At 68.6% G+C, this 57,671-nt stretch carries 49 protein-coding genes (2 of these 49 cut by a window edge); 27 read left to right on the top strand and 22 right to left on the bottom strand.

Going from position 1 to position 57,671, the window contains the following annotated elements:
* Nucleotides 1-650: the 3' portion of a PKD domain-containing protein gene (locus B141_RS46010; RefSeq protein ID WP_157181218.1), read on the top strand. Its footprint begins 262 nt before the window's first position; the window shows 650 of its 912 coding nt (coding positions 263-912); its start codon lies beyond the left edge, outside the window; the stop codon is at nt 648-650.
* 123 nt (nt 651-773) lie between these two features.
* Here the strand turns inward: B141_RS46010 and B141_RS42285 are convergent, their stop codons facing one another.
* Nucleotides 774-2,138 (bottom strand): DNA polymerase IV, encoded by a 1,365-nt coding sequence (locus tag B141_RS42285; RefSeq protein WP_020577627.1) that lies wholly within the window; start codon nt 2,136-2,138, stop codon nt 774-776.
* 138 nt (nt 2,139-2,276) lie between these two features.
* On the opposite strand from B141_RS42285, the gene B141_RS42280 reads away from it, so the two are divergent.
* The 3 genes from B141_RS42280 to B141_RS47710 all read left to right on the top strand — a co-directional run bounded on the left by B141_RS42280 (nt 2,277) and on the right by B141_RS47710 (nt 5,515).
* Complete coding sequence (locus B141_RS42280) at nt 2,277-3,335, top strand: DUF4192 domain-containing protein (protein ID WP_020577626.1); 1,059 nt, start codon at nt 2,277-2,279, stop codon at nt 3,333-3,335.
* 223 nt (nt 3,336-3,558) lie between these two features.
* Nucleotides 3,559-5,037 (top strand): glutamate-cysteine ligase family protein, encoded by a 1,479-nt coding sequence (locus B141_RS0123420; RefSeq protein ID WP_020577625.1) that lies wholly within the window; start codon nt 3,559-3,561, stop codon nt 5,035-5,037.
* A 166-nt stretch (nt 5,038-5,203) separates the two neighbouring features.
* Nucleotides 5,204-5,515 (top strand): WhiB family transcriptional regulator, encoded by a 312-nt coding sequence (locus tag B141_RS47710; RefSeq protein ID WP_084678463.1) that lies wholly within the window; start codon nt 5,204-5,206, stop codon nt 5,513-5,515.
* A 41-nt stretch (nt 5,516-5,556) separates the two neighbouring features.
* On the opposite strand, the gene B141_RS0123415 is transcribed toward B141_RS47710, so the two are convergent.
* On the bottom strand, nt 5,557-6,102 hold the full coding sequence (locus B141_RS0123415; RefSeq protein WP_020577624.1) for a hypothetical protein: 546 nt from the start codon (nt 6,100-6,102) through the stop codon (nt 5,557-5,559).
* Between the two features lie 116 nt (nt 6,103-6,218).
* Between B141_RS0123415 and B141_RS0123410 the strand changes: the two genes are divergently transcribed.
* The 4 genes from B141_RS0123410 (at nt 6,219) to B141_RS42270 (ending at nt 10,462) form a co-directional block, all read left to right on the top strand.
* Entirely contained in the window at nt 6,219-6,605 is a 387-nt protein-coding gene (locus B141_RS0123410; RefSeq protein ID WP_020577623.1) for a universal stress protein, read from the top strand.
* Between the two features lie 68 nt (nt 6,606-6,673).
* On the top strand, nt 6,674-7,246 hold the full coding sequence (locus B141_RS0123405; protein WP_020577622.1) for an HhH-GPD-type base excision DNA repair protein: 573 nt from the start codon (nt 6,674-6,676) through the stop codon (nt 7,244-7,246).
* A 206-nt stretch (nt 7,247-7,452) separates the two neighbouring features.
* A complete protein-coding gene (locus B141_RS0123395; RefSeq protein ID WP_020577620.1) occupies nt 7,453-9,042 on the top strand; it encodes an RNA polymerase sigma factor in 1,590 nt (529 codons plus the stop codon).
* 259 nt (nt 9,043-9,301) lie between these two features.
* Complete coding sequence (locus B141_RS42270; protein WP_020577618.1) at nt 9,302-10,462, top strand: RNA polymerase sigma factor; 1,161 nt, start codon at nt 9,302-9,304, stop codon at nt 10,460-10,462.
* 144 nt (nt 10,463-10,606) lie between these two features.
* On the opposite strand, the gene B141_RS0123385 is transcribed toward B141_RS42270, so the two are convergent.
* Nucleotides 10,607-10,855, bottom strand: a complete 249-nt coding sequence (locus B141_RS0123385; RefSeq protein WP_202805879.1) for a DUF7455 domain-containing protein — start codon at nt 10,853-10,855, stop codon at nt 10,607-10,609.
* A gap of 322 nt (nt 10,856-11,177) precedes the next feature.
* Here B141_RS0123385 and B141_RS0123380 point away from each other — a divergent pair, with 322 nt between their 5' ends.
* Both B141_RS0123380 and B141_RS0123375 read left to right on the top strand, forming a co-directional pair.
* Nucleotides 11,178-13,259, top strand: a complete 2,082-nt coding sequence (locus tag B141_RS0123380; protein ID WP_020577616.1) for a DNA gyrase/topoisomerase IV subunit B — start codon at nt 11,178-11,180, stop codon at nt 13,257-13,259.
* Nucleotides 13,260-13,273: 14 nt separating this feature from the next.
* Complete coding sequence (locus B141_RS0123375) at nt 13,274-13,477, top strand: hypothetical protein (RefSeq protein WP_020577615.1); 204 nt, start codon at nt 13,274-13,276, stop codon at nt 13,475-13,477.
* Here the strand turns inward: B141_RS0123375 and B141_RS42265 are convergent.
* The 4 genes from B141_RS42265 to B141_RS0123355 form a co-directional block, all read right to left on the bottom strand.
* Nucleotides 13,425-15,284, bottom strand: a complete 1,860-nt coding sequence (locus B141_RS42265; RefSeq protein ID WP_237742782.1) for an MFS transporter — start codon at nt 15,282-15,284, stop codon at nt 13,425-13,427. The genes B141_RS0123375 and B141_RS42265 overlap by 53 nt on opposite strands.
* Nucleotides 15,281-16,057, bottom strand: coding sequence for an LppX_LprAFG lipoprotein (locus B141_RS0123365; protein WP_084678462.1), 777 nt, complete (start codon nt 16,055-16,057; stop codon nt 15,281-15,283). Before B141_RS0123365 ends, B141_RS42265 begins: the two co-directional genes overlap by 4 nt.
* Nucleotides 16,057-18,504 (bottom strand): DNA gyrase/topoisomerase IV subunit A, encoded by a 2,448-nt coding sequence (locus tag B141_RS0123360; protein WP_026257508.1) that lies wholly within the window; start codon nt 18,502-18,504, stop codon nt 16,057-16,059. Before B141_RS0123360 ends, B141_RS0123365 begins: the two co-directional genes overlap by 1 nt.
* Before the next feature lie 135 nt (nt 18,505-18,639).
* Nucleotides 18,640-19,047 carry a hypothetical protein gene (locus tag B141_RS0123355; RefSeq protein WP_157181217.1) on the bottom strand — a complete coding sequence of 136 codons (408 nt, stop codon included), beginning with the start codon at nt 19,045-19,047 and terminating at the stop codon, nt 18,640-18,642.
* Here B141_RS0123355 and B141_RS0123350 point away from each other — a divergent pair.
* The gene (locus tag B141_RS0123350; RefSeq protein ID WP_020577610.1) at nt 19,042-19,785 is read left to right on the top strand and encodes a GNAT family N-acetyltransferase; all 744 of its coding nucleotides are present in this window, start codon (nt 19,042-19,044) and stop codon (nt 19,783-19,785) included. The genes B141_RS0123355 and B141_RS0123350 overlap by 6 nt on opposite strands.
* A gap of 64 nt (nt 19,786-19,849) precedes the next feature.
* Here B141_RS0123350 and B141_RS42260 read toward each other — a convergent pair whose 3' ends face one another.
* On the bottom strand, nt 19,850-20,788 hold the full coding sequence (locus tag B141_RS42260) for a helix-turn-helix domain-containing protein (protein ID WP_020577609.1): 939 nt from the start codon (nt 20,786-20,788) through the stop codon (nt 19,850-19,852).
* Nucleotides 20,789-20,924: 136 nt separating this feature from the next.
* Between B141_RS42260 and melA the strand changes: the two genes are divergently transcribed.
* The 5 genes from melA to B141_RS0123320 all read left to right on the top strand — a co-directional run bounded on the left by melA (nt 20,925) and on the right by B141_RS0123320 (nt 28,138).
* Nucleotides 20,925-22,310, top strand: a complete 1,386-nt coding sequence (gene melA / locus B141_RS0123340; RefSeq protein WP_020577608.1) for an alpha-glucosidase/alpha-galactosidase — start codon at nt 20,925-20,927, stop codon at nt 22,308-22,310.
* Nucleotides 22,311-22,352: 42 nt separating this feature from the next.
* Complete coding sequence (locus B141_RS0123335) at nt 22,353-24,503, top strand: ABC transporter substrate-binding protein (RefSeq protein ID WP_020577607.1); 2,151 nt, start codon at nt 22,353-22,355, stop codon at nt 24,501-24,503.
* Between the two features lie 103 nt (nt 24,504-24,606).
* Nucleotides 24,607-26,223 carry an ABC transporter substrate-binding protein gene (locus B141_RS0123330; protein WP_020577606.1) on the top strand — a complete coding sequence of 539 codons (1,617 nt, stop codon included), beginning with the start codon at nt 24,607-24,609 and terminating at the stop codon, nt 26,221-26,223.
* A 138-nt stretch (nt 26,224-26,361) separates the two neighbouring features.
* Nucleotides 26,362-26,844 carry a cation:proton antiporter regulatory subunit gene (locus tag B141_RS0123325; protein WP_020577605.1) on the top strand — a complete coding sequence of 161 codons (483 nt, stop codon included), beginning with the start codon at nt 26,362-26,364 and terminating at the stop codon, nt 26,842-26,844.
* Nucleotides 26,845-26,851: 7 nt separating this feature from the next.
* Nucleotides 26,852-28,138, top strand: a complete 1,287-nt coding sequence (locus B141_RS0123320; RefSeq protein WP_020577604.1) for a cation:proton antiporter — start codon at nt 26,852-26,854, stop codon at nt 28,136-28,138.
* A 789-nt stretch (nt 28,139-28,927) separates the two neighbouring features.
* Here B141_RS0123320 and B141_RS0123315 read toward each other — a convergent pair.
* Nucleotides 28,928-29,155 carry a hypothetical protein gene (locus B141_RS0123315; RefSeq protein ID WP_237742786.1) on the bottom strand — a complete coding sequence of 76 codons (228 nt, stop codon included), beginning with the start codon at nt 29,153-29,155 and terminating at the stop codon, nt 28,928-28,930.
* A gap of 294 nt (nt 29,156-29,449) precedes the next feature.
* Between B141_RS0123315 and B141_RS49525 the strand changes: the two genes are divergently transcribed.
* Nucleotides 29,450-29,647 (top strand): hypothetical protein, encoded by a 198-nt coding sequence (locus B141_RS49525; protein WP_157181216.1) that lies wholly within the window; start codon nt 29,450-29,452, stop codon nt 29,645-29,647.
* On the top strand, nt 29,644-32,322 hold the full coding sequence (locus tag B141_RS0123310) for a bifunctional acetate--CoA ligase family protein/GNAT family N-acetyltransferase (protein WP_020577602.1): 2,679 nt from the start codon (nt 29,644-29,646) through the stop codon (nt 32,320-32,322). The genes B141_RS49525 and B141_RS0123310 overlap by 4 nt, the downstream gene beginning before the upstream one ends.
* Before the next feature lie 117 nt (nt 32,323-32,439).
* Here the strand turns inward: B141_RS0123310 and B141_RS0123305 are convergent, their stop codons facing one another.
* Together B141_RS0123305 and B141_RS0123300 are read right to left on the bottom strand one after the other, a co-directional pair.
* Entirely contained in the window at nt 32,440-33,435 is a 996-nt protein-coding gene (locus B141_RS0123305) for a Gfo/Idh/MocA family protein (RefSeq protein ID WP_020577601.1), read from the bottom strand.
* Nucleotides 33,436-33,604: 169 nt separating this feature from the next.
* Entirely contained in the window at nt 33,605-34,606 is a 1,002-nt protein-coding gene (locus tag B141_RS0123300; protein ID WP_026257505.1) for a Gfo/Idh/MocA family protein, read from the bottom strand.
* 242 nt (nt 34,607-34,848) lie between these two features.
* Here B141_RS0123300 and B141_RS0123295 point away from each other — a divergent pair, with 242 nt between their 5' ends.
* The 4 genes from B141_RS0123295 (at nt 34,849) to B141_RS0123280 (ending at nt 40,620) form a co-directional block, all read left to right on the top strand.
* The gene (locus B141_RS0123295) at nt 34,849-35,238 is read left to right on the top strand and encodes a hypothetical protein (protein WP_020577599.1); all 390 of its coding nucleotides are present in this window, start codon (nt 34,849-34,851) and stop codon (nt 35,236-35,238) included.
* Nucleotides 35,239-35,470: 232 nt separating this feature from the next.
* Nucleotides 35,471-38,626: an excinuclease ABC subunit UvrA gene (gene uvrA, locus B141_RS0123290; RefSeq protein WP_020577598.1), complete on the top strand. Its 3,156-nt coding sequence runs from the start codon at nt 35,471-35,473 to the stop codon at nt 38,624-38,626.
* Nucleotides 38,627-38,821: 195 nt separating this feature from the next.
* Complete coding sequence (locus B141_RS0123285; RefSeq protein ID WP_020577597.1) at nt 38,822-39,475, top strand: nitroreductase family protein; 654 nt, start codon at nt 38,822-38,824, stop codon at nt 39,473-39,475.
* A 173-nt stretch (nt 39,476-39,648) separates the two neighbouring features.
* Nucleotides 39,649-40,620: an NAD(P)/FAD-dependent oxidoreductase gene (locus B141_RS0123280; protein WP_020577596.1), complete on the top strand. Its 972-nt coding sequence runs from the start codon at nt 39,649-39,651 to the stop codon at nt 40,618-40,620.
* Between the two features lies 1 nt (nt 40,621).
* Here B141_RS0123280 and B141_RS0123275 read toward each other — a convergent pair whose 3' ends face one another.
* From B141_RS0123275 to ilvY, 3 genes are all read right to left on the bottom strand, one after another.
* A complete protein-coding gene (locus B141_RS0123275; protein ID WP_020577595.1) occupies nt 40,622-41,698 on the bottom strand; it encodes a Gfo/Idh/MocA family protein in 1,077 nt (358 codons plus the stop codon).
* A 144-nt stretch (nt 41,699-41,842) separates the two neighbouring features.
* Complete coding sequence (locus B141_RS0123270) at nt 41,843-42,727, bottom strand: hypothetical protein (RefSeq protein WP_020577594.1); 885 nt, start codon at nt 42,725-42,727, stop codon at nt 41,843-41,845.
* Nucleotides 42,728-42,788: 61 nt separating this feature from the next.
* Nucleotides 42,789-43,688, bottom strand: coding sequence for an HTH-type transcriptional activator IlvY (gene ilvY, locus B141_RS0123265; protein WP_020577593.1), 900 nt, complete (start codon nt 43,686-43,688; stop codon nt 42,789-42,791).
* Between the two features lie 179 nt (nt 43,689-43,867).
* Here ilvY and B141_RS0123260 point away from each other — a divergent pair, with 179 nt between their 5' ends.
* A complete protein-coding gene (locus B141_RS0123260) occupies nt 43,868-45,358 on the top strand; it encodes a ketol-acid reductoisomerase (RefSeq protein WP_020577592.1) in 1,491 nt (496 codons plus the stop codon).
* A 336-nt stretch (nt 45,359-45,694) separates the two neighbouring features.
* Complete coding sequence (locus B141_RS0123250; protein WP_020577590.1) at nt 45,695-47,248, top strand: S8 family peptidase; 1,554 nt, start codon at nt 45,695-45,697, stop codon at nt 47,246-47,248.
* 60 nt (nt 47,249-47,308) lie between these two features.
* Here B141_RS0123250 and B141_RS0123245 read toward each other — a convergent pair whose 3' ends face one another.
* Nucleotides 47,309-48,046, bottom strand: coding sequence for a helix-turn-helix domain-containing protein (locus tag B141_RS0123245; protein ID WP_020577589.1), 738 nt, complete (start codon nt 48,044-48,046; stop codon nt 47,309-47,311).
* A gap of 73 nt (nt 48,047-48,119) precedes the next feature.
* Between B141_RS0123245 and B141_RS0123240 the strand changes: the two genes are divergently transcribed.
* A complete protein-coding gene (locus B141_RS0123240) occupies nt 48,120-49,478 on the top strand; it encodes a hypothetical protein (protein WP_157181214.1) in 1,359 nt (452 codons plus the stop codon).
* On the opposite strand, the gene B141_RS0123235 is transcribed toward B141_RS0123240, so the two are convergent.
* The 6 genes from B141_RS0123235 to B141_RS0123210 form a co-directional block, all read right to left on the bottom strand.
* Nucleotides 49,465-50,220, bottom strand: coding sequence for a class I SAM-dependent methyltransferase (locus tag B141_RS0123235; protein ID WP_020577587.1), 756 nt, complete (start codon nt 50,218-50,220; stop codon nt 49,465-49,467). The two genes, B141_RS0123240 and B141_RS0123235, sit on opposite strands and share 14 nt — an antisense overlap.
* Nucleotides 50,221-50,247: 27 nt before the next feature.
* Entirely contained in the window at nt 50,248-50,688 is a 441-nt protein-coding gene (locus tag B141_RS46005) for an NUDIX domain-containing protein (RefSeq protein WP_020577586.1), read from the bottom strand.
* Nucleotides 50,689-50,731: 43 nt separating this feature from the next.
* A complete protein-coding gene (crcB, locus tag B141_RS0123225; protein WP_020577585.1) occupies nt 50,732-51,124 on the bottom strand; it encodes a fluoride efflux transporter CrcB in 393 nt (130 codons plus the stop codon).
* Nucleotides 51,121-51,462 (bottom strand): DUF190 domain-containing protein, encoded by a 342-nt coding sequence (locus B141_RS0123220; protein ID WP_020577584.1) that lies wholly within the window; start codon nt 51,460-51,462, stop codon nt 51,121-51,123. The genes crcB (B141_RS0123225) and B141_RS0123220 overlap by 4 nt, the downstream gene beginning before the upstream one ends.
* Nucleotides 51,459-51,971 carry a fluoride efflux transporter CrcB gene (gene crcB, locus B141_RS0123215; RefSeq protein ID WP_084678468.1) on the bottom strand — a complete coding sequence of 171 codons (513 nt, stop codon included), beginning with the start codon at nt 51,969-51,971 and terminating at the stop codon, nt 51,459-51,461. Before crcB (B141_RS0123215) ends, B141_RS0123220 begins: the two co-directional genes overlap by 4 nt.
* Nucleotides 51,972-52,271: 300 nt before the next feature.
* Complete coding sequence (locus B141_RS0123210) at nt 52,272-53,714, bottom strand: hypothetical protein (protein WP_020577582.1); 1,443 nt, start codon at nt 53,712-53,714, stop codon at nt 52,272-52,274.
* 307 nt (nt 53,715-54,021) lie between these two features.
* Between B141_RS0123210 and B141_RS0123205 the strand changes: the two genes are divergently transcribed.
* On the top strand, nt 54,022-55,449 hold the full coding sequence (locus tag B141_RS0123205) for an MFS transporter (RefSeq protein WP_020577581.1): 1,428 nt from the start codon (nt 54,022-54,024) through the stop codon (nt 55,447-55,449).
* 95 nt (nt 55,450-55,544) lie between these two features.
* Complete coding sequence (locus B141_RS42250; protein ID WP_169512963.1) at nt 55,545-56,786, top strand: lytic transglycosylase domain-containing protein; 1,242 nt, start codon at nt 55,545-55,547, stop codon at nt 56,784-56,786.
* On the opposite strand, the gene B141_RS0123195 is transcribed toward B141_RS42250, so the two are convergent.
* Nucleotides 56,758-57,671: the 3' portion of a hypothetical protein gene (locus tag B141_RS0123195; protein ID WP_026257501.1), read on the bottom strand. Its footprint extends 331 nt past the window's final position; the window shows 914 of its 1,245 coding nt (coding positions 332-1,245); the start codon falls outside the window, past its right edge — the gene reads right to left on this strand; it ends in the stop codon at nt 56,758-56,760. The two genes, B141_RS42250 and B141_RS0123195, sit on opposite strands and share 29 nt — an antisense overlap.

The following is a 57,671-nucleotide window of genomic DNA, read 5'->3' as shown; positions in this document are numbered from 1 at the left end:
ACATCACGCCCTCCTGCATGGGCAACGGTCCGCCGCCGAACGACCCTGGCAACCTGTGTGGGATGGCGGTTTCGTCGTGCCCGACTGACGGTGACCTCCGTTACTACGTCTACACCCGCCTCGAACGTTGGAACGGCTCGGCATGGGTGCCCGCCGGCAACTGGGAGAGCCAGGCCAGCGAGTGTCGAGGCCCGGACGACGCGGACCAGGTCGTGATCACCCCGGAACAGGTGCTGAGCTGGGTGGAGGCATACGGCCTTCCAGCGGCGAGCGCCGAGGTCAATCCGGGTAATGGCCGGACGCTCATCGACTTCGAGACGATCTTCTACACCGGCCTCACCGAGGCTCAGGTCATCCAGGTCGGCCCGGGCGGCAGCGTGACTGTCCATGCCACTCCCGTCTCCTACACCTGGCACTGGGGCGACGGCGGCAGTTCGACCACGACGAAGCCGGGCGGACCGTACCCGAACTTCGACGTCAACCACGTCTACTCGAGCGCCGGGTCATACACCGTCAGGGTGGACGTCACCTACAGCGGTTGGTACGACGCTGGCGCGGGCCGGGTGGACCTTCCCGGCACCTTCACCCAGCCAGGCACCCAGACAACGCCGGTGACGGTGCTGGAGAAGTCGGACGTCCTCACCCGCTGAGGCCGTTGATGAGACTGAGGTCCTTCATGGCACAAGGCCTCGGACGCGCTCAGGCGCGACCGAGGCCTTTGTGCTGGAAGCCAGCCGTTCCGGGCGCGGGGGAGAGCCGTTGCCAATCGCTGCTCAGGAAGGGTCTTTCCACGTCAGGGGCGTGTAGGCAGCGAGGTCGGGATCGTCGCCGGCGAAGGTGCGGACCGGGCCGGGTCCACTGCTGGAGGTTTCGAAGCGGACGGTGACGCGGCCCCGGCCAGCGCCCCACACCCATCCCTGGCCGTACGTCGTGTGGACCACGTCGGCGCCCGGCGACCAGAGCCGCGGCGCGGCATCAGGCGTACCACTCACGAGGTTTTCGGGAGTGCCGCCGATCGCGAGTTCACCAGGGGCCCCGGCATCGTTGTCGGCGTCGTCGACCACGGACGTGAAGAGGTCGTCCTGCACCCAGTCCGCCAGGCCAGACACCCCCACCCCGAGGAGCCGAGCGCCGGCAGAGGTGTCCACGTCAGTCAGGAGTTGGCGGGCGAGCCGGGTCACGACGCGGACGTCGTCGGTCGGGCCGGCCAGAGTCGTCGAGCGGGTGTGGGTCGAGAAGTCGAACAACCTGATCTTGACGGTGACCGTGCGCCCGGAAAGGCGTTCGCGCGCCAGACGCTCGCAGACCCGGGACGCGAGCCGGTCCACGATCATTTGCAGCAGGCGCGGGTCGGCGATGTCGTGGTCGAAGGTGTCCTCGACGCTGATCGACTTCGACTCTCGTTCGGCGACGACCGGCCGGTCGTCCTCTGCTTGGGCCAGCCGCGCGAGGGCCTGACCGTGAGCCTGGCCGAGTGCTGCCACGAGTTCGCTCACACCGACCCGGGCGAGTTCGCCGACGGTGTGGACGCCGATCCGCCGCAGCCGGTCCCCGGTTGCCGGACCCACGCCAGGGATCCGGGAGACCGGCATCGGATGCAGGAACTCCGCTTCGGTGCCAGCCGCTACCACCAGTCGACCGTCCGGCTTCCGTAGGTCGCTCGCGATCTTGGCGATGAGCTTGGACGTCCCGGCGCCGACAGAGGCCGTCAGCCCGCCGCTGACCTCGAACGTACGCGCCCTGATCGCGTCCGCGATGTGCTCGACGGCGGTGGTAGTGGAGAGGTCACCGAGGTCGCCGGCGGCGAGATCGACGTACGCCTCGTCGAACGACACCGGCTCCACCAACGGCGAGAGTTCGCGCAGCGCGGCCATCACCGCGCGACTCGTCATCCGGTAGGCCGCGAAGCGCCCCGAGAGATAGGCCGCGTGCGGGCAACGGGCGCGGGCCTCCGCCATCCGCATGGCCGAACGAACCCCGAACGCCCGCGCTTCGTACGACGCTGTCGACACGACGCCCCGCGGCCCCAACCCGCCCACGATGACGGGCTTACCGCGCAGGGAGGGCTTGTCGCGCTGCTCCACGGCGGCGAAGAACGCATCCAGATCCAGATGAAGGATGCTCGGCTTGCTCCGCACACGGACATCTTCGCAACGTGCCCCGACAACCCGGGGAGCGCTGCCACGTATTCGTCCACAGACAGGGGATCGGCGTTCTTGTCCACAGACCCACTCGCCGCCCGTTTCCGCTCCGCCGGCGCTGCCAGGCTCGAACGCATGAACGCATCAATCAGCCCGGGCAAGCCGGTCATGACCCTGCGGACGCCGGATGAGATCCTGGCCAAGATTCCCTACCTCGTGGGCTACCACCCGCACGAAAGCCTTGTGGCACTGGCATTCGGTGATGACGGTCGGATCATGTTCACCCTGCGGGTGGATCTCCCGGACCCGCCGGACGACCCCGACAGCTGCGAAGCCCTCGCCGACTATCTCATGCGGGTGTTCTGCGGCCATGGAGCGGTCGGCGCCATCCTGGTGGCCTATGCGCCAAGACAGGCAGAGGCAAGCCCGGCACTTCGTGCCGCGGCAGAAGCCCTGGCCGCCGCAGATATCGCGGTCCTCGACAGGCTGATCGCCAACGGCAAGCGCTGGTGGTCCGACGCGTGCGGCGATCCAGAATGCTGCCCGCGCTCCGGAACTCCTTACGACCTTGAGGAGCACCCGGTCACCGCGATGTCTGTCTTCGAGGGGGAGGTCGCACTGGCAGGCGAGGAGGATCTACGCCGTTCTCTCGATCCTGTGCGCGGACGCGCATTGGTCGCGGCCCGGAAGGCGACGAGGAAGGTCGAGGCCGAGCTGGCTGACCTGGCGATGGTGGTCGAGGATGACCACGATGACGATGCCAGCTCGGCGTGCGGTCACACCGAATCGCTGGTGGAGATGGGCCGCGCGTGCGTCGACACCCTTCTGCGGGCCTGCGCATCCGGCCCAGGACACCTCAGCGATGAGGAGGTGGCGCGTGCGTCGGTGCTGGTCTCCAGCATCCGCGTGCGCGACGAGATCTGGAGCCGGATGACGCGGGAGTCGGCGCCTCTCGATGTGACGTTGTGGACGGAGGTTCTGCGCCGATCTGTCGAGCCGTACGTCGTCGCACCCGCGGCACTGTTGGCCTTCGCCGCGTGGCTGCGGGGCCATGGTTCGCTTGCCCGCTGCGCATTGGAGCGCGCATACGCCAGCGACCCTTCCTACTCAATGGCCCAGCTGATCGGCCAACTCCTGGTCCAGGCCGTCCCCCCGACGGCCTGGCCGGAGGGCACGGACGAGGACCCCGGATGACAGGTGTGACGTACCTTTCGTTTCCCTCCTCCCCATCCGGGTTAGAGGTCGCGCAAAGAGGGAGGTCGCGGGCTGCGCGTCGCCTGGCATCCACGTTGGCCGCGCCACTATTTGCGCGACCTCTCAGCTCTGACGAATTCTGGCAACACAGTGACCGCAGCCCCCTTGGCGGGTGGCCGGTCACAATGCGACGCTCCAACAAGCCTCCTGGGGAGGAGCGGAGATGGGTCAGGACATCGAGCGCCGGACTTTCACCCCCGAAGATCGCACCCGCTTCAGGCAGAAGCTTCGTCGCTGCCTACAGGCACACGCCCAGATGCTCGAGGAGGGTAGGTTCGACGTCGGTCAACCCTTTGTCGGCTTCGAAATCGAGTTCAACCTCGTTGACCACAAGGCCGATCCGGCGTTGCGCAACTCCGAACTCCTCCATGACCTGGGTGACCCCGCATTTCAGACCGAGCTGGCGCAATACAACATCGAGGTAAATGTCGCGCCACGCCGCCTTGAGGGCAGTGCGTTCAAGGAATTCGAGGACGACCTGCGGGCACGCATCGACGCAGCCGATGCGACGGCGAGAAGGTACGGCGTCCGCCTGGCGATGGTCGGCATCCTCCCGACAGTGACGACCGCGCACATGACGTTCGACGCACTCTCGGCCAGGACCCGTTACCGACTTCTCAACGACCAGATCATCCTCGCTCGCGGCGAGGACATCCAGATCATGATCGAGGGGGAGGAGACCCTTGCGATCACGACCGACTCGGTGGCGCCCGAGTCAGCCTGCACGAGCACCCAGGTTCATCTCCAGCTGAGCCAAGAAGCCTTCCCCGCTTACTGGAACGCCGCACAGGCGATCGCCGGCCCTCAGGTCGCGGTCTGCGCCAACTCGCCGTTCTTCCTCGGTAAGGAACTCTGGCGCGAAACCCGCACCAAGCTCTTTGAGCAGGCGATCGACACCCGCAGTCTCGAGCTCAAGGAGCAGGGGGTCCGGCCACGGGTGTGGTTCGGAGAACGCTGGATCGAATCAGTGGGCGATCTGTTCACCGAAAACGTTCGCTACTTCCCACCCCTGCTTCCGGTATGCGACGACGAGGATCCCATGGACCTCCTCGCCCACGACGTCACTCCCGGTCTCTCCGAGCTACGCCTGCACAACGGCACGATCTACCGCTGGAATCGTCCCGTCTATGACGTGGTGGACGACAGCCCACATCTGCGGATCGAGAACCGCGTTCTGCCGGCCGGACCCACGGTCGTTGACACCCTTGCCAACGCCGCGTTCTTCGTCGGGCTCGTCCGTCGACTCGCTGACGACGACCGCCCGGTGTGGGCACAGCTGTCGTTCGACGCCGCGGCCGAGAACTTCTTCCGTGGTGCGCGGTTCGGGCTGCGCGCCCAGCAGTACTGGCCGGCGTCCGGAATGCTCGGCGTGCCCGAACTCATGGTGCGCAAGTTGCTGCCACTTGCTCAGGAGGGGCTTGACATCTGGGGAGTCGACGCCACACAACGCGACCGGCTTCTCGGCGTGATCGAGCAACGATGCCTGTCTGGACAGAATGGCGCCGAGTGGCAGGCAGCGGTGTTCCACCGGCTGTACGACCGCGGAGGAATGTCCCGGCTGGAAACGCTACGGGCCATGATGTCCCGTTACGTCGAGAACATGTCGACCAACGCTCCGGTCCATACCTGGCCGGTCGAATGATCCTCGGTTGACGTCCTGTTGCCGACGGGTTCGGTTGGGCTCGTCTCCGTTCGTGTTTCGTGGCCGAGCGACCGAACGCAATTCACCCATGTCCGCGCAGTTTGATCATGTCCGAGGCAACCGTCATCTCGCGTAAAGCGTCTGAAGCCGCAGAGAGGGGGCGATCATGTCCAACCAGCGCTCCGTCGGCCGCGGGGGTCGACGTCCGTTGATGGTCGGGTGTTCCTGGGATTGGCAGGAGCACGCGGCCTGCCGCAGTGAGCCGTCGGACCTTTTCTACGGCCCAGAGGGGGAGAAACCGCCCGAGCGTACCGATCGCGAGCGCTATGCCCTCGCGATCTGTGCCCGCTGCCCAGTACGCGATCAGTGCCAGAAGCATGCGACGAGCCTTCCGGAGACCTACGGCGTGTGGGGCGGGACGACAGAGGCGAGCCGGCTGGCGCAGCGCCGATCCCGGGTAGCTTCTCCGGCCGCGTAGGCGCTCCTCCGCGGATGCCCGCAGCCCGGCCCGTGGCGTGGTCACAAACCGTTACGCCGCGCTCGCAGACGGGGCACGATCACGTGGCCCGGTCCGTTGAGGTCGAACCACCCGATCCGGGTGGCGATGTAGGCCGGGCCGGCACTTACACCGACGATGTCGCAGGCGACGAGCCATGCACGCCACCACCCGAAGTCCTCGTCGGACGGCTCCATCGGCCCGGGGCGCACCACCAGTAGTGCTGCGAGGGTGGCAGCGAAGTGGCTGCCACCCTCGCCAGACGCTTCCTTCACCGGCCCGCCAGACGCTTCCTTCACCGGCCTGGCGGACGCGAGCTCGCGGTCGAGCGCGCCGACCGCCAGGTCGACTCGCAGGGCATGGTCCGGCCGCATGGTGGTGGTCGCGAGAAGGTCGTCAGATGGCGGCCGCGTGGGCGCGCCGTCCGCACGGAGGAGAATGACGTGGGCGGTCGCCGCGAACAGCCGCCGGCGGGTGCGGCGGCGCAGCCTCCAGACCGCGACGGCGAACAGGTTGGCGAGCTCCGCATGAGTCGACGCTGGCGGTGACGATCTGTGGGTGGCGGGCATGCCCGCACTCTGCCGCGACCGGGAGATCGTCGGCGTTCGCCATCCACAGGTGTACCTGTAGTAGCGTCCGGGCCTTGGATCCGCTATAGCTAACCCGGTCTGCGGGAGGTGCGCTGATGACGGCGATTGTCGTCGGTTACGTCGACAAGCCCGAGGGGCAGGCGGCCCTGCGCCGAGCGGTCGACGAGGCGAAGCTGCGAAGAGCCAGGCTCGTCGTGGTCAACCTGCAGAGCCCGTCGGAGCCGGCGGCAGACGAGGCTCTGGGTGCCGTCCTTGGCGAGCTGGCCGGCGAGGATCTCACGCATGAGGTTCGGGAACGCGCGCACGGGCTCGAACCCGCCGAGGACCTCATCGCGGTCGCCGACGAGGTGCGGGCCGACTTCATCGTGATCGGACTACGCAGGCGTTCGCCGGTCGGAAAACTCATTCTTGGCAGTAACGCCCAGCGGGTCCTTCTCGACGCGCCCTGCCCCGTTCTCGCGGTGAAGGCGGAGTCGTCCTGAAAACGCCCGACCGCGGTAGCAGAGTGTCCGATTTGGGACTTCCCTAGGAGACCAGCGAGGATTGACCCATGGCCATCAGCATCACCGGCAACGCCGCGGCCGACGTCGAGTTGGAGAACCACCCCTTCTCCTTGCTGACCGCGATGTTGCTGGACCAGCAGTTCCCGATGGAGCGGGCCTTCCTTGGCCCCTACGTCATCGTCGAGCGGCTCGGGGGTCCTCTCGACCCCGCCGTCGTCGCGGCCTACGACCCGGACGCGTTCGCCAAACTCTGCACCGGGCCGCCCGCCGTTCATCGTTACCCCGGCGCGATGGCCGGCCGGATCCAGACGCTGGCGCAGTACGTCCTTGATGAGTACGACGGGGATGCCGCCCGTATCTGGTCTGACGTCGCGACCGCCGACGAACTCCTGCGCCGACTCAAGGCCCTGCCTGGGTATGGCACGGTCAAGGCGACGATCTTCCTTGCGCTCCTGGGCAAGCAGTTCGGCGTACGTCCCGAGGGTTGGTCGCGGGTGACAGGTGGGTACGGCGAGGTCGGTGTCTTCCGGTCGGTGGCTGATGTGATCGACGCGGATTCGCTCGCCAAGGTGCGGGCATACAAGCAGGAGCAGAAGCGTGCCGCGAAGGCTGGGCGCTGAAAAGGAGCGTCACTTGGAGGCCGACGTATGCTGGGACATCGAGTCAACCGGGCCCGATCGTGAGGCGCACTCGTGCCGCGACGTCTTCCTGACCGCCCCCAAGCAGGTGCCGCGCGTGCATCTGCGCCGGGACGTGCCAGAATGCTCTCTTGCATAAGGCCCGGTGTCCCGGTCACTCTCACCACAGGTACGACGAGAGGAGGGTCGTGTCGTCCCGCACGTCCCGGAATGCCCAACTCCTTGAAAGCCCGGAAGTCCAGCGCCTCGTCGCGCAGGGACGTCAGCGGGGGCACGTCACCGCGGAGGAGGTGCGTGGCGCGTGCGAGGAAGTCGGGATCGACAAGACCCAGTGGGTCAACCTGCTGCGGTACCTCGGTGAGGAAGGTGTGACCGTGTCGGTCGACTCCACAACCCAGACAACCCGCAAGCGGGTTGCGGCCGCCGCGTCGAGGCGCGCCGCGGCCGTCACCCAGCGTGCGACCGCTCCGGCCAAGCGCACGAGTTCCGCCCCCAACGCGCAGACCGTCAAAGACGCCGCTGATCCGGCGAAGGTGGCGCCGGCCCTGGCCGCCGCCAACGGCGACGCCGCAGGTCTCACCGCTGACACGCCGGTGGAGGTCGCCGACCCGGTGGAGGAGTCGGGCGCGGTCAAGAGCGCGCCCAAGAAGGTAACAACCAGCAAGGTCGCCAAGAAGGCCGCCGCCAACACCACCAAAGCCAAGAAGGCGGTGGCTAAGAAGGGCGCGGACGATTCCGAGGCCAGCACGGATCCCGAGGGCGGCGAGATCGATGTCGCACTCGAGGCCGAGCTCGAGGACGAAGGTTTCGTGCTCTCGGAGGGTGACGACACCGACGAGCCCGAGCAGCAGGTCCTGGCGGCCGGTGCCACCGCTGACCCGGTCAAGGACTACCTCAAGCAGATCGGCAAGGTTCCTCTGCTCAACGCCGAGCAGGAGGTGGAGCTGGCCAAGCGGATCGAGGCAGGTCTGTTCGCCGAGGAGAAGCTCGCCGGCGAGACCGAGCCGCCGCCGGTGGAGATGCTCACCGAGCTGGAGTGGATCGCCGAGGACGGCCGGAGGGCCAAGAACCACCTGCTCGAGGCGAACCTCCGGCTGGTGGTCTCGCTGGCCAAGCGCTACACCGGCCGCGGCATGCTCTTCCTCGACCTGATCCAGGAGGGCAACCTCGGTCTGATCCGGGCGGTGGAGAAGTTCGACTACACCAAGGGCTACAAGTTCTCGACGTACGCCACCTGGTGGATCCGGCAGGCGATCACCCGCGCGATGGCCGACCAGGCCCGCACGATCCGCATCCCGGTGCACATGGTCGAAGTCATCAACAAGCTCGCCCGCGTCCAGCGGCAGATGCTGCAGGACCTCGGTCGCGAGCCCACGCCGGAGGAGCTGGCCAAGGAACTCGACATGACCCCGGAGAAGGTCATCGAGGTCCAGAAGTACGGCCGCGAGCCGATCTCCCTGCACACCCCGCTCGGTGAGGATGGCGACTCCGAGTTCGGCGACCTGATCGAGGACTCCGAGGCGATCGTCCCGGCTGATGCGGTGTCGTTCACTCTGTTGCAGGAGCAGCTGCACGCGGTCCTCGACACGCTGTCGGAGCGCGAGGCGGGCGTGGTCTCCATGCGCTTCGGGCTCACCGACGGCCAGCCGAAGACTTTAGACGAGATCGGCAAGGTGTACGGCGTGACGCGGGAGCGGATCCGGCAGATCGAGTCCAAGACGATGAGCAAGCTGCGCCACCCCAGCCGGTCGCAGGTGCTCCGCGACTATCTCGACTGACGGGTCGGGCCCACGGCGAGGTGATCGCCGTGGGCCCGAAACGATCTTGGTGCTGGCTGGGAGCGGCTATAATTTCAGAAGCCTCCTGAGACAGCCCATAACCCCGTACTCCTGCGGAGTACGGGGTTCTCTGTTAGACGGGCGCCACGATGCGTGTGTGTCCGTGCTCAGAATCGGCTTGCTCGCTGACGACCAGCTGTTGGGGCTGCTTGTTCGCCGAGGCCGGCAGGACGGGCCGGCATGACTCGAAGGGGCACATGTGGACACCAAACGCACCGGCCAGACCCCAGTCTCTGCCGACGCGCCGGAGGCCGACGCAGCCGAGACCGACCCACCGGAGACCGGGACAGCAGGCGCCGCGACGGCTGGCACGGCGACGGCTGGCGAGACACCGGGTGCCGAGAGTGACCTCGACGCTGAGGACGAGGGATTCGTGCTGTCGGAGGGTGACGACACCGACGAGCCGGAGCAGCAGGTGCTCGTGGCCGGCGCCACCGCTGACCCGGTCAAGGACTACCTCAAGCAGATCGGCAAGGTCGCGCTGCTCAACGCCGTCCAGGAGGTGGAGCTGGCCAAGCGGATCGAGGCGGGACTGTTCGCCGAGGAGAAGCTGGCCGAAGGGGTCTCAGACGCGGGCGGCAACGACGGTGCGCCCGACGGCATCAGGGCCGAGCTGGAGTGGATCGCCGAGGACGGCCGGAAGGCCAAGAACCACCTGCTCGAGGCGAACCTCCGGCTGGTGGTCTCGCTCGCCAAGCGCTACACCGGCCGCGGGATGGGGTTCCTCGACCTGATCCAGGAGGGCAACCTCGGTCTGATCCGGGCGGTGGAGAAGTTCGACTACACCAAGGGGTACAAGTTCTCGACGTACGCGACGTGGTGGATCCGGCAGGCGATCACGCGGGCGATGGCTGACCAGGCCCGCACGATCCGCATCCCGGTGCACATGGTCGAGGTCATCAACAAGCTCGCCCGCGTCCAGCGGCAGATGTTGCAGGACCTGGGCCGCGAGCCGACGCCGGAGGAGATGGCCAAGGAGCTCGACATGACCCCGGAGAAGGTCATCGAGGTCCAGAAGTACGGCCGCGAGCCGATCTCCCTGCACACCCCGCTGGGTGACGAGGGCGACTCCGAGTTCGGTGATCTGATCGAGGACTCCGAGGCGATCGTCCCGGCGGAGGCGGTGGCCTTCAGGATCCTCCAGGAGCAGGTCTACTCCGTACTCGACACTCTCAGTGAACGCGAGGCCGGCGTCGTGTCACTGCGCTACGGCCTTAGTGACGGGCAGCCGAAGACTCTGGACGAGATCGGCAAGGTGTACGGCGTGACGCGGGAGCGGATCCGGCAGATCGAGTCCAAGACGATGAGCAAGCTGCGCCACCCCAGCCGGTCGCAGGTGCTGCGCGACTTTCTGGAATAGGAGCGTCACGCGGTGGGGACCAGAGTGGGGGCGAGTCGGGCGGAAAACAGAAGGGCCGGCCATCATCGTCGATGGCCGGCACATCCGCCCTTATGAAGTGCCTCAGGTGGATACGCCATGGGGACGCAGCACCCGCAGCTCATGTCAGCTGGAGGTGTCCACCCCGAGTCGGTTGGTCTCGTCGTGGATGTCGATCGCTACCTCACGGAGCTTGTCTGAATGCTCGCGACCGTGATGGGCGCAGAACAGCAGCTCACCGCCGGACGACAGGGACACCCGGACATACGCCTGGGCTCCACAGCGGTCGCAGCGGTCCGCGGCCGAGAGCGGTGTGGCAACTGCAGCAGTCACGTGATCTTCTCTCCGATCGTCGGGGTCTCCAACTCCCAACATCAAACCAGGTGCTGGCTCTTCCCGCCCAGACGCTATCCGTGCGGAGTGCCGTCCGATACTTCACCCTTCATGACGCCTGAGGTCCGCGGCAGGTTTCCGATACCCGACCAGACCGCCTCGAAGAAGGGACCTCCGGCCGTCCGAAGTGTGAGGTTGGACCCTCGTGAGTGTGGTCAACGTCACGGTCCAGAATACCGGGCGGCGTGTGCGTACTCACCTGTCGGCGGGCGTGGGTAGCCTGAGTGCGCCAGCCTGGCAGAGATCCACATTCCTGGAGCTCTGCTTACGAATTGGAACGAAACAACCACGGAGAGGAGCCGTCTTGTCGACGCGGCCCGCGGACCTCGACCACTCCGGCTACACCGCTCGGCACCTCACCGTGCTCGAGGGCCTGGAGGCGGTGCGCAAGCGTCCGGGAATGTACATCGGGTCGACCGACACCCGCGGCCTCATGCACTGCCTGTGGGAGCTGATCGACAACGCGGTCGACGAGGCGCTGGCCGGTGTGTGCACGCTGATCGAGGTGATCCTGCATGCCGACGGCTCCGCCGAGGTGCGCGACAACGGCCGCGGCATCCCCGTCGACATCGAGCCCCGCACCAAACTGTCCGGTGTTGAGCTGGTCTTCACCCGGTTGCACGCCGGCGGCAAGTTCGGTGGGGTCTCCTACACGGCGTCCGGCGGTCTACACGGTGTGGGCGCCTCCGTGGTCAACGCGCTGTCTGCCCGGTTCGACGTCGAGGTCGACCGCTCACCCGCCACCTGGGCCATGAGTTTCCGGCGAGGCGTGCCGGGCGCCTTCGACGGGGCCAGCCCGACGGCCGGATTCGCGAAGGCCTCCGGCATTAACAAGGTCGGCCGGGTCAAGAAGGGCGTGACAGGCACCCGCCAGAGGTTCTGGCCCGACCGCCAGATCTTCACCAAGGACGCCGTCTTCGTCTTCGACGAGTTGGTCACCCGCGCCCGTCAGACGTCGTTCCTGGTGCCCGGCATCGAGGTGATCGCGCGCGACGAGCGCGAGGCGGAGCACAAGGAGGAGCGTTTCCGGCACGACGGCGGGATCGCGGAATACTGCGAGTTCCTCGCCTCCGACCAGCCGGTAACCGACGTCGTCCGGTTGGAGGGCGGCGGACACTTCACCGAGACCGTTCCGGTGCTGGACGACCAGGGCCACCTCACGCCGCGTGACGTCGAGCGGGACCTCAGTGTTGACGTCGCGGTCCGCTGGGGGACAGGGTACGAATCCGAGATCCGTTCGTTCGTCAACGTCATCGCGACGACGAAGGGCGGCACGCACGTCCAGGGGTTCGAGCGGGCGCTCGCCCGGACGTTCAACGACGCGCTCAAGGGGTCCCGTCTGCTGCGCGCCAACGAGGCCGACGTCACCAAGGACGACATCCTCGAAGGCCTCACGGCGGTGGTGACGGTCCGGCAGGCCGAGCCACAGTTCGAGGGCCAGACCAAGGAGATACTCGGCACTCCCGCGGCCTCGCGCATCGTGGCGAACGTCGTGCAGAAGGAGCTCAAGGCGTTCCTGACCTCCACCAAGCGCGGCGAGAAGCAGCAGGCCAGGGCCGTCCTGGAAAAGGTCGTGTCGGCGGCTCGGGCCAGAGTGGCCGCCCGCCAGCACCGCGACGCCCAGCGCCGTAAGAACGCGCTCGAATCCTCCGCGCTGCCGTCGAAGCTCGCCGACTGTCGTTCCTCTGACGGTGAGCGCAGTGAGCTGTTCATCGTCGAGGGGGACTCGGCGCTGGGCACCGCGAAGCTCGCCCGCAACTCGGAGTTCCAGGCGTTGCTGCCGATCCGGGGCAAGATCCTCAACGTCCAGAAGGCCTCGGTCTCCGACATGCTCAAGAACGCCGAGTGCGCCGCGATCATCCAGGTCGTGGGTGCTGGCTCGGGCCGGACGTTCGACCTCGACGCCGCCCGCTACGGCAAGATCATCTTCATGGCGGACGCCGACTCCGACGGTGCCCACATCCGGTGCCTGCTCACGACGTTGTTCTGGCGCTACATGCGGCCACTTGTCGAAGCCGGCCGGGTCTACACGGCGGTGCCGCCGTTGCACCGCATCGAGCTCGTCAACCCCAAGAAGGGCCAGGACAAGTACATCTATACGTACTCCGACGCGGAGTACCAACGCACCTGCGTCCAGCTCGAAAAGCGGGGCGTGCGCTGGAAGGTGCCCCCGCAGCGCTACAAGGGGCTGGGGGAGATGGACGCCGACCAGCTTGCCGAGACGACGATGGAGCCCCGGCACCGCACCCTGCGCCGGATCAACGCCTCGGCAGCCGAGGAAGCCGACCGGGTCTTCGACCTGCTGATGGGTAACGAGGTCGCGCCCCGTAAGGAGTTCCTCGTCGCGAGCGCCTACGAGCTGGACGAGTCGCGCATCGACGCCTGAGCTCAATCACCGGCGTGATCTACATGCTGGTGGCGTTCTTCGCGACGGCCTTCGGGCTGCTCGACACGTTGGCGGGCTACCTGGCGACGCCGCTGTCGAGACGGGATTCGCGGCAGCACAGGATCGCGGGTGTCCTGCTCGCCATCGGCCTGGTGTTGTGGCTGGTCAACTGGCTGGTCCAGCGACTCGGCGGGCAGGCGCGGACCGCCGCAGAGTGAGCAGCGCGATCACGCCCGCGACCGCCGCGCAGACGGCGGCGCCGGCGAAGATCGTGTGTAGCTGCGTGAGCGCGGCATCCTTGAGGGCGTCGACGTACGCCGGACATTGGCCGGGGTTGTCAGGACAGAGTTTCTCCGGCGGCGGAAGGTCTGCCTGCTGGCCGAAGAACCGTCGCAGGCCGATCGCCGTCAGCGCGGACAGGCCGACCAGCATGCCGACCATTCGCGCGACGACCAGGAGGCCACTCGCCACACCGTGTGAGCTGTCCGGGGTGGCGGCCAGCAAGGCGGCGTTGACAGGAGCGATCGCCAGCCCGAAGCCGAACCCACCTGCCACCAGGGCAAGGTCGCTTCCCGGCCCGTCAAGGGCACCTTGGGGCCAGGTGGCCATACTGACGAACGCCACTGAGCTGAGTGCCATCGCGGCTGCCGTGAGCGGGCCAGCGGGTATCCGTCGAGTGAGCCAACCACCGACCATCGCCCCGATCGGTAGCGCGGCGAGGAAACGCAGGAGCACCAGCGCCGCACCGAACTGCGAATCGGGGTAGCTGGTCGCGCGGGCGAAGACGGGTACGTCGACGAGCGCCGCGATGAGGGCGGCACCGACGAAGAAGTTGACGCCCAGGGCACCCCACGCCGGGGCCGCGGTCAGCACCCCGCGGGGGATCACCGGGTTGGCCGTCAGTCGCTGGCGTACGACGAACGCACCAGTACACACGACGGATCCCGCGAGTAGCCACGGCCCGGCAGGGGAGAGCACCTCGACGGCGGGGTCGGCGACGGCGAACGCCAACACCACGCCGCCGAGGGCGAGGCCGAGGAACGCGGCACCGGGGAAATCGGCCGCCGCGACAACGGAGGGCAGGCGGCGTAGGTCGACGATCGGCCGGGCCGCGGTGAGTTCGCGGAGGACGAACGACGCCGCCAGCAGGAGGGTTGCCACCGCGATCGGCGTAGCGAGTCTGGAGTTTCCGCTGAACGGCACGAACGCGAGACCGAGCGTCACGTCGGTCGCGAGCCGCTCGGGCGGAGCGAGGGTGAGGGTCAGGCCGAGGAGCGTGAGGACGCCGAGGAGGAGGCCTGGCACGTCCCGCATCGAGGCGGCCGCGACCGGTCGTGATCGACCGGTCGGGCGGGCTCTGGACTCGGGGTTGGCCGCGGATTCTGGGTTGGCTGCGGCCTCTGGGTTGGCCGCGGGCTCGGCGTTGGTCAGGGACTCGGGGCGGCTTGCGCGGCGAAGTAGGAGCCCGAGCGCGAGCAGCAACCCGCCGGCGAGGTTGATCCAGAAGATCGCCCGCCAGTCCGCGAACGCGAGGACGAGCGCGCCATAGAGCGGACCGAGCACGCTCCCGAGTTCCTGAACGGCGCCGACGACGCCGAGCGGCAGCCCGCGGCGTTCGGGCGGCCACAGGTCGGCGACCAGCGCGAGCGTGGCGGGAACCAGCCCGCCGCCTCCGACTCCCTGAAGGAAGCGACCCGCGACGACGACAGTCAGGTCGTACGACGCGGCCGTGAGGAGGGAGCCGAGGGCGAAGAGCGCAAGCGACGCGACGAGGACGGGCGTCCGGCCGAAGAGGTCGGACAGCCGGCCGATCAGCGGCAGCATCGCGACGTACCCGAGAAGGAAGCCCGAGATCACGGGGGTGGCGCGCTGGAGTTCGTTCACGTCGAGGCCGACGCCGACCATGATTTCGGGCAGGGCGAGCACCACGACATAGGTGTCGGCGGCCGCGAGGAGGATGCCGACGCAGGCGAGCACCAGGTGGGAGCGCGATCCGGCGCCGGACATCGGTGTTGGGCGGGTCATCCGGGTCGGGTGATCGTGGCGGGCTCGTCGTACCTGTCGAGGACCACGGTGTAGGTGGTCTGGGTGTCCTTGCCGTAGAAGGGTCCGCGGAACGTTGCCTTGCGCAGCTCCTTGTCGTCGGCGACGAAGAACCGGGTCTCGAACGTCGCGGACTGGTCGGCGACAGCGAGCAGCCTGCGGACGACCTTGCCGGGGAGCCGGGCGGTGACCTCCTCGACGACCTCACGGCCGGACCGGGACTTGCCCGCGCTGCGGACCTCCGTCGCGCCGGTGAGCAACGAGGACACGCCGCGCTCGGGATCGAGGAGGGTGGCCGGGTCGGGTACGCCGAGGGTTTCTGGCTTGGTCGCGGCGTACGTGCTGGTGAACGGCACCTGGGCGTAGAGAGTCCCGTCGACCGAGATCACCTTCAGGGTCATGGCGACCCCGCCGGTGGCGACCCGGAACTGCCCAGAGAAGGACGCCGGTCGCTTCGCCACGCCGTCGCCGCTGACGAGGACGGCACCCGAGTTGGGCAGGCCCGCGCTGCTGACGGCGAACCGCACCGTCGTGGTCGCGTCGAGGGTCTGCTTGGCGCGGGCCAGCACAGCACCCGGGTCGTCAGGGGTGGCGCCGGAGCAGGCGGTGAGCAGGCCTGCGACGACCAGCGCCACGACGCCGAGGACGACGGGCGCGGGCGCCGGCCGTGGCAGGCGGGCTGCTCGTGCCCGGGCGCGAACGCCTGGTGACGGGCGTGCGTACGACGCTGATCGGCGGGCAGGTGCTCGTCGCATCAGGCTGGGGACCCGCCGACCGCGTCGATCGGCTTGCTGGCCAGCACGCCGGAACCATCCCGCTTGCCGGTCGGCTCGGGAAGGTTGACGGCGGCGCCGGTCGCGGAGGCCGCGCGCGCCGGGGCAAGCCCGACCCAGGCGAGCAGGAGCGACTCCTCACCCTTGAGGAATCGATGGCAGCGGACCCCACCGGTGCCCCGGCCCTTGGCGGGGTATTCGGCGTACGGCGTGACCTTCACGGTGCCGGCGTCGGTGCCCGGCAGGGCGGACAGTGACCCTGCGACGGTCACCACCGAGCCGTCCCGGCCGGGGGGCACCGCGCCGAAGAAGATCGCGCGGGTCTTAGGAGCGAGCCGGATCCCGGCCATGCCGCCGGCGGTGCGACCCTGCGGGCGCACGGCCGACGCCGCGAACCGCAGCAGCTGGGCGTCATTGGAGACGAAGACCAGGTCTTCGTCCGCGGTGCGCAGCTCAGCGGCACCGACCACCTCGTCGCCGTCCTTGAGGGTGATGACCTCCCAGCTGTCGCGGTTGCTGAGGTGATCGGGCTGGACCCGCTTGACCACGCCGGTCGCGGTGCCGAGCGCGAGGCCGGGGGAGTCGGGATCGAGGGTCGTCAGGCACAGGACGCGCTCACCCGACTCGAGTGACAAAAACTCGCTGACGGGCGCGCCGCCCTGCAGGTTGGGCGCGTTGGCCGTCGGCGGGAGCGCCGGGAGGTCGAGCACGCCCAGCCGGATGAGCCGGCCGGCGTTTGTCACCACGGCGATCTGGCCACGGGCGGTGCCGCGGACCGCCGAGACGATGACGTCGTGCTTCGCGCGCCCGCCGTCGGTGGGCAGCGGGTCGGCTCCCGTGGTGCGGGCGAGCAGCCCGGTGGAGGAGAGCAACACCCAGCACGGGTCGTCGGCGACCTCGAGGGGCACGGCACTCGTCACGGACTGGCCCGACGACTCGAGGAGGACGGTGCGGCGTTCGGTGCCGTACGACTTGGCGACCTCGGCAAGCTCACCGGAGACCAGCCGCTTGAGCAGGCGCTCGTCCTCCAGAATCGCCGTGAGGTCGCCGATCTCCTTCTCCAGCTCGGACTTCTCCTTCTCCAGCTCGATGCGGGAGAACTTCGTGAGCCGGCGCAGCTGCATGTCAAGGATGTACTGTGCCTGCACCTCGGAGAGGTCGAACACGGCGATCAGCCGTTCCTTGGCGGCGGTGGCGTCGTCGCTGCCCCGGACGATCTGGATCACCTCGTCGATGTCGATGATCGCGATCAGGAGGCCGTCGACGAGGTGCAGGCGGTCGGACGCCTTGGTGAGGCGGAACCTCGTGCGCCGGGTCGTGACGTCGTAGCGGTGGTCGAGGTAGACCTCGAGCAGCTCCTTGAGTCCCAAGGTGCGCGGCTGCCCGTCGACGAGGGCGACGTTGTTGATGTTGAACGACTCCTCCATCGGCGTGAGCTTGTAGAGCTGCTCGAGGATCGCCTCGGGGTGGAAGCCGTTCTTGACCTCGATGACCAGCTGCAGGCCCTTCTGGCGGTCGGTGAGGTCCTTCAGGTCGGCAATGCCCTGGAGCTTCTTGTTTTGCACCAGCTGCTTGATGCGCTCGATGACCCGCTCGGGACCGACGTTGTAGGGCAGCTCGGTGACTACGATGCCCTTGCGGCGTGGGGTGACGTTCTCGATCCGCGCGGTCGCCCGCATCTTGAAGGAACCGCGACCGGACTCGTACGCGTCGCGGATGCCGGACAGCCCGACGATCTTGCCGCCGGTGGGCAGGTCGGGTCCGGGGATGTACATCATCAGGTCGTCGAGGCTCGCCGACGGCTTCTTGATCATGTGGCGCAGTGCCTGGACCACCTCGATGAGGTTGTGCGGCGCCATGTTGGTCGCCATGCCGACGGCGATGCCGGTCGCGCCGTTGACGAGCAGGTTGGGGAACGCCGCGGGAAGGACCTGTGGCTCGGTCTCGCGGCTGTCGTAGTTGGGCTTCCAGTCGACGACGTCCTCGTCGAGGGAGGCCGTCATGGCCATCGCCGGGGCGGCCATCCGGCACTCGGTGTAACGCATCGCGGCCGGACCATCGTCCTGCGAACCGAAGTTGCCGTGCCCGTCGATGAGTGGCACGCGCATCGCCCAGGGCTGCGCCATCCGGACAAGCGCGTCATAGATCGCGGTGTCGCCGTGGGGGTGGAGCTTACCCATCACCTCACCGACGACCCGGGCGCTCTTGACATGGGCGCGGTCGGGGCGCAGCCCCATGTCGGACATGGTGTAGAGAATCCGGCGCTGGACCGGCTTGAGCCCGTCGCGAGCGTCAGGCAGCGCCCGCGTGTAGATCACCGAGTAGGCGTACTCGAGGAAGCTGGTCCGCATCTCGTCGCCGACGTCGATGTCCTGGATCTGCTCCTCGAAGTCCTCGGGAGGCTCCATCGTGCTCTTACGGCGGGGCATACGGTCGTGCACTCCTTGGGTACGTGCGGTCAAACCGGCGTCTTGGGTTTTCCACTGCATACTGGCATCCCCCGCCGACACTGCCACACAGCGACTCGCAGGGGCGGCCGGTGCGGCGCCGGAGACGCGGGCTCGCTAGAGGTTCTTACCGCCGCACCATGCCCGGACACTCGGCGCGAGGAGCATAAGACCGCCGGCGAGGAGGAGGGCTGCCGAGACGAGATTGAGTACGCCGAGCAGCCGGACCGTGTTCGAGACGTCGAGGGCATTCGCGACCGCGAGGTTGATGACGCCGCCCATCATGAGAACCGCGCTGAAGCCGATCCCGATCCGGGTGAGGATCCAGCGCGGGACTTCGCGTCCGGTCCAGACCCCGAACGCCAGCCCGAGAAACACCAGCGCCACCAGGCCACCGGCCACGACCACGGGCAACGGGGTACCCGCTCCACCGGCCGTGCTCCCGATGACGAGGGCGGCGACTGTCTTGGCCGAGATACCTATGACAACCCGGCAAGCCCAGGGCGGAAGGATGGACGGATGCACGCCACGCCTCCCGTCCCAGTTCCGGCAGGGTCCACCAGCACCGCCGGGCCATCCAACGTCGGGCCTTCCAACACAGTCGGGCCTTCCAGCGAACCCGGCGGCCTCGCGGATGTCCTGGCCGGAATCGAGCGTGGGGAGATGCCACCGGCCGACGGTGCGCTCCGCGTCGTTCCGCAGCCATCGGCCCAGCAGGCCGCCGTCGTGGCGTTCACCGCGCATACGGTCGTGGTGGCGGACGTGGAGCCCGGATGGGTGCACGCCCAACTCCCGGCTGATGACCTCTCGGCGCCGCTCGGTCCGCCGTTCCTCTCCGCGCTGGCCGCACGACTCGGCCGCCGGGTGGGCTCGCTCGACATCGCGGCGTTCGCTCCGAAAGCCGCGGGCGAGCCGCAGCTGGATCTGGCGGAGGTGACCGACGTCGACCATCCACGCGTACGCCGTGCTCACCGCTACCGCGCCGGCGTCCGGGTCTGGACCGTCGAGGGTGGCGTCCTGATCCTCGGCCGCGGTCTGGCCGGACGATGGGAGGCCGCCTTCGAGGTCGACCCGTCCCATCGCGGCCGTGGGCTCGGTCGTCTGCTGGCCCGGTCCGCCCGGCAGCTGCTGCCGGCGGATGCCCGCGGGGTGTGGGCGCAGGTCGCGCCCGGGAATGCCGCGTCCGTACGCGCGGTGCTCGCCGCGGGGTACCAGCCGGTGGGGTCGGAGGTGCTGCTGGTCGTCGGGCAGGGGAGTGGGTGAGCCGGATGCTGGTCGAACGCCGCCCGCGTGCGGCGACGGGGGTACGCGCGGCGGACCTGGCCGCTCACGTTGGGTTGGTGGTGGCGACGTGGTGGTGCGCGCGGCGGTAGGCGCCGGGCGGCTGTCCACAGATCCGGGTGAAGGTCGCGTAGAAGGCGCTCTGCGAACCAAAGCCGGCCGCGGCTGCGATCTCGCTCGTCGTGGCATGTGTGGTGATGAGCAGCCGCTGCGCCTCCGCGACCCGGCACTGCGTCAGGTAGGCGCCGATCGTGGTGCCCAACACCTGATGGAAGAGCGTCATCGCGTAGTTGGGGTGCAGGTGTGCGGAGGATGCCACGTCAGTGGCGGTGATGGGCTCGCGAAAGTGGGTCGCGGCGAACTGGGCCATCGCGGTCGCGTGGCGTACGCCGTCGTCGGTCGCGGTCCATTCGTACGAAAGGCGGGTGGTGAGGCCGGCCCCGTGGATGAGGCGGCGGATTCTCGCCTGGATCTCCAGCAGCGCCACCTGTCGCAGCTCGTCTGACCCGCTCGCCAGGTCGCGTGACCAGTGGCCGAAATCCGCCGGCTCAATGCGGTTGGACTCGCCGGTGGCACAAAGGATTGGCCGGCCTCGAAGCAGATGAGAAACGACGGTTTCGGGGAGTCCCCAGTTCAGGATGGTGCCGAGCGGAATGTGGAGCCAACAGACGTAGGAGTTCCAGTTTTCCGGGCAGTCGATGAGGCGGTGCGGCATGGCCGCCCAGAAGAGGCCGACATGTCCAGGACGCACTTCGACGGGCGTACCTCCGAACATGTACTTCAGCGGCGCCCGGTCGACCAGGTTGACCTCGATGTCGTCGTGCCGGTGGGCGCCCCTCATGGCGTAACCGTTGCCCTGCCAGCACTTCAGCTCTGACGGATGCACCTCAACCTGGCTCTGCCCGACGGAGCCGTGCTCCACGAGGCTCTGCTCCGCGTGGCTTCGCGTGCCGACCTTAGTCTCCCGGAACTTCGCCCTACCCATGCGGAGGGATTCTAGGTCTTTCAGTTCATACGGTTGAAACAACGCGAGACCGGATGGCCGCATCTGGCTACCGCGTATCTCACATCTCCAAGACCCGTGCGTCCTCCACACCCGTACGTCTGCGCAAGGAGTGGCTATGCCCAAGATCGCGATTATCGGTGCCGGCGGTTACGTGTTTCCGCTGCGGTTGATCGGCGACCTGCTGAGTTTCCCCGCGCTTCAGGACTCCACGTTGGCGTTGATGGACATCAACGCGGAACGCCTGGAACGCACCGCCTCGGCCGCCCGCGAACTCGTCGCCCACCATGGGCTGCCGGCGCGGGTCGATTCCACGACGGACCGCCGGGCGGCGCTGGCCGGCGCCGACTACGTCGTGATCACCTTCCAGGTCGGCGGGATCGACGCGTACCGGCAGGACGTCGAGATCCCACGCAGGTATGGGATCGACCAGCCGGTGGGCGACACGGTCGGGCCCGGAGGGGTGTTCCGGTTCCTGCGTTCGGTGCCGGCATATCGCGGGATCGCTAGCGACATCCACGCACTCTGCCCGGACGCTCAGGTCATCAACTACGCCAACCCGATGGCGATGGCCACGGGGTTCCTCACCAGCCAGGGTGTCAAGACGGTCGGACTCTGCCACAGCGTGCAGGGAACGTCGCGGATGCTCGCCCGTGAACTCGGTGTGCCGTACGGCGAGGTGAGCTACCGCGCCGCCGGCATCAACCACCAGTCGTGGTTCCTCGACTTCCGCCACGGCCACGACGACCTGTATCCGCGCCTGCGCCAGGTGATGGGTGAGCGCCACCTTCGCTGGCGGGACGGAGCGGGCCTCGCCGACGACCGCGGCGACCACAGCCACGCGGATCGCGGTGCGTCCATCTACGAAGGCGGGGTCGAACGCGTGCGTACGTCGATCATGGACGCGTTCGGGTACTTCCACACCGAGTCGAGCCACCATGCGTCCGAATACCTTCCGTACTTCCGCAAGACGGCGGAGATGGTGAACGACTTCATCCCGCGGCGCTGGGACTACTACGAGATCTGCGCGGCCCACGACGAGGACGGGCAGACCGCGACGCTCCTGGACAGGTTGAAGGCAGAGCTCGCTCCGTCGGTGGAGTACGGCGCCGTCATCGTCAACGCGATGGAGACGGGAGTTCCGAGCGTGATCTACGGAAATGTCGAGAACCAGAACCTGATCACGAACCTGCCAACGGGATGTTGCGTCGAGGTGCCGTGCCTGGTGGACAGCAACGGCGTCCAGCCCAGCGTGATCGGCGACCTGCCACCCCAGTGCGCGGCGGTGAACCGGACGAACATCAACGTCCAGGAACTCGCCGTCAAGGCCGCATTGACGGGGAATCGCGAGCACGTCTATCACGCGGTGATGCTCGACCCGCTGACCGGAGCGCTCCTCACGCTCGCTGAGATTCGTTCGATGGTGGACGACCTCATCGAGGCGCACGCGAAGCTCCTGCCGGAGGAACTCGTGCAGGGCGCGTCGGCGCCCGCGGTCCTGTGACATCAAGGTGCGAAGGGCCTTCACCGATGGGAGAGGAAGTCGATGGGAGAGGGTAGTGAAGTCACCGGAAGGTTGGAAACCGTCGGGGCGAGCCGCCGGACCTTCTTGTATGGTTCGGCTCTCGCTGTCGCGACGGTGACCCTGGGCGCCTGCGCCCCCAACGAATCAAAGGGATCCGCCCAGCCGGACGGCAAGGCCTCGCCGGATGTGACCACCGGCAAGGGATCGGCGACCAAGCCGTTGCCGGTCCCGAAGACGTTGCGCGAGGCGCCCGCGCTGACGGCGATGGTGAAGCGTGGCGAGCTGCCACCCCTCGCTGAACGCCTTCCGGAGCACCCGTACGTCGTACCCCATGAGTGGGTCAGGCGTGGCACGTACGGCGGCCAGCTACTCATGATCATGGACAGCACCACCAGTGCCGCCATCAAGGAGTACTGCTACGGCCATTCTCTCCTGCGCTTCTTGAACGACGGTCGTGACGTCGGTCCGGGACTCGCCGAGAGTTGGGAGTCCAACGCGGACGCGTCCGTGTGGACCTTCCGCTTCCGCAAGGGGTTGCGATGGTCTGACGGCCACTCGTGGACGACCGCCGACATCATGTACTGGTGGGAGGACATGGTCCTGGACGAGGTGCATCCAGAAGTCCCACCCGATGACGTGCGCTCAGGGCGCGACACGGTGGCCACGGTCACCGCCCCCGACGACCACACGCTCGTCCTCACCTTCGACGCGCCGGCACCGGCTACACCCGACCGGATCGCGGCCTGGGTGAACGCCGGGGTCGGCCCGCGCTGGATGGTTCCGCGTCACTACCTTCGGCAGTTCCACCCTCGCTACAACAAGAAGGTCACCAAGAGGTCGTGGTACGAAGAACACGACCGCAAGTCCGACTGGACAGCAAACCCGGACTGTCCGACGATGGCGGGCTGGCGGCTCAAGGCGTACGCCGAGGGGCGAAGCGTCCGGCTCGAACGCAATCCCTTCTACTATGCGGTGACCAGGCATGGCGACCAACTGCCGTACCTCGACGAGATCCGGATCAACGCCGTGCGCGATGCCCAGGTCCGCCGGCTGCAACTCACCGAGGGCAAGGTCGACTACGTGCACGGCGCGCATGTGCCACTCACGCTGGCCGACATCTCCGGTCTGAAGCAGGCCGAGAAGCGCACGGGCGTACGCCTGTGGTTGTGGGACTCCGGGTCAGGCACGGGTTCGATCACGTTCTTCAACTACGACTATCCCGATGCCGGACTCCGTGAACTCATCCGGGACAAGAGATTCCGCCAGGCGCTCTCGCATGCCTTCGACCGCAAGGACGCCCGCAAGGCGATCTATTTCAACACCGGCGAGATCACGACCGGAACGCTGAGCCCCAAGGGGGTGACGTTCCAGGTCAACGAGCAGGGGCAGCGGCTCTTCGAGCAGTGGCGCGACGCCTATCTGGGGTACGACCCGGAGCGGGCGAAAGCCCTCCTTGACGAACTCGGCGTGGTCGACAGGAACGGCGACGGCAAGCGGGAGTTGCCCGACGGGTCCCCGCTCGCGCTCAGCCTGGACTATCCAGCGGACACCAGCAACGAACACATCCAGAAATGCACGTATCTCAAGCGGGACTGGGAGGCCATCGGCATCACGACCCGGATCAACCCGGTCGCTCCCGACGCGTTCAGCGACCTCTGGTCGCAGGGCCGGCTCATGACCACCACGGCGTGGGAGGTCGGTGACAACCAACCGCTGGTCTATCCCGGTTGGGTGATCCCGGTGCAGCCTGAGCACTGGGCGCCGCTGCACGGCCAGGCGTTCATCCTGCAGACGGGCGACCCGTCGAAGCTGAAGGCGCAGGAGAAGGTCGATCCGTGGAAACGCCAGCCGCCGTGGCTCCTGCCCGACAAGGGCGACCCGATCGACCGGCTGTGGAAGCTGTACGCGCGGGCCCGGGTCGCGGTCGACGAGATGGAACGCATCAAGCTGCTCTGGGAGATCTTCAAGGTCCACATCGAGGACGGGCCGTTCTTCCTCGGGGTGGTGGCGAACTATCCGCAGGTGGTGCTCGCGCGCGAGGGCCTCGGCAACGTACCCCAGCGGGAGAACCTCGCCCTCGGTGGTTGGGTCAACACCTGGATCCTTCCCTCGCCGGCGGTGTACGACCCGGAGACCTACTTCTGGTCCAACCCTGAGGAGCACCCGGTGTGAGGGCCTGACAGAAGCTCGGCCTGGCGGTCCGTTCCCTACGTCTCGTCACGGGCTCGTGGCGGTCCGGGTACTGTTTGTCGCGGACTGTCAGGGAGGGCTGCCGATGTCTGGCTGGAGCCGGCGAACATTTCTCACGCGTTCACTCGCCCTCGGGATCACGGCTCCCTCGCTCGCCGCCGCACTCGCCGCGTGTAGTGGTGACGACGGTGAGAACCTCGACGACAAGCCGACCGTGCCCCGGGTCAACGACGGAACGCGGAGGTATCGCGGCCGGATTGTTGTCGCCACGCTGGAGAACCCTCCTCGCCAGGCGCAGCAGGAGCTTGCCGCGGCCTATCGCCGGCACCAGCCGGACGTCGAGATCGTCTGGGAGACGAAGGACTATCCCGACACCAAGGCCTACGCGAGTTGGCTCGGGACGCAATTGGGTGACAACCGGATCGGTCCCGACATCGTTTCGGGTAATTACGGACCGATCTTTCGTAGGTACGTCAATTTTGACGAATATCGCGCCCAGACCAATCCGTACACCGGCCAGGCATGGGAGAAGGACTACGCGTTCGGGCTCTTCCGCGACCTCGACCCGCGGGGCGACAGAACGCTCATCGGCACCGACGCGGTCCGGCTTTATTGGTACTACAACAAGGACGTCTTCGCGAAGGTCGGTGTCGATCCGCCGGCCGACTGGAGCGCCCTCGTCGATGTTTCCCGCAAGCTCAAGGCGGCCGGTCATATTCCGATCTCGACGAACTTCGACTACGTGATACCCGGTTGGTTCGCCTCGATCTATTTCGACCAGTACCACACGTCCTGGGTTAATTCCGTCCGAGCCAGGCCCGGCGACTGGAACTGGAGCCCTGAGACCGACGGGGACTTCACCTATGACCCCAACAACCCCCGCCTGCACGCCACGTACACCTTCAGTCCGCAACGTTTCTACGCCGGCCTGAAGGACAGAGCTCTCCGGTTCGACACCCCGAGAGTCGCGGACATCATCGGTAACTTCTCCAGGGTCTTCCCGGAGTTCTCGACCAGCGACTTCTTCGTCCGCAGCGACCAGTACACCCCGTTCCTGCAGCAACGGGCGGCGATCCTCGTCGACGGTTCGTGGACGCTGACCCGGCTTCCCAAGGACCTTCAGGGAATATCGGCAGACCGCCTGCGCCGGCTCGACATCGAGCAGGGAACCGTCCGTGCCTTCGAATGGGACGTCATGGAGTTCCCGCCCATGAGCGGGTCCAGGGTGCAGGCCGGCGTCCGTTCACCAGAAAGCACGGGCGGTGAGTATCTCAGCGTTGTCGACAAGGGCGTCGGGCGCACCGAGATGGTCATGGACTTCGTGATGTTCTGGATCTCCCGGGCCGGCTACTCCGCCTTTGTCCGCGGGCAGGGCGAGGCGAAGGAGCTGACGCCGCAGGGTCCGTCGATGATCAGCGGCATCGACTATCCGAAGGACATCCAGGACCGGATCTCCCGGGTGGAGCCCAAGGGCATCACCGGCCCGGCGTACGGCGGCTTCTGGGTCAACGGCGCCGGTGGCCGGTCCACCGACGCCCTCAGGAACCTCTTCATCACCGTGCTCCAGCGCAAGATCAAGCCAGACGACTACGCCGTCCAGCTCCAGCAGTACGTCGAGAAGAACTTCGCCAGCATCCTCTCGGAGGCAGGGCTCAGCCCGGCGGACATCGCGACACCGGAACGCCAACCCGGCTCCGTGTGACCGACCTTCACCGTGTGACCGACCTTCACCGTGGGCCCGACCAGACCCGGTCGGGCCCACTCGTGATCCCCGCTTCTGATCCCCGGCTTCCCGCGTCCTCGGCGGGGCCGTAGGGTCGGTCGTCGAGAAGGAGGAAGCATGGAGGTGGAGGAGACACGCCTTCCGGGCGTGGGCCTACGGCACGACTTCCTCACCGCGGAGGGGCAACGCATCGGAGTCGTCTCGCAACGCGGTGGTGAGCGTCAGGTGTTCGTCTATGACTCGGATGACCCCGACGCGTGCCGGGCGGTGATCGATCTCAGCGCGGCCGAGGCCGAGGTGGTGGCGGAGTTGCTGGGCGCTCCCCGGATCGTCGAGCGGTTCGCGAGGCTGCGCGAACAGGTCGAGGGACTGGCGACGGAGGGCATCCGGCTCGCCGCGAGTTCGCCGTACGCCCGACGCACGCTCGGAGACGCGCAGGTCCGCACTCGTACCGGCGCGTCGATCGTCGCTGTCATCCGTGGTGATGAGGTGCATCCCTCGCCGCGTCCCGACTTCACCTTCGAAGCCGGTGACAAGGTGATCGTGGTCGGCACCCCCGAGGCGGTCCGCCAGGTCGCACAGATCCTCGCGGAAGGCTGAGGGGCGGGTGCATCTCGCGACACTGCTCATCGAGCTGGGCGCCGTCATCTTCGGTCTGAGCGTGGTGGGCCGGCTGGCCGGAAAGGTCGGGATCTCGCCCATCCCGCTCTACCTCGTGGCGGGTCTCGCGTTCGGTTCCGGCGGGTTGCTCCCGCTCGCGGCACCGCAGGAGTTCATCCAGACCGGCGGCGAGGTCGGCGTGGTCCTGCTGCTCCTCCTGCTGGGGCTGGAGTACTCCGCCGGTGAACTCGTCGGAACCCTGCGGCGCCAGGCGCCGGTCGGCGTACTGGACGTTGTCCTCAACGGCGTGCCGGGCGCGGCCCTCGCCCTGCTGATGGGCTGGGGCCCGGTCGCCGCCATCGCGATGTTCGGCGTCACCGCGGTCAGCTCGTCGGGGATCGTGGCGAAGGTCCTGACCGACCTGCGCCGGCTGGGTAACCGGGAGACGCCGAGCATCCTCGGGGTCCTGGTGCTCGAGGACCTGGCCATGGCGGTGTTCCTTCCGGTCCTGACCGCCGTCCTCGCCGCCTCCGGTCCGTGGAGCGCGATGTCGTCGGTGCTGGTGGCGATCGCGATCCTCGCGCTGGTGTTGCTGATCGCCCTGCGGTACGGCCGGCACGTGAGCAGGTTCGTGTTCACGGCCAACCAGGAGATCCTGCTGCTGCGGATCCTCGGCCTCGCGCTGCTCGTCGCGGGGTTCGCTGAGAGTGTGCACGTGTCGGCCGCGGTCGGTGCGTTCCTCCTCGGGATCGCGCTGTCAGGCGAGGTGGCCGAAAACGTCCGGCGGCTGTTGGAGCCGTTGCGGGATCTCTTCGCGGCGATGTTCTTCGTGTTCTTCGGGCTCTCCACCGATCCGGGTGCGCTGCCTCCCGTCATCCTGCCGGCGATCGGGCTCGTCCTGGTCGGTGTCGCGACGAAGTTCGTGACGGGCTGGTTCGCCGCAGCCCGCGACGGTGTGGGTACGCCAGGCCGGGTGCGGGCCGGTGCGGCGTTGATCGCGCGCGGGGAGTTCTCCATCGTGATCGCCGGTCTTGCCACGGCCGGAGGAGTCACCAAGGTCCTCGCTCCGACGACCGCCGCCTACGTGCTGGCCCTCGCGGTGATCGGGCCGCTGGCCGCCCGGCTCGCCGAACCCGTGGCGCACATACTCGTCCGCCGGCGGCGCGCGGCAGCAGCGGCGCGGACCGCGGCGGCACAGACCGCGGCTGCGCGGACCGCGGCGCCGCGGGCGCCCGTGCCGGAGCCTGCGCGGGAACGGTCTTCGGAGCCGGCGGCCGAACCAGACAACGCCTGACGCGGGCGGTTTGTCGCGCCACGAGACCGCGGCTCTTTCGCCGAGTTGTCATAGGTTTCTCGGTCTCTTAGCCGAAAAAGCTATGACAAATCGGGCTATGACAAATCGGGCTATGACAACTCGGGCTTGCGCTCGGGTTTCTCAGACGGTCGGGTGTACGCCAGTTGAGACGGGGCGCTACCTCATGCGGCATCTCGCCACAAAGGACGCTCAATTCGCCTTTGCATGGTGCCGACATGCCGCGCGAAAGGCCGCTGGATCTGAGCGAAACGAGACGGAGACCGCACCATGATCAACTTGCGGAAATCGCCCACGCTCTGCGCGAGCGGTGGGCGATTTCCGCAAGTTGATCATGAACCAGGCCCCACGCCGTCCGGTCCATGAGACAACCCGCCTGCCTTGCGGTTGACTCAAGAAAAGATCTTGATCTGGGCCGAGAGTTGCTCGCTATGCGAGATAAGCACCGTCGCAGGCCAGATTGCCAGCCGGGTCAGTCGCGGGCGGCGGGGAGCGGCTCGCGCGGCTCGTCGGCTTCGGCGGCCATAGCAGGTGGACCAGGTTTGGGGCGCCGAGGCTCGCGTACGCCGCCGTCGGGTGGGCCGTCAGGCGGCTCGCCCGGACCGCCGGGTCCTCCGGATGGCGGGAGCCGGAGCCCTCGCCGCCGGCGTCGCGAGAACAGGAAACCGAACCCGCGTGGCTTCGGTCCCGTGGAGCTGGAACGGCGGCGGGGACGTGGGGGCATCGGTCTGACTCCATTCGTGGGGTACGGCTTTCGTGGGGTACGGCGGTTCAGGTGCGCCGGCGACCGAGCAGGCCGCCGCGCCCGGCGTACTTCTTGTGCACCGCCTGCCGGCTCACCCCGAGCGCGGCGGCGATCACCTCCCAGGAACAGCCCTGGTGGCGCGCGCGACGGACCTGGACGACGGTCTCCCGCTCGAGGTCGGTCCGGAGTGCGGCGATGTCGGCGAGGGCCGTGAGCGGGTCCTCGGCGCGGATGGTGTCAACGAGCGTGTTCACCCACGTCAACATAGGTTGACACGGCCCTGTTTGTCAACCTTGGTTGCGGAGTCGCAGGGGTAGCGGACGTCCCTGGTGTAGCGGACGTCGCTGAGATAACGGAGTCGCGGCCGTGGGTCAGCGACCGGCGGCGGCCGTGGCGAGGGCGTTCGAGCGCGGCGTCCTCAGGCCGCGCGGCGGCTCCAAATGATCACGTATACGTGGCGCGTACCTGCTTCACATGGCACCGACACCATGTGAGGCAGGCAATGACCACGTATACGTGATCATTTGGGGTCAGCTAGGGCGGCTGTCATGCGGTTTCGGCCACCCGGCCCCATATGTACGAGCCGGCGCCGCGACCTGGACGAGCTGCGCGTCGGGACGTGGCTGGGCCTGTCCGGTAACAAGGACCTGGAGGCGCTCAACCCGCGAACTCCGCCGGGCGGCGCGGAACTCGCCTACTTCCGCCTCCCGATCGCGTGCGCCGCGCGGCTAGATTCGTGCCTGTGACGGACCCGCCGCAGTTGCCCGACCCGGCGCATTGGGAGGCCGACGTCGTACTCCGCGACGGCGGTACCGCCGTGTTACGTCCGATCCGGCCCGACGACGCCGAACGCCTGGTCGCGTTCTACTCCCGGGTCTCCGACGAGTCGAAGTACTACCGCTTCTTCGCGCCGTACCCCCGGCTGTCCGAGCAGGACGTGCGGCGTTTCACCCAGGTTGACCACCGCGACCGGGTGGCGTTCATCCTCACTGTCGGCGACGAGATGATCGCCGTCGGGCGCTACGACCGGACCGGCCCCCGGGAGGCCGAGGCCGCGTTCCTCGTGCAGGACGCCGACCAGGGGCGCGGAGTGGGCAGCGTGCTGCTCGAACACCTGGCGCAGGCTGCGCGCGAGAACGGCATCGAGAAGTTCCGCGCGGAGGTGCTGCCCGACAACCTCCGGATGGCGGGGGTCTTCAAGGAGGCGGGCTACCAGGTCGCCGGCGTCGTGGAGGACGGCGTTCTGGAGTTCGAACTCGAGATCGAGCCGACCGCGATGAGCCTGGAGGTGATGGCCGCACGCGAGCACCGCGCGGAGGCGCGGTCGGTCGAACGCCTGCTCACGCCGAGCTCGGTGGCCGTCGTGGGTGCGAGCCGCTCCAAGGACAAGGTGGGCCAGGCCCTGGTCCGCAACCTCGTGCTGGGCGGATTCACCGGACCGGTGTACGCCGTGAACCCAACGGCGCGGGCGGTCGCTGGTGTGCCGGCGTACGCGAGCGTGCTCGACATCCCCGGGGAGATCGACCTTGCCGTCGTCGCGGTGCCAGCCGATTCGGTGCGCGACGTGGTGGTCGCCTGTGCGGCCAAGGGGGTCAACGGGCTCATCGTCGTGTCGAGTGGGTTCGCCGAGACCGGACGGGAGGGCCGTGACCGTCAACGCCAGCTTGCGCGGCTGGCCCGGGCGCACGGCCTGCGGGTGATCGGTCCGAGCGCGCTCGGTGTCATCAACACCCGCCCCGAGATCTCCCTCAACGCGTCCCTGGCGCGGGTGGTGCCCGCCCGGGGGCGGGTCGGCTTCTTCTGCCAGTCGGGCGAGCTTGGCAGCGTGATCCTGGAGACGGTTGCCCAACGCGGGCTCGGCCTGTCGACGTTCGTGTCCGCGGGCAACCGGGCCGACGTGTCCGGCAACGACCTGATGCAGTACTGGGGTGAGGATCCCGCCACTGAGGTGATCCTGCTGTACCTCGAGTCGATCGGAAACCCGCGGAAGTTCAGCCGGGTGGCCCGCCGGCTCGCTCTGACCAAGCCCGTGGTCGCCGTCCGCTCGGGCAGGTTCACCCAGGGCGTCCCGCTCGGCCACACGGTGCATCGCACCTCCGTACCCCAAGCCGCGGTCGACGCGATGTTCCGCCAGGCGGGGGTCATCCTGGTGGACACGCTGGAGGAGATGCTGGACGTCGCACAGGTGCTGGCGTACCAACCGCTGCCCGCCGGCTCGGACGTCGCGATCGTCGGCAACTCCGACTCGCTCGGCATGCTCGCGGCGGACGCGGTCGCCGAGGCTGGCCTCACGGTCGTCCGCCAGCCCGCCGCGCTCCGGCCCGACGCGACCGCCGACGACTTCGAGCGGGCGCTCACCGACGTGGTGGCCGACGAGAGCGTCGACTCGGTGATCGCGGTGTACGTCTCACCGGTCGACGTCGACGGCGCTGACGTCGCCGCGCGGATCGCCCGGGTCGCGGGGGAGAGCGCCAAGCCGATCGTCGTGACCTTCCTCGGCAGCCATGGCGTACCCGAACCCCTGCGACGGTACGACGAGCAGGGCGTGGCGGTGCGCGGATCGGTCCCGTCATACGCCTCGCCGCAGGCGGGTGTGCGGGCGCTCGCCAAGGTGACGGCGTACGCCGAATGGCGTGCCCGGCCGCATGGCCGGATCCCGGTGCTCGAGGACGTCGGTGATGATCGGGCCAGGGCGATCGTCAACGCCGTCCTGACAGAGCATCCCGAGGGTACGGACGTCGAAGGGGAGCGGCTCGACGAACTCCTCGGCTGCTACGGCATCAACCTCCTGCCGGCGTACCCCGTCGACTCGGCCGCGGAGGCGGTGGCGACCGCCGAACGCCTGGGATGGAACGTCGTCCTGAAGGCGACCGCGCCCCACCACCGGCAGCGCCCCGACCTCGCCGACGTGTGGCGCAACATCGACACCGAGGCCGAGATGCGTGATGCCTGGGCCACGATGTCCGACACGATCGGGGACGCGGCGCAGGCGGGGTTCGTCGTCCAGAAGATGGCGGCGCCCGGCGTGCCGGTGGTCGTCGGTTGTGCCGAGGACGAGATGTTCGGGCCGATCGTGTCGTTCGGGGTGGCCGGTGTGGCGACCGACCTGCTCGGCGACCTGTCGTACCGCATCCCGCCGCTCACCGACGTCGACGCCGCCGAAATGGTGCGGGAGGTGCGGGCCGCACCGTTGCTGTTCGGGCACCGCGGCGGGGAGCACGCGGAGGTGGCGGCGTTGGAGGATCTTCTGCACCGGGTGGCCCGGCTGGCCTACGACATCCCGGAGGTGCTGTCCGCCGAGTTGGTTCCGGTGCTCGCGGGCCCGACCGGCGTGACGGTGCTGGGTGCGCGGGTGCAGGTCGTTCCCGTCGAGCCGCGCGCCCGCACCGACTGGTACGCCCGCCGCCTCACCCGCCTGTAGCGAAGTGCCCTTGCCGCGACGGCTTCGCGGCAAGGGCACTTCGTGATTCCGGCCCCGCTCGGGCTTCGCCCCGTCGTGCCCACCCCCACCACTGTGGTTGTGGGTTGTCCGTGACGGCTACAGGTCGGCGAGCGTGATGATTCGCTTCTCCCTGACCGACGCGTAGGCGCCGAGAATCACCTTGAGGACGTGGACGCCCTCCACCTCGGTGTTGATCGGGCGGCGGCCCTCGGTGACGCAGCCGATGAAGTCGGCGATCTCCGCGGAGAACGCGTCGACCTCCGGGAACTCCGTCGTGGTGAGCACACCTTCGACCGTGCGGTGGTGGAGGGTACGCCCGTCACTCCAGAGCGTGCCCTTCTCGGCGACGACGGAGAACTTCTCGGTGTTGGACGACGGGACGTACGCCCAGCTCGTCACGATCGTGCCGACACTGCCGTCGGCGAACCGCACGAGCACCTGCGCGGAGTCCTCACCCTCCATCGGCAGGCGGTGCCGGCTGGTCATCGCCACGACCTCGGCGGGTTCGGCGGTGGCGAGGTGCAGCAGGAGGTACGTCGGGTGGTAGCCGGTGTCGATGAGCTCGCCACCGCCCGCGGTCTCCAGGTTGCCCCGCCAGCCCATGTCGGAGTTCAGGCCGCGGTTGAAGAAGCTGTCGGTCGTCCGCAACTCGAAGACCTTGCCCAGCGCACCGCTCTGGATGAGTTCGCGGGCCTTGGCGACCGGTGGCATGAACAGCTGGTTGTGGGCGCACATCAACGTGACGCCGTTGTCTTGTACGACCTTGGTGATCTTTTCCGCTTCCTCGGTCGTGATGCACAGCGGCTTCTCGCACAGGATGTGCTTGCCGGCCTCCGCCGCGGCGATGATGGCGTCGGCGTGCAGGTGGTGCGGCAGGCAGATGTCGACGGCGTCGACACCGCCTGAGGCGATCAGGTCGCGGTAGTCAGAGAAGATCTTCGCGCCGCCCACCTGCTCGGCGCGGGTCCGCGCGTTCGCCTCGACCACGTCGGCGACCGCGGTCACCTTGGCCTGGTCGGGGATGTCGAGGTAGCCACGGAGGTGCGGGTTCGAGATACCGCCGCAGCCGATGAGCCCGACGTTCACGGTCATATGGGAGATCCTCCTCGATGCAACTGCTGGTTGACGCACAGTGGGGGTGACCCCCGCGCGGTGAATATGGACCGAACCGCCGGTGGGTGTGCGCCCTGTCCGGCGGCTGGCCCACGACTGGACCGGCGGCGCTGCCGTTGTCCGTGCGGGCTGGGAACGATGGTGCTGGTCAGGCGCTGATGCTGTCGATCCGCACCGGCGCGTCGATGGCGACGGAGTGGTTGGCCGCCTCCATCAGGCGGGTGAGGTCGAGGCCGATCTCGACGTTCTCGTGGGCCCTCGTGCCGTTCTGGATGTGGGTGACCCACTGCTCGAACGCCATCGGCTTGCGTTCGGCCAGCGGAAGCTCGACCCAGCGCTCGCCGCCTTCGTGCGCGGGGCTGCGGACGAGCAGCGTGCCCTCGGGAGTGCCGTAGAGCAGGCTGCCGAGGGTGCCGTGCACCTCGATCGTGAACGGCGAGTAGGTGTTGACGAACCCCGCCTCGACCACGGCGAGACCCCCGCCGGGGTAGCGCAGGACCGCGACGGCGTTGTCCTCGACCGCGCGGCCGGTCACGTGGCCGTAGCTCGCGCTCACAGACTCCGGAAGCCCGCCGAAGAAGAGCCGGGCGAGGTACATCGGGTGGCAGCCGAGGTCGACCAGGGCGCCGCCACCACACTGCTCGGCGTTGTAGAAGTGCTCGGGAAGCCATCCCTCACCGACCGACCCACCGTGCGAGAGGCGGGTACGGACGAGCGTGATCTCGCCGAGCGCCCCGGAGGCGAGGACGTCCTGGATCGCCACGGTGTAGCCGTCGTACAACCGGGGGAGGGACAACGTGAGCGCGACGCCGGACTTCTCGACCTCGGCCAGGATCTCGTTGCACTCCCGGACGGTGAGGGCGAGAACCTTCTCGGTGAAGATGTGCTTGCCCGCACGGGCGGCCGCGACCATGACCTCGGGGTGGATGTTGGTGGGCGTGTCGACGATCACGCCGTCCACATCCGGGCGCGCGAGGAGTTCGTCAAGATTCTCGTGGAAGGGGACGCCCAGCTTGTCGGCCTCGACCCGGCCGCGGTCTGGATCCTCGTCCCAGGCCGCCACGATCTGGGTACCTGGATGCTGCTGGGCCTGGCGGGCGTAGTCGCCCGCGTGGACGTGCCAGAAGCTGAGCATGGCAAGACGGATCATTGATACCCATTCTTTGGTGATGCGGTGTGTCGGTCTGGATGTCTTCTCGGAGCCGGTGGGGTTCGGCACGATCCCGGTGTGGAATCGAGTCCATTCTTTCGGGCATCCACCGGCGTACGTCCAACCCGGATGTGGGAAAGTCGGCCGGTTCTGGCCGGATTGGACGGACCCGGAAGACTCTGGGTTACTCCCCGCCACAGACAGCTCAGGTTCATTCACACCAATCGAGAGGGTCGGTCAACGTGAACAGCGCACAGACACCCCCGGAAGATCCGACACCCCCGGAAGATCCGACTCGCGAGATCATCCACCGCTGGATCAGGACGCTGACGGTGTTGGGGGAGAAGGACCGGTCGATCGAGGAGCGGTTCGAGGTCCTCGCGGAGGTCAACCCGGCACCGCATGTGTCCATCGAAGTCGAGGTGACGCCGGACGAAGCCAAAGCGCTCCAGGACGCGATGGCTGAGCTCACCGGCTGGCGCTCCGCGGAGGGCTGGATCCACCTCGGTATCGACGAGGTGCTCCTGCGCTGGCTCGGCGAGGCGACCGGCGAGAGCCGGAGCTCCCTTCTCCAGCGCCTGGCCCTGGAGATGGAGCGGCAGTTTCCCCCGGGATGGTTCCAGGAGTCCTGACGATCGGGAGCGCCCGGATCGGATGCCCGCTCGATGGCGCCGGCGCCTCGCGGATCCGCGTCGGGCAGGCTTGTCGGTGGGCCCCGTTAGCATGGCCAAGCCGTGTCGTACCCACGTCTGACAAGCCGAGACCCGACCTTCCGAACAGCTCGACCACACCGCACTGACCAGCACATATAGCCAAAGAACGAACCGCCAAACAACCACCGTTGCCGAGGACGGAACCGCCGCCGTGGCTGACCAGCTCATCATTCGAGGCGCTCGCGAGCACAACCTCAAGGACATCTCTCTTGAGTTGCCGCGCGACGCGCTCATCGTGTTCACCGGCCTGTCGGGCTCGGGGAAGTCGAGCCTCGCGTTCGACACGATCTTCGCCGAAGGCCAGCGCCGCTACGTGGAGTCGCTGTCGGCGTACGCTCGGCAGTTCCTCGGGCAGATGGACAAGCCTGACGTCGACTTCATCGAGGGCCTCTCGCCAGCTGTCTCGATCGACCAGAAGTCCACCTCGCGCAACCCCCGCTCCACGGTGGGCACCATCACCGAGGTCTACGACTACCTCCGGCTGCTCTACGCGCGCATCGGTCATCCCCACTGCCCCCAGTGTGGCCGCCCGATCAGCCGGCAGACGCCGCAGCAGATCGTCGACCGGATGCTGGAGCTCGAGGAGGGGACCAGGTTCCAGGTCCTGGCGCCGTTGGTGCGCGGGCGCAAGGGCGAATACTCCGACCTGTTCCGGCAGCTCACCACCCAGGGCTACTCCCGGGTGCGGGTCGACGGCGCGGTCCACGCGCTCGAGGACGTCCCGAAGCTCGACAAGCAGAAGAAGCACACCATCGAGGTCGTCGTCGACCGGCTCACGGTGAAGGGCTCAGCCAAGCGACGACTCACCGACTCCATCGAGACCGCACTTCACCTGGGTGGCGGGCTGGTGACGCTCGACTTCGTGGACCTGCCGGAGACGGATCCGCAGCGTGAGCGGGTCTGGTCAGAGCACCTCTACTGTCCTGACGACGACCTGTCGTTCGAGGAGCTGGAGCCGCGGTCCTTCTCGTTCAACTCGCCCTTCGGCGCGTGCCCCGACTGCACCGGCCTCGGCACCCGGATGGAGGTCGACCCCGACCTGGTGGTGCCCGACGCGACCAAGAGCCTCGACGAGGGCGCGCTCGCTCCCTGGGCGGGCGCCCACGTCTCCGACTACTTCGGCCGGCTCATCGAGGCGCTCGCGACCACGATCGGCTTCCGCACCGACATGGCGTTCGAGCGTCTGCCCGCGAAGGCCCGGAAGGCGCTCCTGCATGGCTACGCCGATCAGGTCCACGTCCGCTACCGCAACCGCTATGGACGCGAGCGGTCCTACTACACGACGTACGAAGGCGTCATTTCGTACGTCACCAGGCGCCACTCCGAGGCTGAGTCCGACTCGAGCCGGGAGCGGTTCGAAGGCTACATGCGGGAGGTCCCCTGCCAGAGTTGCCGAGGCGCGCGGCTCAAGCCGATGTCGCTGTCGGTGACGATAGGTGAGAAGTCGATCGCGGAGGCCTGCGCGCTGCCGATCGGCGAGATCGCGGCGTTCCTGCGCGAGTTGGAGCTCAGTCCCCGCGAGAAGCAGATCGCCGCACGGGTGGTCAAGGAGATCGGCGAACGCCTCCGCTTCCTGCTGGACGTCGGCCTCGACTACCTCACGCTCGACCGTCCCTCAGGGTCGCTGTCCGGTGGTGAGGCACAGCGGATCCGGCTGGCGACACAGATCGGCTCGGGACTCGTCGGCGTTCTCTACGTCCTCGACGAGCCGTCGATCGGCCTGCACCAGCGCGACAACCATCGACTGATCGAGACGCTCGTCCGGCTCCGTGACCTCGGCAACACCCTCATCGTGGTCGAACACGACGAAGACACCATCCGGACCGCCGACTGGATCGTCGACATCGGCCCGGGCGCCGGCGAGCATGGCGGCCAGTTGGTGCACGCCGGCCCGCTCGCCGCGCTGCTTCGCCATCCGGACTCCCTGACCGGCGCCTACCTTTCGGGCCGGCGCCAGATCCCGATCCCCGATGTACGCCGACCGCCGACGCCCGGGCGCGAGGTGACCGTGCACAAGGCCTGGCAGCACAACCTGCGCGACGTCACGGTGTCGTTCCCGCTCGGCTGCTTCGTCGCGGTGACGGGTGTGTCCGGCTCCGGCAAGTCCACGCTGGTCAACGACATCCTCTACGCCGCGCTGGCCAAGCAGATCTATGGCGCGCGCGACGTTCCGGGACACCACCAGAAGATCACGGGGACCGATCACATCGACAAGGTCATCCATGTCGACCAGTCGCCGATCGGACGCACACCACGGTCCAACCCGGCCACCTACACCGGCGTCTTCGACCACATCCGCAGGTTGTTCGCCGAGACGCCGGAGGCGAAGATCCGCGGCTACCTGCCCGGACGGTTCTCGTTCAACGTCAAGGGTGGCCGCTGCGAAGCATGCTCCGGCGACGGCACGATCAAGATCGAGATGAACTTCCTCCCCGACGTCTATGTGCCGTGCGAGGTCTGTCACGGTGCCCGGTACAACCGCGAGACGCTGGAGGTTCACTACAAGAGCAAAACCATCGCCGAAGTCCTCGACATGCCCATCGAGGAGGCGCTGGAGTTCTTCGAGGCCATCCCGGCGATCTCCCGTCACCTGCGTACCCTCGTCGACGTCGGACTGGGATACGTACGAATGGGACAGCCCGCTCCGACCCTCTCCGGTGGTGAGGCGCAGCGGGTCAAGCTGTCGTCCGAGTTGCAGAAGCGGTCGACCGGGCGCACGCTCTACGTCCTCGACGAGCCGACAACCGGCCTGCACTTCGAAGACATCCGCAAGCTCCTGGGAGTGCTCGGTCGCCTGGTCGACCAGGGCAACACGGTCATCGTCATCGAGCACAACCTCGACGTGATCAAGACCGCCGACTGGGTCATCGACCTGGGGCCGGAGGGCGGCACCCGAGGCGGCAAGATCATCGTGGAGGGTACCCCCGAAGACGTCGCGGCCGACGAGGGCAGCTACACAGGAGATTTCCTCCGTCATGTGCTTCCCGACTACGCCGAGCGCGCGGCGCGGGCGGTCTCGGCCCGGGTCACCACGGGCACGGCCCGGACCACCACGACCACGTCTGGCGGTGCCAAGAAGCCCGCGAAGGCAAGCAGGAGCGCCACGAAGGCCGGGGACAGCGCTGGCAAGAACGGCACGAAGAAGGCCACCTCCGCCAGGAAGACCAGCGCGACGAGGGGGACCAGCGCCGCAGCGAAAGCCGGTGCCAATGGGAAGGCTGGCACGGCGGGCAAAGCCAACGTGGCCAGGAAGGCCAGCCCCGCGAAGAAGGCCACCAAGAAGGCCTCGACGAGGAAGTCCGCCTGAGGGAACCACTCGGTCGCTCATCGGCGCTCGTACGACTTGCTGGTGTGGGGGGGTCCCGGTCGATCTGACCGGCACCCCACACTCGTTGTGGCAGTGAGAGTTCTGGCTGTGAGGTCGTCGCCCGCCAGCCCCGATCGTTCGGCTGGGTTGCCGTTGGGTCGAGCCGGCCGGTCCGCGGCTGGGTAGCGTCGAGGCATGACTGAGCTGATCGACCTCGCCGTCACCGACCACCTGCTCTCCACGACCCGGGCCGTTCGCAAACGCCTTGACCTGGAGCGTCCAGTCGAGCGTGAGGTGTTGCTCGACTGCCTTCGCCTCGCCACCCAGGCCCCGACCGGCAGCAACAGCCAGGGCTGGCGGTGGGTCGTCGTATTCGACGCTGACAAGCGCGCCAGGCTGGGGGAGCTGTACCGCGCCGGGGGCGAGGCGTACCTTCGAGCCGCGGGGGCGACCGCGTCGCCGAACGCGCAGCAGGCGCGGGTCCAGGAGTCCGCCCGCTACCTCATGGACGTCATCGACCGGGTTCCGGTGCTGGTGATCCCCTGCATCGAAGGACGGATCACCGACCTGCGGCACGCGGCGGCGTTCTTCGGCTCGATCCATCCGGCGGTGTGGAGCTTCCAGTTGGCGCTGCGCTCCAGAGGCCTGGGTTCGGTGTGGACGACGTTCCACCTGGCCTACGAGCGGGAGGCAGCTGAACTCCTCGGCATCCCGGACTCGGTGACGCAGGCCGCGATGCTGCCGGTCGCCTACACGATCGGTACGGACTTCAGACCAGCCAAGCGCCGTCCGGTCGAGGAGATCACTTACTGGAACACCTGGGGCGACACGCTCGGTCCGGGAGAGTGATCCACCATCCGTCGCCGCGCGGCGAGCTGGTGCACGATTGTCGTGACCGGCACGAATCAGCGCGCGTCGGGAGCCGCACGGCCCTGCCTGCCACGTATCGTGAATGAGGAGACACCGAGTGCGGTGACCGTACTCCATTGTGGAGGGGGTGCACTCGGGCCGCGGAGGTGCGGATGATCGAAACGGACCTGCTGATCATCGGTGCGGGCCCCACCGGACTGTTCGGCGCCTACTACGCCGGGTTTCGAGGTCTTTCGGTAGCCGTCATGGACTCGTTGCCCGAGCCTGGCGGGCAGGTGACCGCGATGTACCCGGAGAAGTTGATCTTCGACGTCGCCGGATTCCCCGAAATCAAGGGGCAGGACCTGGTTGACAGGCTCGTGAAGCAGGCCGCGCCGTTCTCACCCTTGTACCTCCTGGGCCACGGTGCGCAGACGCTGGAGCACGGGGACGAGGACGTGCGGATCACCACAGACCGCGGACTCGTCGTCGTTGCGCGGGCCGTGCTCATCACCGCCGGCATCGGAACGTTCAGCCCGAAGCAGCTCCCGGCGGGAGAGGAGTACGAGGGGCGGGGGCTTCGCTACTTCGTTCCCAAGCTGGACGAGCTTGCCGGGCTCGACGTGCTGATCGTCGGCGGTGGGGACTCCGCGTTCGACTGGGCGTTGAGCCTGGAGCCGCTGGCCCGCTCGGTGACGCTCGTCCATCGGCGTACCCGCTTCCGCGCGCACGAGCACACCGTCGAGCGGGTGCGGTCCTCCCAGGTCCGGCTTCTGACGCCGTGGGAGGTTGGGCGGGTCTTCGGGGACGGCCAGATCGACGGCGTCGAGATCTTCAACAACGCGACGGACGAGCGGGAGGCGCTGAAGGTGCAGGCGATCGTCGCCGCCCTCGGCTTCCACGCCGATCTTGGTCCCATGACCCACTGGGGCCTGGAACAACGGGCGCGCCACATCGTCGTGGACTCCGCGATGCGCACCAACCTTCCGCGGGTCCTCGCCGCGGGCGACATCGCGGCGTACGACGGCAAGGTGAAGCTGATCGCCACCGGGTTCGGAGAGGCGGCGACGGCGGTCAACAACGCCGTGCCCATCATCAGGCCGGGTGCGAAGGTCTTCCCGGGGCACTCCAGCGACGCGGGGTAAGTCAGGCAGACTCGACCGGCTCGACCTGACCAGACACGGCGGAACGGGCGGCCGCCTCGGCGAGCGCCAGGCTGCCGAGGTTGCGCCGCCCCGACGTCTCCGGCTCGTCCCCCTCCGCGACCGCGCGGGCGAACTCCGCGAGGACGCCGGCCCGCCCGACGAACGGTAGCTCCGCCAGCGAGACGGCATCCTCCGTGTGCGCCTGGTCTGCTCGCCCCGCGCCGGTGGACGCGAGCGCGGGTTGACGGCGTACCCGCAGGGTCTCGCCGTCCGTCACGGCGGCGCCGCCGGTGCGGCCCGTCCAGTAAATCTCGCCCCGCTCACATTCCAGATGCCAGTCGCCCGACCAGGTTGTCGGCGTCCCCGGGCTCACCCAGCTGCCGCGGTAGCTCACGACGGCGCCGCGGTCGAAGGTGATCGTCAGGAACGCGGAGGCTTCGTCCGTGAAGTTGCTCCACGGCGGATCGGTGACCTGGGTGTAGACGCGGACCGGCTCCTGTCCGAGCACGAGGCGCATCAGGTCGAAGTGGTGGATCGCCATGTCGTAGAGCAGCGGGTGGACCAGGCGGTAGTGGCGGTTGGCGCCGACCGGCGCGTCGTTCGCCCACTTACGGAAGTCCACCCGGACGGCGGCGACCGGACCGAGGAGCTGCTCGGCGACGAGGCGGGCGGCGGTGCGCGCGGCCGGGAAGTGGCGGTAGTTCTGGCTGACCATCAGCGTGCGTCCGCGTTGCTCGGCGAGTTCGACGACCGTGCGCGCCTCGGCGACCGTGGCCGCGAACGGCTTCTCGACCAGGACGTGCTTGCCGGACTCGATCGCCTGGACGGCGAGGGGTATGTGGGCGGCGACGGTCGCCGTGACCAGGACCGCATCCGCGTCCACGGCGTCCAGCGCCGCACCCAACTGGGAGAAGCACTGGTCGTCGCGCAACCCCAGGCTCTCCTGAGCCTTCGCCAGCGTGGCGGGGTCGGCGTCGACCACGGCGACCCGATCGATCACCGGCACCGTGGGAATGACGTGGGTGGCCCAGTCGTGCCCCCAGCCGCCGAGCCCTACCTGGATCAGCCGCAATGCCACAGTCCTCGTCTCCTTGCTTGCCGTTCGGCCGCCTGGGGCCCCTACCGTGCCGGTATGAGGTTGCATACCTGCCGGTAAGAGCCTGGGCGAGCGGCGGTCCGGGATGCGAGCGGATGCCCGATGGTGGCCAGATGGAGTACGCGTTCAGGAGGCATACGCGGTGAGCACCCGCAGGACACGCAGGGTCTCGATGCTCCGCCACTCCAACTCGGCGGCGGGTCCCGGCGGCTCCCACGAGATCGGCCAGCCGCCGTCGGGCTGCTGGGCGGCTTTGAGCGCCTCCAGGTGGGCGGCGATGGCGGCGTCGCTGAAGAATCCTCGGCGCGGGCTGTCAGGCGTGGGCGCGATATGCAACGGCGTGAGCCCGTATCCCTCGCCGGGCATCGGCAGGAACAAGCCGAGTTCGTCGAACCGCGAGCCGATGGCGGCGTACGACCGCTCGGCCCGCTCCCGGTCGGGCTCGGTCTCGAGGAACCGCAGGACACAGAGGGCGGTGTGAGCGTCAGTGACGCTGTCAGGTGCCTCGAGCTGAGTCCAACAGAACGTCGCGGCCTCGTCGACCCAGCTGTCCTCGATCCCGAAGGCCCGGAGCCGCCCGACGATGCTCGCAGTCGGGTTCAGCCCCGCCGGGAAGTTGGCGTCGCCCCAGTGCGCGGCTCGCGGATGGGCGGTGATCGAGGGAAGCACGATGGGAAGCCCGCCTGCCGTGCTGGTCACCGATCGGAGGAACGGGATGGTCATGGCCGCCCGTTCGCGTGCGCCCGCGCGAAATCGCGGAGCCGTGGAGACCAGGTCGTCGAGCAGTTCAGTGGCGAAGTCGACGAAGAGCGGCTGGCTGTCAGGTGCGCGAACATCTGGCTCGAGCCCGTGCCCGAACCCGCCGTCGGCGTTCTGGTACGCGTTCAGGCCCTCCAGCGCAGCGGCACCTGCGCCGAGATCGTGGTCGAGGTGGAACTCCGCCAGCCTGCGCTCCAGGATCCGGGCGTTGGTGCGGATGAACGTGCGGGCTGCTTCGACGTCAATGGCCATACCTGGAGAGTATTGGCCGGTTCCGCGCCGGGGCCTTGAACAGATCGGACACTTCGCCTCATCACACCAGGCCCGCCGGAAGGACCGATGACCACAGCGCGGAGACCAGCGGCCGGCGGAGATCGGACCGGCGTACGCACAGGCCGATCCGGAACCCGGTTAACGCGGGTTCTGCCGGCACCTCCACAACCCGGTCGCGAACCGCGCTGGTGGTGAGCACGAGCCGTGGAACGATGCCGACGCCGCAGCCCAGCGCGACGAGGGTCAGCAGTGCCTCGTGTCCGTCCACCTCGCTCGCGATCCGTGGGATCAGTCGCTGACTCCGCAACCACCGGTTGACGGCATCGCGGGCGAGTCCGCGCCGCGGCAGCACGAAGGGTACGTCCGCCCAGGACGGCGGATTGCCCGCGCCGGCCATGCCCGTCACGGGAGGGTACGCCGCACCCTCGGCCGCCACGAACACCAACGGCGTCCTCGCCACCTCCTTGCTGAGCAGCTGTTCCGGGATGCGCCGGGGGAGGGCCGCGACGGCGAGGTCGACTGCTCCTTCGGCCAGCCGGGCGATCGCCGCGGCGGCGTCGCCGGTTTGCAGGTCGAGCTCAACCTGCGGATGGTCGGCCCGGAACCCCGCCAGCAGGTCGGGAAGCAGCGCCTGGCAGGCGGTCACCGAGGAGAAGACGCTGAGCCGGCCGGACAGCCCGGCCGGTTCGCCGGAGCCCTGGTGATAGTCCTCCCAGAGTTGGAGCGCGGACCGGGCGTACTCGCGGAACCGCCGGCCGGGTTCGGTGAGGGCGACGCCGCGCGGACCGCGGTCGAGCAGACGCTGCCCCGCCTGCGCCTCCAGCCGCTGGATGCTGCGGGTCAGGGTGGCCGCGCTGACATGGCAGTCGGTGCTGGTCCGGCCGAAGTTCAGGGTCTCCGTGAGATGTAGGAACAGCCGGAGCTCGTGGTACCGGTCCATGGCGTCCCTCTCTCAAGGCAGCGCGGATCCCGAGCCGGCGCCCGCTCTCCCGCACCCCTTGCGTAGGCGAGATGCGGCGAGGCGCCGCGGCCGCAGCTCGCGCGCATTGCTGAAGATGAAACGAAGCGTTCCACATATTGCGCTTGTCGCAACATGGGCGCCAGGCCTAGAACCTTCCCATGGCTGATTTCTCCTTCTCCTCCAGGGTTTTCGATGTCGAGACGATCGAGCTGGCGGGTACGACCGAAGCGATCGTGCGCGGCGGTCGCCACCTGTTTCCGAAGCTTCCCGAGGCATTGGCCGGCGTTCGCCAGATCGGTGTCCTCGGCTGGGGCCCGCAGGGTCGGGCGCAGGCCTGCAACCTGCGGGACTCCTTGGCTGGCGCGCCGATCCGCGTCAAGGTTGGCTTGCGGCCGGGATCGCCGTCGCGGGCGGACGCCGAGACGGCGGGGTTCAGGGTCAGTGACGGGACGCTCGGCGACTGGCTCGACGTTGCCGCCGAGAGTGATCTGGTGCTGTGCCTGGTGGCGGACGCGGCGCAGGCCGCCCAGTGCGCCGAGATCTTCGCCCGGCTTCGCCTGGGTGCGACACTCGGCCTGTCGCACGGCTTCCTGCTCGGCCATCTCACGAACGTCGGAGCCGAGCTACCGCCGGGCGTCGACGTGATCGCCGTGTGTCCGAAGGGTATGGGCGACTCGGTACGCCGGCTCTACCTGCAAGGCGCCGAGGTCAACGGCGCGGGTATCAACGCGAGCTTCGCCGTGGTCCAGGACCGGGACGGGCACGCTACTGACCGGGCGCTCGCCTGGTCGATAGCGATCGGTTCGCCGTACACGTTCCAGACCACGCTCGACAACGAGTATCGCTCGGACCTGGTGGGTGAACGAGCGATCCTGCTCGGTGCGGTGCACGGGATCGTCGAGAGTCTCTATCAGCGTTGCCGGATCGCCGGCGACTCGCCGGAGCGGGCGTTCGAGCGGTCCTGTGAGACGGTCACCGGCGTACTCGCTCCGGCCATCTCCCGGGCCGGCCTGCGCTCGGTGCCCGAACAATTCTCCACTGCCGACCGGGCCGAGTTCGATACCGCGTACGCCGCCAGCTACCGGTCGTTCCGCGAGCTGATCGTGGAGATCTATGACGAGGTCGACTCAGGCAACGAACTCCGCAGCGTCGTCCTGAGTGGTGCCCGGCTGGCGAGGTCGCCCCTCACACCGATCAGCGGTTCGCCGATGTGGGCGGCCGGGCGGTCGGTCCGGGCCCGGCGGGGAGCGGCCGAGCTGGCCGCGGATCCCTTCACGGCCGGTATCTTCCTCGCCGCGATGACCGCCCAGATCGACGTACTGGTTGAGCGCGGCCACCCATGGTCGGAGATCGTCAACGAGTCCGTGATCGAGGCGGTCGACTCGCTACTGCCGTACATGCATGCACGCGACGTGGCCTACATGGTCGACAACTGCTCCATCACGGCGCGGCTCGGCGCCCGCAAGTGGGGACCGCGGTTCGCGGCCGTACTCGACCAGATCGTCTACCCGGCCGCGGCTGGCGGGAGTGACGACCCGTCGCGGACGCCGGATGCCCAGCCGGTCAAGGCGTTCCTCGACCATCCGGTGCACGAGGTGCTGGCCCGGCTGGCCCGGCTGCGCCCACCGGTCGACATCTTCGTCGGTTAAGCGAGGTCGTGATCGAGGTGGAACCCCGCCAGCCTGCGCTCCAGGATCCGGGCGTTGGTGGCCAGCACGACGTCCTCGGGGCGCGTGGGTATAGCAGGCGCGGATGCCACCCGGATAAATCATCACAGGCTGGCACGTTCATGCCTGATCCAGGTCGAACCTCTGGACAACTCCCGAAGCCCGGCCGTACATATCAGGGCAGCCCGGGCGGTTCGGGGCGGGGACGGCAGAGTGCGGCATCACCTTCGGCTGGCATTTCTGGTTGCGGCGAAACCCGCTGCGGGCGTTCCCGAAGACCCCCTCACGGGCGTTCACCCACGCGAAGGAGGGGTACGAGTGGCACCACATGTCTGGCGACGTCCGTTCGCCGTCGTCACCACTGCTCTACTCACCACGTTCGGTTTCGCGGGAGTCGCGGGCGCGGTCGCCCCGACCACCTCGTCGGGCGCGACGACCCTCGCACCACTGATCGGTGCGGAGCGGACGACCGCCCTCAAGGGTCGTTACATCGTTGTGCTCCGTGATGGTGTGTCGAGTGTCATGGCGCGGTCCGCGCGCACCGAGGCGGAGGTCGCCGGCGGGCGAGTCCAGCGCACGTACGCCGCCGCATTGCATGGCTTCGCCGCCACCTTGTCGCAGCGCGGACTCGACAAGATGCGCGCCAACCCCGACGTCAAGTACATCGAGGCTGACCAGAAGGTCAGCATCAACACGACGCAGTCGCCGGCCACCTGGGGGATCGACCGGATCGACCAGCGCAACCTTCCGCTCAGCAACAGCTACACCTACACCCCAACCGGCGCGGGCATCACGGCCTACATCATCGACACCGGCATCCGCTACAGCCACCAGCAGTTCGGCGGTCGGGCGGTCAGCGGCTTCGACGCCGTGGACGGCGGCTCCGCCGACGACTGCAACGGCCACGGCACGCACGTTGCTGGCACCGTCGGCAGCGCGACATACGGCGTGGCGAAGGGCGTCCGGCTCGTCGGCGTGCGGGTCCTCGACTGTAACGGCAGCGGCACCACCGCCGGCGTGATCGCGGGCATCGACTGGGTCACGTCCAACCACACGGCCGGTCAACCCGCCGCGGCCAACATGAGCCTCGGCGGCGGCGCCTCCACCTCGCTGGACAACGCCGTCGTCAACTCCATCAACGACGGCGTGACGTACGCCATCGCGGCCGGCAACGACTCGGGCGCGAACGCCTGCAACTACTCCCCGGCGCGGGTGGGCGCGGCCATCACGGTCGGATCCACGACCTCCACCGACGCGCGGTCGTCGTTCTCCAACATCGGCACCTGCCTTGACATCTTCGCGCCCGGCTCGAGCATCCAGTCCACCTGGCACACCAGTGACACCGCCACGAACACGATCAGCGGTACGTCGATGGCAACGCCGCACGTGACTGGCGCGGCGGTGCTGTATCTCCAGGGCAACCCGTCGGCGTCACCGAGCACGGTGCGGAACGCTCTGGTGGGCAACGCCACGCAGGGGGTCGTGGGCAACCCGGGTTCGGGTTCGCCGAACCTCCTCCTCTACACCGGCGCCGGTGGCCAGGAGCCGCCGCCGGCGTCCGGATGCGCCGCGTTGCCATCGGTCTACACCGGCTCGCTGTCGGGCACGGGCGCCGTCGCCATCCAGCCGAACGGTACGTCGTTCACGTCGGGAGGTGGCACCTTCCGCGGGTGCCTCGACGGGCCGAGCGGCGTCGACTTCGACCTCTACCTCCAGAAGCTCAGCGGGAGCTTCTGGATCACGGTCGCGCAGGGCATCAGCACCGCGCCCGACGAGGACGTGACCTACACCGGGACCTCCGGTACCTACCGCTGGCGGATCGTTTCCTACAGAGGTAGCGGCAGCTACACCTTCGGCATGACCCGGCCGTAGGGTCGCCGGCACCCACGTCCGCAGCACCCGTCCGGCTTCAGTGGTACTCCCTCCGGGGCGTCACCGAGCGCGCAACAACGTGCTCGGTGGCGCCCCGGCCAGCTCTCGGCAGTCGCGCGCGAGATGCGCCTGGTCGGCGTAGCCCGTGTCGGCCGCGAGGTCAGCGAGCGTGGCGTCTGGTCGGGTCCGGGCCCGGTGGCGGACCCGTTCCAGGCGGGCGACCCGCAGGAAGGTCGCCGGGCCGTAGCCGACCGCGGCGGCGAACCGTCGCCGGAGCTGCCGTTCGCTGACGTCGAGGTCCGCGAGGTCGGCCAACGCGGCACCTACCCGCGGAGCACCTCTCTGGAGCCTGCGTACCGCGAGGTCGACCTGACGGTCAGGCACAGCGAGATCAGTTCGCTGGAGTCGCTCGGTGACCAGCGGAGCGAGCTGGCCCGGGTCCGAGGTGAGCCGGGCGGTGGCACGCCGACCAGCGGCTCCCCACAGGTCGCTGAGATCGACCCGCTGGTCACGCAACGCGTCCGCGGGTACGCCGAGGACACGGCTCGCGCGGCCGGTCTGGAACCTGATGCCGTACATCACCATCCCGACTGGAGACTGCGAGGTCCAGGGCCGGGTGTCGGGCCCGGCGACGAATGTCCGTTCGGGCGTGACGATCAGGTCAAGGCAGCCGTCGGGGATGATCGCGGACCGGTCTCCGAAGCTCGACCACCACAGGCACCGGACGTCGGCCGCGAGCTGTGCGGGTGGCGCGAGCTCGGCGTACGTCGCGGACGCTGGAGGCGAAACGTCGGTCACGTCGACACGCTAGCCGCACCCACCGACAGGTGGCCGTCCCACATCGCTGAGGCCATGGACGACACTGGGCGGCATGGCATTTCGCCGCTGGCTCTCAGTGCTGGGCGTACGCGCGCCACGGCCCGACGCGCAGGTCCGTGCTGACGCGATCGCGGCGTTGGGTGGAGAAGGATGTCCGGTCTGTCGCGCCCGGGAAGATTCAATGCGGCGGTGGTTCTTCGCGTACGAGAACGACACCCGCGTCGACCTGGCGATGCGTGAACGCCTGGAGCGCTCATTCGGCTTCTGCGCGCCGCACACGCGCCGGCTACTCGACCTCGGCGCGTCGACGTCCTGGCTCGCGCGGTGGGTGTTCGCCGACGTCGCGCGTGCGGGCGCCCGCGCGTTGGCCGCGCCGAGCCCAGTCACGCCAGGCCCGTGCCCCGCATGCCAGGCCGCTGCCCGGACAGAGGCGGATGTACTCGGCACTCTGCGCGCCGGCCTGGTGGACGCGGAGGTCAGGCGCCTCATGGACGCCGGTGACGCTCTCTGCCTGACGCACGGGCTGGCGATCATCGAGCGCGGCGGGCCCACAGTCGGGCGGGCTGTGGCCACCCTGCTCGACAGCAGGCTCGGAAAGGACACGGTGACCGCCCGGGAACATCTGACCAGCAGCGATCCCGACTTCGCCCGACGCCGGAAGATCCGGGAGGAAGGCTTCACGCGGGTGTTCGCAGCGGAGGAGGCCGCCCGGAATCATGGTCCGTTGGGGGATGCGAATCTTGTGCTGGACTGGCCGTGCTGTCCGTTGTGCGCGGCCGCGGACCTCGCGGAGTGGCGGGGCATCCACTGGCTGACGGGGCTCAGCCCGGAGGAGTCCGCCGAGCTTCGCACTGACGCGACGTTGTGCGCCCGGCACCTCGGTGACCTGACGAGCTTCCGCCTCACCTCGGGAGAACTTTCCTCGGTCACCCTCACCGATGAGGGTCTGCTCGTGGCTGTCGCGGCGGTGATCGAGCACGTCGCGATGGTGTGGCGGACGGAACTCCAGGGGTACCTGCGGCAGGTGGACTCCCGCACCACGTGGTGGCCGAGCCGTCGAGCCGCCCCGATCAGGCGCGAACTTTCCTGCCAGCTCTGCGCGCGGCGGCAGGCGGCGGTGGCTCGGACCCGCCGTCTCCTCGGCCTGGTCGCCGCCGATCCGGCGTACGCCGACCGGATGGCGCGAGCGCATGGAGTGTGCCTGCGGCATGGCCTGTCAACAGACCTGCCGCCGCCGTGGCGGAGGCTGGTCGCCGCGCGGGTCGGGCTGTTGTCGTACGAACTCGACGAGGCCGAACGCAAGGCAGGCTGGGATGCCCGCTGGGAGCTACGCGGCGCCGAGATGGTGGCGTGGCGCCGTGCGCCCACCCTGCTGGACGGCGGCGTCCTGGGACCCGTCAGCTCGGAGTGAGGGTTGCTCTGATCCGCAGGCGGCGGTAGTCGGCCCACCAGGTGCCGTCGTGGTGGAGCTGGGTGCGCAGGCGGTCGCTCAGCTGGTCCAGGAACGCCTCAGTGTCGGGTACGTCGACCAGTAGGTGCTGCCCGAACATCCTCATCCAGGTCGCCAGTCCATCGTCGCCCTCGAGGGGCGTCGGTCGATCGAAGAGCCAGGCGTGACTCACCTCGAAGCCGGCGTCCTCGAGCACGCGGGCGTACTCCGCGATGGTCGGGAAGTACCACGGGGACGCGGAGGGGGAGACGCCGAGTTCGTCGCGGAGCGCCTCGGCAGCCGCCGCGATCGTCGCGATGTTCCGCGCGCCACCGAGCTCTGCCACGAATCGGCCGCCCGGGCGGAGGGCGCGGGCGATCGACCTGGCCGCCGCGGCGGCGTCCCGCACCCAGTGCAAGGTGGCGTTGCTCAGCACGGCGTCGAACTCGTCCGCGTAGGGCAGTTCACGGGCGTCGGCGACGCCGAAGGGCAGGTCTGGGAACTTCTCGCGGGCCCGCTCGATCATCTCCGCGCTCGCGTCGACACCGATCGCCTCCACGCCAGCTGCGCGCAGCTGTGCGACGTGGTCGCCAGTGCCGCACCCGAGGTCGAGGACGCGTTCGCGGGGTTGGGCCGCGAGCAGGTCGAGTACGCCGGCGCCGAGGGCGGCGACGAAGCCGTGCTTGCCGTCGTACAGCGTGGGGTCCCAGGTCTGCGTCGTCATACCTGGCACGCTACCGCCAGCTGACCGCTATGCGAGACCGCGATCTTTCATAGTGAGATGAGTGCGAAGGGTGGGCAGCGCCCGGGAGACCTGCCGGTCCTCGCGTACCGCATCGAGGGCGAACCAGCAGACCTCGGCGAGCACCTGCGCATCCTCAGGAAGTTCGGGGTCATGACCGAGGATCGGCTCGGCGGCGGCGGGTACGCGGACCAGGAAGCAGGTCTCGCGGACTGGCCTGCCATCCACGCTCACGTACGCCCGCTCGTACAACACCGGACCGGCGTCACCGGCGAGCCGTACCTCCTCGGCCACCTCGCGTACCGCGGCCTGCGCAAGCGTCTCGCCCGGCTCGGCCGTACCACCCGGCAAGGTCCAGAACGCACGTCCGCTCTCGCGATGGCGCACCATCAGGATGTGGCCGTCGCGCACGATGGCCGCGCACACCCGCTGATCCACCGTGGGGTCCACCTGGCGTCCCTCCCCGGCCACACCCAACAGCCCGTCCAGCCGCCTAGCCGCCGGACCAGACTGCCATTCCGATCGCGAAGCCCGCGAACGCCGCGCCCAGGCCGGCGAGCAGGCTCACGCCCACGTTCGCGACGGCGGGGAGCCGAGCGCCATCCTCCAGCAGGCGCAGCGTTTCGTACCCGAAGGTCGAGAACGTCGTCAGCGCGCCGCACAGGCCGGTGCCGACCAGTGCGTACATGGGGGCGCCGAGCGCGCCGAGTACGCCGGACTCGGTGGCTGAGGCGATCACCCCCAGGAGGAAGGAACCCAGGACGTTGACTGTGAGGGTCCCCCAGGGGAAGGCGGATTCGTGGCGAGTCTGGATCGCCCTGTCCAGGTGATAGCGCAGTGGCGCGCCGATCAGGCCGCCGAGCACGACCGCGAGGACGGCCGTCATCTCTGCCGCCCCACGTACCGCACCACCCGCACGTCGTCCACCATGACCAGTCCGGCGGTCACGAGTTCGTCGAGCTGCGGCAGGAAGGCCTCGATGCGTTCCTCGGTGTCGACGATGACGATGGCCAACGGGAGGTTCTCCGACAGGCTGAGGAATCTGCTCGTGTGGACGTGCCGGCTCGCGCCGTACCCCTCGATGCCGCGGAACACCGACGCGCCGGCGAGCCCGGCCTGGTGGGCGCGGTGGACGATCTCGGCGTAGACCGGCCGGTGGTGGAAGCGGTCGTCCTCCCCGACGAAGATGGTGAGGCGCTTGGCCGGTCCGGCGAGGGAGTTCATCGAGACCTCCTGAGGAACTGCCTGAAGAGTCGTGTGCCCCGCGCGCCGCACCAGACCGCGAGGAGCGCGGCGGCGAGGGTGCCGAACAGGTACGCGGCGGCGGTCGCGGGCTCACCCACCTGGAGGAGTTGGCGGGTTTCGATGGCGTACGTCGAGAAGGTCGTGAATCCGCCGAGAATCCCGATGCCCACGAAGGGGCGCAGCAGCCGATGGGGCGCGGGCAGATCGAGGATCACCACCATGAGGATCCCGATCGCGAAGCAGCCGGACACGTTCGTGAGGAACGTCGACCACGGAAAACCTCGCGACCCGTGCGGAATGCGGAGCGTCAACCCGTAGCGCGCGAGGGCGCCCAAAGCGCCGCCGATCGCGATCACGAGGGTCGTGTCGAGGGCGCGGAAGCGGGTGAGAAAGCGAAGGCGGCGAGAGAATCGGAGACGGCGGAGGAACCGGCCCGGCCAGGCTGCCGTGTCCTGGTCGACCGTTCGCTGCGAACTGTCAGCGGCCATCGTCCCTCCTGATGCGTGGACCGGTCGTACGCACCAGGGACCGTTGGCGGCGCCGGCGCCGCGGTTGTGGCCGGCGAGCCCCACCGCCGGTTCGGAAATTACGGCCAGGCTACCGGTCGCGGCGACGTCACGCCGCACTGGACGCGGAGCGCTCGCCAGCGGCGCCGGGTCCGGGCCGGGGGTCGCGCGGGGTTCACACGTGGACGGGCGACGACGGACGATTCTTCCGCGGAAGACGCGGGGATGCCGTTCTTCCGCGGAAGAATCACTTCTGACCGAGCGTCGACGTGGAACCCGTGATCAGCGGGTCCAGAGCACCGCGGAGGGTTCCGCGGCGGTGACGGTGACGCCGCCGGACCAGGTGAGGAACGACGGCTGCGGCAGGTAGTCCGTACCGAGGAGGAACGCCCGGTCGATCCCGGTGACCTGGATCGACGCGCCGGTGTCCGTGCCCACCACGACCCGGTGTGCGGTGATCGCCGCGATGTCCGCGACGGTCGTACCAGCCGGCAGCTCCACTGTCGTCGCGGCCGGCGCGTCCCGCTGGATCGACCAGTTGGGTGTGTCGTGGTGCGAGTAGTAGATCGTCTCGCCGGAGGTCAGGCGTACCCCGAGGGCGACACCGACCCACGACGAGCCGGAGTTGGGGGCCGAGGTGGTCTTCTTCACCACGGCGTACAGGTAGTTGCGCTGGTCGCTGACCTCAGGCGTCGACGGCGTGCCGGGGGACGGCGCCTCGACCTTGCCCTCGCGGATGAGTTCCTTCGCCATGACCAGGTAGGTCCACGGGTTGACGTCCATCAGGTACTCGCGGGCCTTGCCTGATGGCAGGGTCTGCAGCGCGGAGGGGAAGAACCTCAGCGGGTTGTCGACCTTGTCGCACATGTTGTTGTTGGACGTGCAGGTCTGCAGCTGTGCGTGGTCGCCGTCGTAGCTGCCCTGGAACTGCTTCGTCTCGTGGTTCGGCGCCTGGTAGACGTCGCTTCCGGGCACCCGTTCGCCCTTCGCGTCGACCTCAAGGGCGTACACCCACTCGATGTCGGTGGTACGTCCCCACCGGGCCATCAGGGCCGGGCTGTTCGTGCCGCCGTCCTCGTTGCTCCAGACGATGGAGTACGTCAGACGGGTGTGGCCCGGCGTCGAGGCGGGACCGCTCTCGTGCCAAGCGATGAGTGGCGTGTCCGTCGTGGTGTTCTGGTTGGCGTCCCCGAACTCCGCGAGGCTACGTCCGTGAATGATCGGGGCGTACCGCAGGGCGAGGTATGACGGATCGGTGCGGGGGAAGGTCTGCAGCGCGAGGTTGGAGACCTCGACCTTGGTGGCCGCGGCGGCCGATCGTTCGTTGTCGAACCGCAGCCGGATCTTGTGCGGCCCGGCGCGCAGGGCGCCGAGGCCGAGCTGCTGGCTCAAGGGTGCGGAGCCGGTGACGACGACGCTGGTCTGGTACCGGTCGTCGACGTACACCGACATAACGGCTGATTCCTTGCCCTTCACCGCCCAGTCCGTGCCCGGTGCGGCGACCCGAAGGTCGAGCAACGCCTGGCCGGTGTGCTGGGCGAAGACGGGTACGCGGATGTCCGGCCGGTTGCGCTGGACCACCCGGGTGGCGGCCTCGACGGTCCCACCGTCGGGACGGGCGTTCGCGACGGCCGTGGTGGTGACCGCGGTCGTGGCGACGGTGGCGACCGCGAGGGCTGCCGTGAGGGTCGCCGCCGGAACGAGCGCGGCGATGCGACGCGACATGGATGGCGATCTAGATGACGACGTGGGTGCCGACATGGGCAACACGGCGCGAGGCGAGGCTTCTGCATCGGCGAGGCGCTTGGCGGGCATGGCTCCTCCTGATTGGCTGGGCCTCCCAGCGGGGTCTGGGCCGCCCATACTTTGGCCGCCCCGCCACCGGGCTACAAGATCCCGTGAGGGAACTCCTGGCCAACTCCGGCTGACATCCGGAAAGTGCGCGGACGCGGGGACCTAGGACTCCGGACGTACGCCGTCCGGGACGATAACCCGATGGCGCCGGGGACGCCGGCCGCTAACGTGGCTCGACGTGAGTACGTCCAGCCGGTCACCGAACGCGTCAGAACTCAGCTCCTCCAGCGACCTCCCCGACATCCCCAACCCGCCCGTCGCGGCTACCGATGGCGTGCTCAGCCCGCCGTACCGCGCCCTCACCATCGGCATCGTCACCCTGGTGCTCCTGATCGCCTTCGAGGCGATGGCGGTCAACACGGCGATGCCGGTGGCGGTGTCCGAGCTGCACGGACTTGCTTTCTACGCCTGGGGTTTCTCCGGCTTCATGACGGCGAGCATGTTCGCCACCGTGGTGGCGGGGGAGTTGTGTGACCGGATCGGTCCGGTGTTGCCGTTCGTCGCCGCGGTGGGGGCGTTCGTGGCCGGGCTGGTCATCGCCGGCGCGGCGCCCACGATGCTGGTCTTCGTCCTTGGCCGCATGGTCCAGGGACTCGGCGGCGGTGCCGTCGTCGTCACGATGTACGTCATCGTCGGTCGGGCCTATCCGTCCGCGCTGCGCCCGCGGGTGTTCTCGGCGATCTCGAGCGCGTGGGTCCTTCCGTCGATCGTGGGGCCGGTGATCGCCGGCACCGTCACCGAGCACACCACCTGGCGACTGGTCTTCCTCGGGCTGGCTCCGCTCGCCGTCGGTCTGGTGTTCCTCGTCCTGCCGAGGCTGCGCGGACTTCCGGCCGTCGACGCCGAGCCGCCCGCCCCGCGTCGCGGGCGCAAGCGCCGGGCGCTGGCCGCCGCGGCCGGCATCGGGCTCCTGCAGTACGCCGGGCAGGAGCGGCAGTGGTGGAGCCTGCTCCTGGTTGCCGCCGGGCTCGCGTTCCTCGTGCTGAGCCTGCCGCGGCTGCTTCCGCCCGGGACGCTCCGCTTCGCCCGCGGACTTCCGTCCGTGGTGGGGCTGCGCGGGCTGTTCTCAGGCGCGTTCTTCGGCGCGCAGGCGTTCATCCCCCTCATGCTCATCGAACTTCGTGGCATGTCCGCCACGGTCGCCGGACTGGTCCTCACGGTGGGGTCGCTTGGCTGGTCGACGGGTTCGTGGTGGCAGGGTCGCCGGGGTCTTCGGATGACCCGGGCCCGGTTGATCGGAGTGGGCGCCGTCTTCGTGACCTCGGGGCTGGCGCTCGTCCTGCTCGCCGTCGTACCAGTGATACCCCAGTGGACCGCCGCGCTCGGGTGCGTCCTCGCCGGGCTCGGCATGGGTCTTGCGACGGCGAGCCTGTCGGTGCTCCTTCTCGAGTACTCCCCAACCGAGGAACACGGAGCGAGCGGCGCCGCCGCCCAGATGTCGGACTCGTTGGGCAACGTCGCGCTTGTCGGTCTCGCCGGAGTGATCTTCGCGACGCTCCACAGCCAGGTGGCGCCCGCGCTGGTGTACGCGCCGATCTACGCGGTGATGATCGCGGTCGCGGGTGCCGGCATCGTGTTGTCGCGACGGGCCCACCGCCCAGGCTGAGCACGTCGCGGCACACCCCATCCGGGTGAGGTTCTGGATCGGCCCGCCATCCCCCGATGGTCCGTGCGATGGTGAGGGGACCGGGGGGATGTCCGATGAAGTTATGGACAGCGGTACGCGTTGCCGCAGTGGCGATAGCGGCTTCGGTCATACCCAGCGTCGCAGCACACGGCGGGCTGGACGACGCGCCCGGCTCCCCGCCTGGCCAGACCGTGTCCGGCGACAATGGTCGCCGCGGCGACGCCGGCCGGCTGGGCTCTGAAGCTCCGGGAACCGTCAACGGCGTGTCACCACCCGGCGAGCTGGGGATTCCCGGGCCGGTGCTCTACGCGTACCGCAATGCCGCCGCCATCCTGGTCACCCGAGCGCCGGAGTGCCGGCTGACCTGGCAGATGCTCGCCGGTATCGGGAAGGTGGAGTCAGACCACGCGGCTGGCGGAGCGGTGAGTACGCGGGGCGACACGGTGCGGCCGATCCTCGGGCCGGCGCTCGACGGTTCGCGGTTCGCCGCCATTCCCGACACGGACGGCGGGCGGTACGACGGAGACCCCACGTGGGATCGCGCGGTGGGCCCGATGCAGTTCATCCCGAGCTCGTGGGTGAGGTACGGCACGGACGGGAACGGTGACGGCGTAGCCGACCCGCGCAATGTGTACGACGCGACCCTGACGACCGGGATCTACCTCTGCGACGGTGGCCGGGACCTGTCGCGAAGGCTGGAGCTGACCACGGCGATCTTCAGCTACAACCACTCGATGAGTTATGTCGAGCGGGTGCTGGCCTGGATCGACGCGTACACCATGGGCCGGGCCGCTCCACCTGACGGCGACCTCCTCACGCTCGGTCGGGCTTCCGTACCCACGCCGCCGGGAGGTACGTCGGAGACGCCCGGGCCGACTGCTCCCGTGGAGCCGACCGTGCCCCCGTCCCCGTCGCCGTCCGCTTCCTCGTCTCCGTCGACGACGCCGCCTCCCACTCCAGCACCTTCCGACCCCACGCCGACACCCCAGCCGACCAGCCCGACGCCGACTCCTGAGCCGCCAGGCCCCACCCCGGACCCGAGCCCGACGGACGCACCCGCGCCGGCACCGTCCTGCGCCGGCGTTCCGACAACCGCACCAACCGGCGGCCCGTCGGTCGGTCCCTCTCCGTCGACCAGCGCACTGCCTTCGCCCAGCGCCACGCCGACACCAATGCCCACGTCCACGCCGACAGGCCAACCGACCCCGTGTACCACGCCGCCCATCCCCGGGATGGAGGGAGCGACCTGGCGCGACACCGACGCCCTGCCGCTGCTCCTGGCGATCATCACGGAGTTCTGGCGCGGATATCGTTGATGATCTTCTGCAGGTTCTTCTTCTCACTGGGCGCGCCGGTGAGCCGGACGGTCACGTGAGTGTCAGGAGCGTCGCCGCGTTTGGCGCCGAAGACGTGGCTCATCGCGGCCGACACCTCGGTGGTGTCCCCGGCGCCGACGGTCCACTCGGCGTACGTCGTCGTGTCGTCGGTGCGCTTCCAGTTGGTGGGGATGGTGGGAAGTCGGTCGTCCCGGATCTTGGTCCACTCCGACGACCCGCACGGGGACGGGCAGTCCTGCACCTCGATGATGCCGCCCGGCGTCCTGCCCGGCTTGCCGGAGAAGGCGAAGGACTCGTCGACGCAGACCCACCGGACCACACCGGGTCCGCCCTTGCTGCTCTTCATGCATCCCCAGGTCTTCGGGACCCGGAAGTCGAAGGGGAACTCGTTGAGGTCCATGGGGTACGTCGGCTCCTCCTTGCCGAAGGTCGGTCCAGCCACCAGACCGTCCGGTCCATCGGGACCGGTGTAGGAAGGCCCGGGTGTCGGCATCCACGGTGGCGGTGTGCGGCTCGGCGCGGGAGTGGCCGACTGGCTTGGGCCGGGCATGGCCGGGATGGTGTCGACGGGTCCGGGAAGTCCTGGGGTTTGCTCGGGCGCCGAAGCGTCGGTGTCTTTGTCATCCCCGCCGAAGAACGCGTTCGCCGCGAAGGCGCCGCCGACGATGACCACGAGGGCCGCCGCGACACACAGAGCGAGGATCGCCAGCGAGCGTTTGGAGTCAGCTGGCCGGATGGCCGTCGTGGCGGGCGCGGCAGGTGGTGGGGGAGTGACCATGTGGGCGGCTGGCGTACCGGCCCAGTGGGGAGCGAAGTCAGGTCCGGCCGGACCACCGCCGGGTCCGGTGAAGAGTCCTGGCCCTG

Origin of the sequence: Actinopolymorpha alba DSM 45243 (genome assembly GCF_000373925.1) — a bacterium.
GTDB classification, from domain to species: Bacteria; Actinomycetota; Actinomycetes; order Propionibacteriales; family Actinopolymorphaceae; genus Actinopolymorpha; species Actinopolymorpha alba.
Note: the sequence above shows the minus strand (reverse complement) of the source record. Positions and strands in the feature narration are given on the sequence as shown.

Bases quoted from the DNA above. Each gene is read 5' to 3' on its own strand.
- B141_RS42280 (WP_020577626.1), top strand. From the start codon at position 2,277: ATGAACGCATCAATCAGCCCGGGCAAGCCGGTCATGACCCTGCGGACG.
- B141_RS0123420 (WP_020577625.1), top strand. From the start codon at position 3,559: ATGGGTCAGGACATCGAGCGCCGGACTTTCACCCCCGAAGATCGCACC.
- B141_RS47710 (WP_084678463.1), top strand. From the start codon at position 5,204: ATGTCCAACCAGCGCTCCGTCGGCCGCGGGGGTCGACGTCCGTTGATG.
- B141_RS0123415 (WP_020577624.1), bottom strand. From the start codon at position 6,102: ATGCCCGCCACCCACAGATCGTCACCGCCAGCGTCGACTCATGCGGAG.
- B141_RS0123410 (WP_020577623.1), top strand. From the start codon at position 6,219: ATGACGGCGATTGTCGTCGGTTACGTCGACAAGCCCGAGGGGCAGGCG.
- B141_RS0123405 (WP_020577622.1), top strand. From the start codon at position 6,674: ATGGCCATCAGCATCACCGGCAACGCCGCGGCCGACGTCGAGTTGGAG.
- B141_RS0123385 (WP_202805879.1), bottom strand. From the start codon at position 10,855: ATGTTGGGAGTTGGAGACCCCGACGATCGGAGAGAAGATCACGTGACT.
- B141_RS42265 (WP_237742782.1), bottom strand. From the start codon at position 15,284: ATGACCCGCCCAACACCGATGTCCGGCGCCGGATCGCGCTCCCACCTG.
- B141_RS0123365 (WP_084678462.1), bottom strand. From the start codon at position 16,057: ATGCGACGAGCACCTGCCCGCCGATCAGCGTCGTACGCACGCCCGTCA.
- B141_RS0123360 (WP_026257508.1), bottom strand. From the start codon at position 18,504: ATGCCCCGCCGTAAGAGCACGATGGAGCCTCCCGAGGACTTCGAGGAG.
- B141_RS0123350 (WP_020577610.1), top strand. From the start codon at position 19,042: ATGCACGCCACGCCTCCCGTCCCAGTTCCGGCAGGGTCCACCAGCACC.
- B141_RS42260 (WP_020577609.1), bottom strand. From the start codon at position 20,788: ATGGGTAGGGCGAAGTTCCGGGAGACTAAGGTCGGCACGCGAAGCCAC.
- melA (WP_020577608.1), top strand. From the start codon at position 20,925: ATGCCCAAGATCGCGATTATCGGTGCCGGCGGTTACGTGTTTCCGCTG.
- B141_RS0123335 (WP_020577607.1), top strand. From the start codon at position 22,353: ATGGGAGAGGGTAGTGAAGTCACCGGAAGGTTGGAAACCGTCGGGGCG.
- B141_RS0123330 (WP_020577606.1), top strand. From the start codon at position 24,607: ATGTCTGGCTGGAGCCGGCGAACATTTCTCACGCGTTCACTCGCCCTC.
- B141_RS0123325 (WP_020577605.1), top strand. From the start codon at position 26,362: ATGGAGGTGGAGGAGACACGCCTTCCGGGCGTGGGCCTACGGCACGAC.
- B141_RS49525 (WP_157181216.1), top strand. From the start codon at position 29,450: ATGCGGTTTCGGCCACCCGGCCCCATATGTACGAGCCGGCGCCGCGAC.
- B141_RS0123305 (WP_020577601.1), bottom strand. From the start codon at position 33,435: ATGACCGTGAACGTCGGGCTCATCGGCTGCGGCGGTATCTCGAACCCG.
- B141_RS0123300 (WP_026257505.1), bottom strand. From the start codon at position 34,606: ATGATCCGTCTTGCCATGCTCAGCTTCTGGCACGTCCACGCGGGCGAC.
- B141_RS0123285 (WP_020577597.1), top strand. From the start codon at position 38,822: ATGACTGAGCTGATCGACCTCGCCGTCACCGACCACCTGCTCTCCACG.
- B141_RS0123280 (WP_020577596.1), top strand. From the start codon at position 39,649: ATGATCGAAACGGACCTGCTGATCATCGGTGCGGGCCCCACCGGACTG.
- B141_RS0123270 (WP_020577594.1), bottom strand. From the start codon at position 42,727: ATGGCCATTGACGTCGAAGCAGCCCGCACGTTCATCCGCACCAACGCC.
- ilvY (WP_020577593.1), bottom strand. From the start codon at position 43,688: ATGGACCGGTACCACGAGCTCCGGCTGTTCCTACATCTCACGGAGACC.
- B141_RS0123260 (WP_020577592.1), top strand. From the start codon at position 43,868: ATGGCTGATTTCTCCTTCTCCTCCAGGGTTTTCGATGTCGAGACGATC.
- B141_RS0123240 (WP_157181214.1), top strand. From the start codon at position 48,120: ATGGCATTTCGCCGCTGGCTCTCAGTGCTGGGCGTACGCGCGCCACGG.
- B141_RS0123235 (WP_020577587.1), bottom strand. From the start codon at position 50,220: ATGACGACGCAGACCTGGGACCCCACGCTGTACGACGGCAAGCACGGC.
- crcB (WP_020577585.1), bottom strand. From the start codon at position 51,124: ATGACGGCCGTCCTCGCGGTCGTGCTCGGCGGCCTGATCGGCGCGCCA.
- B141_RS0123220 (WP_020577584.1), bottom strand. From the start codon at position 51,462: ATGAACTCCCTCGCCGGACCGGCCAAGCGCCTCACCATCTTCGTCGGG.
- crcB (WP_084678468.1), bottom strand. From the start codon at position 51,971: ATGGCCGCTGACAGTTCGCAGCGAACGGTCGACCAGGACACGGCAGCC.
- B141_RS0123210 (WP_020577582.1), bottom strand. From the start codon at position 53,714: ATGTCGCGTCGCATCGCCGCGCTCGTTCCGGCGGCGACCCTCACGGCA.
- B141_RS42250 (WP_169512963.1), top strand. From the start codon at position 55,545: ATGAAGTTATGGACAGCGGTACGCGTTGCCGCAGTGGCGATAGCGGCT.